Below are 57,671 nucleotides of genomic sequence, written 5' to 3' on the forward strand. Positions count from 1 at the left end.
GAGAAAATGGCGGCTGCTACCCTTCGGTCCGCTGCTACTCAGGGTAGGGCCTTCTCTTGGTTGCACTGGCTCCACTGCTTGACTGCCTGGTATAATCTAACCAGGAAGACACACTTTGAGAGGAGAGCAGCCTTTTATCTTGAAAAGCAATATGGAGTTGTCTGGCGAAAGGTAAGCGAGCTATGCCCCATCAGCATAAAAAGCAGCATTCCTCTAGCTATAGTAGTCGTAGTCGGTCAGGTACGGTAACGCCCACCATGAGAATGGCCCCAGGTGCTGGAACAACCAGTGTGCTGCCGCCCACAGCCTCGGTTCCGGTCGCTACCGCAGAGACACCTGCCGTCTCGCCTTCCATCCGGCCAGCGGAGCAGGTAGCCTCGGAGAGGTCGGGGGAGGAGAGTGTGATCCGTGTTGTGCTGGCCGATGATCATACATTGATGCGCGAGGGTTTGCGTCATCTGCTCGAACTTGAGTCAGACCTCAAGGTGGTTGGCGAGGCCGCCGATGGCCCGGAAGCCCTACGTGTCATTCGCCAACTCTGTCCCGACGTGGTTCTGCTCGACATCAGCATGCCACAGCTGGACGGCCTGGCGCTGACGCGCCAGCTGGCCGAGGAGCTGCCCCAGGTCGCCATCATCATCCTGACCATGCACCGCCAGCATCCCCAAGTCTTGCGAGCCATCAAGAATGGCGCCCGCGGCTACCTCCTCAAAAGCGCCTCGTCACAGGAACTGATCCGCGCTATTCGCACGGTGCACGCTGGCGGGGCTTTGATTGAGCCGGAATTGACCGGCCCCGTGCTCGCCGAGCTACGCCGTCTCTCTCAGCAACCAGGTGCGCCAGGCGCTCCAACGCTGAACGACCTGACGGAAAAAGAAATAGAGATTATTCGCTACGTTGCGCAAGGCATGAGCAACCGCGAAATCGCCGCTCAGCTCTCCTACTCGGAGAAGACCGTCAAGAATTATCTTTCGGTCATCTTCCAGAAGCTCGGCATTCGCGACCGCACACAGGCGGCTATCTTTGGCCTGCGTCAGGGCCTGCTGGCCGACGAGGGGCCGTGAGCTTGTGAGTCGCGGTACGCGGGGAAGCGCCGTAGAGCCTGCCACGCCATTCGACGCCGCGCCCTGTGAGTTTGCGCCAACAGGCCTGGGCCAGGATGCCCATGAACAGGAGGCCAGCCAGTGGATGGGCCAGGGCCTGGTACCAGGGTAAGCCAAGGGACTGATCGAGCGAACGCCGATAGGCGAGGAGGGGGAACAGAGTCAGGCAGCTAACGAGCAGCGCCTCCGCAGTGCCGACCCCTTGCCGGCGCCACCAGTTTCGTCCCAACCAGAGCAGCAGGGGCAACAGGAAAGGCCCCACTACGACGAGTGGCAGCCCCAGCAGGGCGGCCACCATAAAAGGGAGTCCTCCACTGCCGACAAAGATGGTCTTGCGCCAGCCACGCCAGAGAGCTGGCAGCCCTCGATACATCTGGACACGTAGCAGCCCTCGCCCATCGCAGAGGGCGAGGCGATAGCCGTGACGCTTCACGAGGGCAGCCAGGTCACGATCATCAAGCGGCGAGTGGCGCAGTGCGGGATGGGCATAGCCGCCGAGAGCTTCGTACACAGAACGACGCAGCAGGATATACTGACCATTGGCTGTGGCCAGCGGAGAGCACGGCTGATTGACAAGGGGTGGGGGGAACTGGAGGCTCATGCCCATGAGGGCCAGGGGGAGCGTGAGGCGGTTCCAACCATCGGCGATCACCTGCTCGGGCACCAGCGAGAGCAGATCAAGACCCTGGGCCAGGGCCTCGCCCAGGGTCAGGCGCAGGGTCTGCGGCGACCAGAAGCTGTCAGCATCGGTAAAGACGAGCCAGGTGCCACGGGCCTGACTGGCTCCGCTGTGCAGAGCATGCGGCTTGCCTGCCCAGCCCGAAGGGAGTTCCTCGCCGAGCGAGATCAGGCGCAGACGGCCCACCGCGGCTGGCTCCATCGCCAGGTGTTCCAGAATGGCCCGCGTCTGGTCGGTCGAGCCGTCGTCGACGACAATCACCTCGTAGTCCGTGGGATAGTCCTGGAGGAGCAGCGAGCGCACACAGCGCCAGATAGTGGCTGCTTCATTGCGTGCCGGCACGATGATCGAAACGACGGGCAGCCCTTCGACCCCTGCCTCCGGCTGTCGATGCCGCAGGGGGGCGCTCCGTCGATACGGGTGGGCAATCCAGTCTAGAAAGAGATAGAAGGCCGCAGTCACCAGGCCGTAGCAGTGAAGCAGAAGGCGCGCGGTCCGATGAGGTTGCTTCGACGCCAGGGCAACTCGCTTGGGCAACTTCCGGCTCATAGTCTCATTATAGCAGCCCCAGGCCGAAGCTTGAAATATTGCGACCGCGTCCCCGCTGATGTACAATCACGAAGAGTGAAACATTCTTGCTTGTGACAGGCCGAGCTGGCATAGAGGCGTGTCGTCCCGCTGCGGCAGCGTAGGCTGACGCGACAGCGGTCTGGCGGGCGCCCCCACGATGGGGAGACCCGAGCGGAGCGCCTGGGGCTGCACCATTCAGCACAGGCAGCAAAAGAGAGGAGAACCTCCCTGCCATCTTTTCGCCCGGCTGTGGAAAGGCTTCCCTGGCCGCCGCAGGGCCACAGGGGCTGGCATCATGACCGCATAGAAGCGGCTACTCGTGACCGCTTTTTCGGGATTATCGAACACCCTTGACCGACACCGCTCTAGATGCTACCACCCTAGAGGGGGACCGTCAGAACGCCGCTTGAGCCCGCTTAGGGATTGAAAGGAAAAAGAGGAATAGCATGCGGTTTGGACGGTACAGACGATACCCCAGGCTAGCACTAAGCGCGCTTTTCATTGCGGGTATCATCTTGCTTCATGCCTGGTCCCCCCTGACGCCGGCTCCGGCAGCCCAGGCGCACGCTTTTGTGATTGGCTCCGAGCCGATTGACGGCTCAACGGTCACAATACCGCCAAGGGTGGTTCGCATCTTTTTTAATGGGCCCATCAGCCCGGCCAGCAGGGCCCTGGTCTTCGGTCCGAACGAGCGCGTTGTGAACGCCGCCGCCAGCTATATCCCCTCCGGTCATCCCCGGGAGCTGGATACTCCTTTGCAGCCAAATTTAAGCGAAGGGAGCTATCTGGTTCGCTGGACAGCCCTGGCCGCCAACGACGGGCGCACAACCCAGGGCGCCATTGGTTTCAATATCGGTCACTCCAGCACCGGCCTGCCCGGGCAGACCATCCTCGGCCCGAGCACCAGTAATTACTTGCCAACGCTCGATCTGCTTGGCATCCTCTCAGTAGCCTGGGAATGGCTGGTCTTGATGGCACTGACCTTCTGGGTCGGCTTGCTGGTCATGGAGCAACTGGTCATGGAGCGCCGGGCACGTTCGCTAGACCTGCTCATGCGAGCGCGCGCCCGAGCCCGCCCCTTGCAATGGCTCTGCCTGGCTGCTTTGCTGGTCGGCGAAGTGATTACCTTGATTCTGCGCTCTGCCAGCCTCAGTCAGACTGAGGCTAGCGGCGGCATCGATTGGCAGGCTCTGCGCTCCGTACTGTTGACGACTTCCTATGGTCCGCTCTGGCTGGCACGCCTGGCCTTGATTGCTCTGGCCCTGCTCTGGCTGGCCGTAACTGGCCACCGGCGCACCCCCAAAGGAGCTACCGCCGGCGTGGCGCGCGTGCTCCAGCGCCGCCACGGCTCGCGCTTCGGACAGCTCCGGCGCCAGGTGACGCAGGAGTACCGGGTCACAAAGGAGCTGGTGACGACCGAGGAAATTCCCCCAGGCGGCAGTAGCCTCCCGCTTTCACCCTGGGATACCTTGCTCTGGCTGACCCTGGCCGCCCTCTATTTGCTCGCCTGGACGTTGACCAGCGATGAGGTGCAACAGGCCTCCCTCCACATCAGCGCCATCGTGCTCTCCTGGCTGGCCCTGCTGGCTCAGGCCGTCTGGCTTGGGGGCCTGGCCTACCTGGGCTACGTCTTGCTGCCCTTGCTCGCAGTCGTTGAGCCGGACCATCACGCCGATCTACTGGTGACCCTGACTCGTCGCCTGACCCCGCTGCTACTGATGGCGATGGCTGTGCTGCTGGTCAGTCAGCTCTTCCTCGCGGAGAGCGTCTTCTCTGATCCCCAGGCCCTGCTCTCGACCGCCTATGGCCGCACTCTGCTGGTGCGCCAGGCACTGATCGCTCTCCTCCTGGCTTTGACACTCTTCATGCTCTTCCGTATCACGCCTCGGCTGGCACGCCAGACGCTGCTCTTGCCAGTGGTCGACGCCGAGCTGCCAGCTCGCCGTACGCGCCGCGAGGCCCTCCTCCAGACAGAGCGCCACCTCGGGCGCCTGCTAAAGGTAGAGTCATGGGTGGGCATGGCGATCCTGCTCTGCGCCGCCCTGATGAGCTTCTTCGCTCCCCCCATTGTTTTCCCTCAGCTCAACTACGCGCAGGCAGTCCAGAACCAGAATCAGACAGGACAGACAACGTCTCCAAACGCACCGGTGACCGCGGCGCAACAGGTTGGCGACCTGACGGTCTCGCTCCTGGTGACACCAGGCCGTGTCAATAGCCCCAATACGGTCGTGATTGTCCTCACGGATAGCCACGGCCAGCCCGTGACCAATGCCCGCCTGAGCCTGGCTATCAATATGGTGCTGATGGATATGGGCACAGTCCAGCAGACGCTCAGTCCAGGACAGCCAGCTTATGTGGCAACCTTCCCTCCGCGCGCAACCTTCGATATGGCAGGTCTGTGGAAGCTTGAGCTGACCATCGAGCGCCCCGGTCAGACACCGCTGCAAACGATCTTTGAATTCACCCTAAGCTGAGTCAAGCGCGAGATCTCACCCTGCCCGCACTACCTGGCTGGCTGGCAACGCAGGGCACTCTGTCTGCCAGACCAGCTAGCTAGCCAGCCAGGTCAATCCCCTAAAGGTCGGGACGCGGCTCCTCCCAATGGCTCGCTTCGCGTAGCGCCTCCCGATGACGGGCCGCCCGCTCCACATAGCGCTGAGCACTGCCACGGATGTGCTCGATCTCCTCCGGCGTCAGAGCGCGTACGACGCGCACTGGCAACCCAAAGGCGAGCACCCCACCCGGAATCGTTTTGCCCTCGCTCACCAGAGCACAGGCCCCAATCATGGCCTCTTCCCCAATGCGCGCACGATTGAGCACAACCGCTTTCATGCCCAGCAGGACACGGTCGCCCAGAGTCGCACCGTGGATCACACAGCCATGACCAATGGTGCATTCCTCGCCGATGGTCAGGGGAGCGTCGGCATCAAGATGCAAGACACAGTTGTCTTGAATGTTGGTACGCTTCCCGATGACGATCGGACCCGTGTCTCCGCGAATCACGCTGTTGTACCAGATGCTCGCTCCTTCACCGATGGTCACATCGCCTATGATGTAGGCGCCAGGAGCAATAAATACATTTTTTGCAATACGCGGCCAGATTCCATTAAAAGGCAAGACAGGCATTTCGTTCCCCTCACAGGAAAGTCTCCAACGGCTGCGGGCCTCCAGGACAACGGCCAGTTCCCTGACCGACGCTCACCCGCTCTCTCATCATAGTACTCGCCACCCCGCCCACCAGACAACGCTCTTCCCGCTCTCCCCAGCTCCTGCCCGCCTTCTTCTATTGATATATATCACTATATTAGATGCAAAAGACGTTTTTCCTTCTTGACGTGGTGGCTATCCTCGTTTAGTATAGAAGCGTTCTATTGACACACTGTCTGTCAGGCGGTAGCAGTGCAAGAAGGGTAGAAACGATGTCAGGTCTATCGACCGGTTGGAAGAGTGAGAGACCATCGTTACACGGAACAGGCCGCACCTTGCGTCATGGCGAATACCGCATTGAAGGAGCCTTGAGCTATGGAGGAGCTGGGCGCCTTTTCCTGGCGTCACACGTGACGCTGGACACGCCGCTGGCCCTCAAGCAGCTGCCAGGCGACCGGCCATTGCCGGAGAGCGTTGCCGAGGAGCTGGATCTTGCCCTGACTCATCGGCAGAAGAGGGCGCCGTTGACTCGGGGGCAGGAGGACTTCCCCCTCAGCGGTGGCACACACACCGATCGCTTTGTGCGTGAAGCGCTCCTGTTGGTGCGCCTGCGTCACTCGGCCATACCGGTGCTCTATGATTACTTCTTCGAAGATGGCTACTGGTACCTTGTCCTGGAATACTGTGCAGGGCCAACGCTGGCCAGTTATCTGCGTCAGCAAGGGGCGCTGCCACCCCTGGAGGCGCTCAGCTATGCCATGCAGATCTGCGATCTCCTCGACTATCTGCACTCCCAGACGCCTCCAGTGATCTACCGCGGCCTGCGCCCTGCCAGTGTAATTCTGACCTCGGGCGGGCGACTGGTCTTTTTTGACCTTGGGTGTGCCTGCTATCTGCGCAACGGCCAGCTCTACGCCGACTTCGAGCCGGGCATTCCTGGCTACGCTGCACCCGAGCAGTCTCAACGCGGTGGTCAGTGCGACGAGCGATCAGATCTCTTTAGCCTGGGCGTCCTGCTCCACGAGATGGTCACCGGCCAGAACCCGCTTGGCAAAAACGGGCGCCTGGAGCCGGTGGCACGTCTCAACCCTGGCCTCTCGCCGGCGCTGAGCGCCCTGATTACCATCGCCACGCGGGCGGACCCGCTCTATCGCTTCCAGTCAGCACGAGCCTTCTTTCACGCGCTCGAACGGATCGTCTCCCTGGAAGAGCGTCGGGCCTATCAGCGGCTGATGCGCCTGCACCTCAGCCGCAGCTCCAGCGCTGCCGGCTCCAGTCCGGCCTCGACCGCGGGGGTCGCTGCCGCGGCCATCACGCTGAAAGCGCTGGCCCCCGCTGATACCCAGTCAACTCTCCCAACCTGCTCGCCCGAAGAGTTCGCCGCCGAGCCAACGATGGCGATCCCCGCCGAGCAGTTCAAAGCCGCTGCCTCCCCGTCCGAGCAGACTGCCCAGATGCCAGCCGTTCTTCCCCAGACCCAGGAGCGTTCTCTTCGTCCTTCGCAGCAGTTCAAGCGCCGCCATCGGCGGCTTGTTTTTTTCCTCGTCTTACTCGTGCTCCTGCTGCTGGGTATCTTCGGCCTGAGCCTCTATCTGCTCAGCCAGCTTCAGGATGCTCCTTTCTGGCTGGGGGTCAGGATCTCGTAGATCAGCGGGCCGCTGCTGACCGGGGCCTCGCTCCAGCGATAACAGGCAAGCAGCTCGTGACGAATGGCGGCGCACTCCTCCTCACTGCGTGCGTGAATCTCGACGAGTGGATCGCCTGTTTGGAGATAGTCGCCGACCTTGGCCTGGAGCAGCAGCCCGGTCCGGTGATCGATGGGATCGCCTTTCTTGAAGCGGCCCGCACCCAGGCGCATGGCCGTCAAACCCAGGCGCTCAGCGTGGATGCCAGCAATATAGCCGCTGCGTGGGGCAGTGAGCATGCTCATCACCGGCGCTCGCGGCAGACGCTCTGGCTGCTCTATCTGCCGCGGGTCGCCCCCCTGAGCCTGGCAGACCTCAGCGAGCTTGGCCAGAGCGCGCCCGCTCTTGATCGCCTCCTGCACCTGTCGCCCGGCCTCCTCGCGTGTGGATGCGGCACCGGTCATAACGAGCAGCTCGGCGGCCTCGTGATGGCAGAGCTGGCTGACATCCTCCGGCCCCTCACCACGCAGAATGGCAATGGCCTCGGCCACTTCCAGGGCATTGCCAACGGCTCGCCCCAGCGGCTGCTCCATCGCTGTGACTGCGGCCTCTGTATAGAGACCAGCACGCTGCCCAATCTCTACCATGATACGCGCCAGCTCGTGGGCCTCCTCGCGTGTCTTCATGAAGGCGCCCGCCCCGACTTTGACATCCAGCAGCAGATGGGAGGCTCCCACGGCCAGTTTCTTGCTCATAATGCTGGCCGCGATCAGAGGAATGCTATCGACTGTCGCCGTGACATCGCGCAGCGCATACATCTTGCCGTCAGCTGGCGCCAGCTCTGCCGATTGGCCCGCGAGGACCAGGCCATGCTCCTGCAAGATGCTCAGAAATTCTTCGCGGGTCAGGGCTGCGCGCAGTCCACGAATGGACTCCAGTTTGTCAACGGTGCCCCCTGTATGACCCAGGCCACGCCCGGTCATTTTGGCTACTGCCACGCCACAGGCGGCTACCAGGGGCGCCACCGCCAGGGTGACCTTGTCTCCCACTCCGCCCGTGCTATGCTTGTCTACAACCGGCCTCAGCCGCTCGCGCACACGCAGCTGTTCGCCTGAGCGGGCCATTGCCAGCGTCAGATCGCTCGTCTCGCGGTCATCCATCCCCCGCCAGCAAACCGCCATCAACCAGGCCGCCATCTGGTAGTCCGGGACCTGCTCGTGCGTGTACTGCTCGACTAACCAGTCGATCTCTTCGGTGGTGAGCGCCTCCCCGTTTCGCTTCTTCCTGATAATTTCAACGGCTTGCATGCTGCTTTGCTCTTCCTTCACCCTGTAATGTGTCCGCCTAAGAGCGTAGCTGCTCCGCGGGCCATTCCTCAGTGAGCACAATGCGCACCGAGTTCACCTCGAAACCCCGATGGGTCTCGATCAGATAGCGTCTGATGAGCTGCCCCCCCAGGCGGACCCGCCGGTCAAAGGTGAGTCGCCCATTGTTGAAAGCAAAGCGCAGATCGCTCTCTTCGCAGAAGCCGCGGATAATCATGCTATCGTAGCGCTCGTCATCATGCTCAGAGAGGGCCTTGTAGAGCGTGGCAACCTGCTGCCAGGCGGGACAAGGGGGATAAATGATCTCGACAACCTTTTTGTTGCCGGCCTCTAGCCTGTTGCTTCCCACGGTGTAAGTAAGCGCCGTTGCTGTTGCCAGCTCTTGCAGCTGCGCCAGTGTCCTGGGTGGAAAGCCCTCCGGCGGACCAGGAGAGGCCACCGCCTCCCCCAGCGGGGCCGCGGCTGCGGCTACGGGCTGAGCTGTGGCTTCAACAACGCCAGGACCTGGCAGGCGACCCCGCTGACCCCGCACCGCTGGCGATGGCGGAACGGCTGGCGGCACTACTGGGGGGCGCGTCGACAGGAGTGGCTGCTGCACCGCGCCGATGGCTCTCCCACAGCGCGGGCAATAGCGTGTTGCATCCGTGTTGACCTGACCACAATAGGGGCAACGCATAGTTTTCTCCCTCCCTCTGCTCCTTCAGAGTGGTCGGCTCTTGACCAGCAATCAGCCAGTTCAGTATATCACGCACGGCGGGATCGCTCCGCTCGCCCGGCCAGACCCCCTATCTTCGCCTCTGCGTTCCCAGCCGTGACTTTCGTCATAGGCATAAACGCATGTATTGATGCCTTCTAAAATAGGTCGTTCGATCCTTCTTGGCCGGCCTGGCTGTCCTTTATACTACCTTTGCAATCAAGACCAGGCAAGAGCAACAGAGTGCGGGGGCGAATGCCAGCGGCAGCAACGCCGGAGAGAGATCCCAGTACTCAGACTTGCCACAAAGAGCTATCGTTGCCCTCATAGAGAGGAGAGGAGGGATCAGGGAGTGACAGCAGAGCAAGAGCCACGTTCCAGCACTGAGAGCCAGAGCACATCTGTGGCGGCAACCAGGTCCGAGATCAGGAGCCTTGTCGAGGTGCGCAACCTCGTCAAGCGCTTCGGTAAGCTGGAGGCCGTCAAGGGCGTCTCCTTTAGTATCAAGGAAGGCGAGATCTTTGGTCTGCTCGGACCGAACGGGGCTGGCAAGAGCACGATCATTAATATCCTATGTGGTTACCTGCCACCAGACGAGGGCGAGGTCCTGGTCTGTGGCTACTCTATCAGACGAGAGACTCAGGCCGTCAAGCGCCTGCTAGGGGTGGTACCCCAGGAGATCGCTCTCTACCGCGATCTCAATGCCTTGGAGAACCTCGATTTCTTCGCCTCGCTCTACGGCGTGCCAGCCCACGAGCATCAGGCCCGAGCCGAGGAAGTGCTTCAATTTGTCGGCCTCTACGAGCGCCGTCAGGAGCCACTGAAGAACTTTTCTGGTGGGATGCTGCGTCGACTCAATTTCGCTGTGGCTCTGATGCATCGCCCGCGGGTCTTGCTGCTGGATGAGCCAACCGTCGGCGTTGATCCTCAGTCGCGCGAGCACATCTTCGAGAACATTGAAAAGCTGGCCGCCAGCGGCACTACTGTCCTCTATACTACCCACTATATGGAGGAGGCCGAGCGACTCTGTCAGCGCATCGCCATCATGGATGAGGGGCGCATCATCGCATCGGGGACGCTGGAGCAGCTTCTGGCTATGCGCGATCAGACACGCACCGTCTATCGTCCCCACGGACTACAGGAACTGTTCATCCAGTTGACCGGCAAAACCTTGCGCGATCTCTAGCCCGGTCGACCCGGCCTTGCCCAGGACGGCGCTCTCCTGAGTGAGAGGCGCCTTCCTCAGACATGCGACCAGATTAGGAGGATGGAGCGGCTATGCGAGCCATGTTCTCAATTATGAAAAAAGACTGCTTACAAATGATGAAAGACCGATGGTCCTTCATCTGGATGCTGCTGGTTCCACTGGTACTCGTTGCGACGGTCGGCTTCGCCCTCAGCGGTGTCTACGGAGCCGGCCAGAACACTATCACGATCCAGGTGGCAGTCAGCGACCAGGACCACGGTCTGGTTGGTCAGACGGTTTTGAAGGCCCTGGACCAGCATAGTCAGCAGCTCACAATCCAATTGACACGCTATGACGACGCCGCTGGCGTCAAAAAAGCTGTCGCCGACGGACAGGGCGCCGTGACCGGCGTGGTCGTTCCAGCGGGCACGACGGCCAAACTGCAACAGGCAGCCGCACGCGCTGAGCCAACGCAGAACCTGGTCCAGATCTATACCATTCCGAGCAGCAACGACCCAAGCAGCGCTATCGTGCAGAACCTGGTCACGAGCGCCGTCGGGCAGCTCGCCACAGCTACCTTTGCTGGTAGCGCCGCCATCCAGGAGGTTGAACGCATCTGTCAGCAGCCCGGCAATCATTGCGCGCCGGGCAGCGTTAACCCGCAGAGCATCGCCAGCAACGTGGGCGCAGCCAGCTTCCAGGAGTTGCCCGCTGCCCAGGTGACCAGCCTCCACGCCGGCAATGTGCCGCCCCAGGTCAACGTTTTCGACGTGGCCTTGCCCGGTTACGCCATTCTTTTCGCCCTCTTCGGCCTGCAGTCGGTAGCGGGCAGCATTCTGGAGGAGCGCGAGAGCGGGACCTTGCGCCGCCTGCTGATCGCACCGGTGCAGCGCTATGCTCTGCTCGGCGGCAAGCTGCTCACACAGTTCCTGGTGACCATGTTACAGCTTCTTATTCTCTTCGCGATCGGTAGCTTCGCCTTCAAGCTGCACGTCAGTAACTGGCCTGGGGTGATCATCCTGCTGGTGGTTTCCAGCTTCGCCATGACCGGCTTCGGCATCCTGCTGGTCTCGCTGGTGCGAACGCGCCGCCAGCTCGCCCCGGTGCTGACTATCGTCACCCTGACAACCTCGGCCATCGGCGGGGCCTGGTGGCCACTCTGGCTAGAGCCACAATGGCTGCAGGCCGTGGCTCACGTGGGTATTGTGGCCTGGGCAATGGAGGCGCTCAACGGCCTGATGATCAGCGGGCGCACGCTGGCCGAGGTGCTGCCGAATATCATCGCTTTGATCATCTACGGTCTTCTCTGCTTCGCTCTCGGCCTGGTCCTCTTCCGCTTCCAACCAAGAACAGCCAGCGCCTGACCTTCCGCCAGCAGGAGGCAAGCAGCCCATTGCCTTGCCTCCCTTCCAGGCAACAGTAGCAGGCCCAGGAACGATCTGGCATGGTGAGCTGCCCCAGTCCCTCCCTGGACCTGCCACTTTCGACTTCAGCCAATGCAACCGACTCGCTCTATAGAGCGTACCAGCGCTGCCGCCAGGAGCATGAGCGTGCGCTTCAACAGGTCAGTTTGGCTCGGGCCTCTTGCTTCAAGAGCAGCTCAAAGAAGCGATCCAGGCGTTGTAAAAAGAGCTGTAACGTCTCATTATTGTCACAGATTTCTATAGTCTGATGCAAAGGAAAATCCTTTTTCATCAGGGGGAGCTGCTCGACGAAGCCATCATCGTGGTAATAGTTGCGGAGAATCTGCTCTGAGACGAGCTGGCAACCAGTCTGGCAGTAGCGTTGGCGCACGCGCTGAATGGCAGTCTCTACATCGATGCGAAAGTAGAGCAGCCGGGCATTGCGCAGAAATTTGGGGCTGAACAGGCGGAGGGCATGGAGATAATCGTCACGTGCAAATTCAAGCATGGCCAGGCCGTTGTCAGGATAGCGGGAGAGATGCCGCTCGACGCGAGCTTCAGCCTCAAGGAGGACCTCATCCATGACGCTGAAGTCCAGCACATCGAAGCCACAGTAGCGACCATTCACGATCAATGGCCGAAAACGACGCTGTTCTGCATCGGCCTGACATTTCTCCTCTAACAGGTCGTAGTCGTCGACATGCGTGGCCCGCAGGCCAGCCACAGCAGCACGCCGAAGGAAATGGTGAGCTGCCGTCGTCTTGCCACTTCCCGGCCTCCCGAGGAGTAATACAGTGAGCGCCATCATACCAACTCCTTTCCAACCTCACGGGTTCCCGCGCCCCCTTCAGCAGTCGTCTTGTATAACGAAGTGGAGGATCAAGCACGGGCTTCTTGTGTTACAGCCTCTGCCTTTAAATAACACTTTCACATGAATATAACGTCTCAGGGAGAGAACTTTTCGCCGTCAGGCCCCGCAGGAAGCGATTGCGGTACCGTTGTCAGAGCGGAAGGCCAAAAAATTCGTTCGGGAAGAGGGAGAGAGAGGGGCTGGTGGCGACGCAGGGCTGCAGAGGGAGAGGAAGAGGGGCAAAGGAGAAGGCGGGCAAGCTTGGATGAGGCAGCCTGGCCCGCCCGTTGCGTCGTCGGGGACAGGTAGAGGAGATGGCCAGCTCACGAGTCGCTGGGGGATTCAAGTCGAATAAAGCGCCGGACGTGGGGGCCACGGTCCTCGGCCTGGGGGTCCCAGCTGATCACGCAATTGCCGCCTTCCTCCTGTCCCAGGCTGAGCGCTTGATCAAGGTCGCCGACAATCAGGCTGCGCACCTCAGCCAGGGTCGAGGTGGGGGCTGAAGCATAGCGCAGCAGCAGTTCGATCAGTTTCGTCCGTAGATAGAGCGTCACCCCGAGGCGCACGCTCACATCCGACAGCTCCACGCTGGTCTCGGGTGGCTCCAACTGCCAGACCGACTGCTGCAGAAGCTCTACGCGATAAGGGCGCCGCAGAGCCTGGCGCAGCGTTTGAGCAATCTGCCGCGCCCGTTCTAGCGAAAGATTCTTGAGGAGCAGATAGAAGCGTCCACCATAGATATGGTAGAGACGGCAATCGACGAGCTGACGCTGAATGCGCTGGCCAATGGCCTGAGTCAGATTGCGTAGTGCCAGCTCGCCATAGCGACGGACTATCTGGGTCTGATTGTCAATATCAAGGGCAATAATCGACAGGGTCTCCAGTTCGCCCACCTCGCGCAGCGGAAAGAGATAGAGCAGCTCCGTGGGTCCAGCGTCCGCCACAGTCGGCGTTCTCATTGAGGCATGAGCGGACGAGTGCTCTTCCTGCCGCTCCTGACCCACATCCGACCCAGTCCTTACGGCCTCATTGCCAGCCAGAGTAGTTTGTTGCTGTAAATGAGCGAGTAATGCTTCGAGATCACGAATAAACTCGTTCTCCGAGAGGAAATTGATGAAGGAGCTATTGACGACCTCGGGCGCCTTCACCAGCTGCTCCAGGCCCTGCATGGCATCGAGCCTGGCCCGATAGAGCAAGAGCAGGTCCTCCACGATCAGGCCCATAAGGCGTAGCAAGCGGAGATCGTCTTCGGAAAAAGCTTCCTGGGTAAGGGCGAAGACATAGAGGACGCCGAGCGCCGCCCCAGACTGACAGCCAATGGGAATGGCCACAGCCGAGCCACCGCCCCCAAAGTGCTCGGGCCAGTGCGAGAGGCCCGCGCTGTCGCGGATAGCCAGGCGAGGACGATAGAGGAGGTAGGGGCTGCGCAGAGCACGGAAATAGAGATAGCTCTCATTAGGGAAAATGCGCGATTGACCTGCACGATGCGGCGAATGACGACTGCAGGCCATGACTAACAAGACCTGCTGCCCCGGCGGGGCCGCTGGATCTTCAGGCATCATCAGGCAACAACAATGCCAGCGGTCAACACCCGCTGGCGTCTGTCCCCCCAAGGCAATAATCAGATCCATCAGGCCATTGAGCACGCTATCTGAGGGATCTATGCCCCTGGGAAAGGCGCGCGCAGGATAGAGCCAGTTGCGGAGATCGGGAGCGAAATACAGAGCCCACTGGCCGGCACAGGCATAAAGAGGAGCGAGCAGGCGGCGCACGGTCTGGACAACCGGGCGCTGCAGATTGAGAGAATACATCTGGCGTGGAACGATCAGCAAGGTGGGATCGGCGGGCTGGGCCTCTCCCTCGGCCAGAAGGGGCTGAATGCGGAAATCGCTGGGGTATTCGAAAGCGGGAGCCGCTTCAAGAAAGAGGTGAAGGGTACGACCGTGGCTGAACCAGCCAATCAGGGACTCACCAAGCCGTGCCAGCTCCTCGGGCAGGCGCGGCTGCCAGAGCTGGCCACCGCCGGAAGCCTGACGCGGCAAAAGAATCGCCGCATGGCTGCGCGAGAGATCCTCACAGAGCAACAGCAAGGCGTGATGAAGAGCCTGGCTGGCAAAATAGCGCCAGAAGATCGCTCCCTCCACCTGGGCTACGCGCCGATCAAGCGGCAAAGGAGCGCTGGTCAGATGGCCGCCAGTCATACCATGCCCCTCGCCATTGAAGCTGGCCGGCCCAAGCGAATGCCAGAGATCCGCAATGTTGAGAGGAATGGCTCCCGGCGGGTAACCAGCATTGATCAGATCACGGATCACCGCCAGCTTCTCCAGCTCAGCGGGCGGATAGCGCCGCTGGCCGGTATTCGGGCGCGAGCGCAAAGGGCGCAGCAGACCACGCTCCTCCCAGTCGCGTAGCTGATTCTCCGTAAAATCGAAGAGCTGGGCGGCCTCTCCAATCGTCACCGTCAACTTCTCGCTGACGAGCTGGAGATAGCCGCGAATCCGCTCCCAGGTCTCCGGCTGCTGCAGATGCTTGCGAATGCTCTGGAGCACGCGATCATCCATCCTGTCCTCCTCTTCTGTTTCACCAGGCAAAGCGTCCTTCCTTCTCCAACGACAACAAGCGAGTGAGCGAGCTTGCTGACTGGTTGGCCGGCTGGCTGACAGAAAAGTAGACCCGCCCGCTCACAAACGCTCACACTGACAACGGGATACGCGCGAGAGCAACCGCCCAGCACCCCCCTCCACTTACGACAATGCGCCGTGCAAGTGCTGCAAACGTTGTAACAATGACAAACATTCTACCGGCCCTATGCTCCCATGTCTCTATTATAACGAAACCATAGCTCTATGTCAACTTTTATGACCTTTCAGGAAGACTCCCCTTGACAGAGAGAAGTTTCCTGCTGTATACTACTGATGCATACTAAGATTATCTTCAGGCTTTCCCAGATTTCTTTATATTTAGCTCCTTCTCCTGGTTCAGGGAGCGCTTGCTCGCTTGTGTGGCAGGGATCAAGAGGGGAAGGCACTGGCCTGGTTGGGCATCTCTGGGTCACTGCGACTCACGTGCTCGCTCTGCCCAGAGGTCCCCTTCGCAATTCTTGTGCGTAGACCAACCTCTGCTGGTCAGAGGCGAAAGGAAGCGCTTATGACTTTGCGTTCTGGCTTTTCCTGCCGCAGCTCTCCCGATGTCCCTGGCAGCGATATGCCCTGGGAACAGCTCTACTGCATCCTGCGCCCCAGAGTGGCTCACTGGGTCCACTCTTCTTCTCTCTCTTCCTGGTCTAGACAGCGCGATGAGATCGTCACCGATATCGTCCAGGAGACGATGATGCGCCTGCTCAACTACGCACGACGAGCTGAACGAGGAGAGGTGGCACCGATCGATTCGCTAGAGCACCTGAGCCTGATCGTGGCCTATAATTGTTTCCGCGATCTCTGGCGCCGCGATCATTGCCTCATCTATATTATACAGCAGGATTATGCCGCTCAGCGCGCCAGCTCACTCTCCTCTTCCCTTGACCAGTTCGAGGCCGTCCTTGATCATGTCTTCGAGGAATGGCTCTTCTCTTTCCTGGCCCGCGAGATTGTCAACTTTCCTGAGAAGCAGCGCACTGCCCTCCTGATGGATCTGGCCAACCGCATGCATTTTGGTCCGCAGCCGACGGTCCTCCAACGTGCCTTTCTGGAGGTCGGCATCGACCTGCAGCAGTATCAGCGCGAGTTGCCTGCCGATCCTGCGGAGCGCGGACGCCACGCTTCTCTGTTGAGTCTGGCCTATAAGCGCCTCGCCAGAATCGTTCAGGGCCAGCTGCGCGCTCAGGCCGCCTGAGCTGACGGCCTCGCTCCCTGGCCTCCCCCGGTAGCTGACTGCTCTGGCTTCCGGCGCTCTGCGGCCTCGCTCCTCTTTCTCCTTACTTACAGGAATGGGTCAGCCTGAACCCGGCTCTGGTCAGGTTTCCTCTCCTCTCCTCTCTCTTCCTTCGCCCGTTCCCCCTGTCATCTACGGCTTGCAGCCGCTCGGCTGCGAACGGTACAATAAGAGCAACTGCGCGGCGCTTCTCGCGCTATGTTCGCTCGCTACGGCCAGCTCGCTTCCCGGTGCTGGCCCTGGTTCCCTTGAAACAGGTGCAATGTCAGCCACATTCTCGCAAGCCTACCTCTCGGCCCTGCAGCCCTATGAGGAGGAGATGCTGCAGCGGCTGGCCCTGTTGGTCAATATCGATTCGGGTACTGGCCAGGTCGAGGGGATCACGCGCATTATGGGCTACCTCCGCTCCTGGTTGGAGGCGCTCGGTTGCTCGGTGACTCTTCACGACGGCGGCCAGTATGGCCCCCACCTGGTGGCCCGCCTGAGCGGAAGCCGCCTCGCTGGTGGCAGGCGCTTCTTGCTGGTGGGGCACGTCGATACTGTCTATGCTCCAGGCTCCGCGTCAGCCTGCCCTTTCCGCCGCGATGGCGAGCTGGCTTTCGGCCCCGGCGTGATCGATATGAAGTCGGGTGTCATTATGGCGCTCTATAGCCTGCGTGCCCTGCTGGAGTCGCACTTCTCAGACTTCTCGGAGATCTGCCTGGTCCTCAATGGCGATGAGGAGATGGGATCTCCTTCGAGCACTCCTCTCCTTTGGGAGCTGGCTCGTCAGGCCGATGTCGGCCTGGTGCTGGAGCCAACCCGCTCACCAGAGATTATTACGGAGGCCCGCAAGGGAGCCGATCGCTATCTGCTGGAGATCAGTGGCCGGGCAGCTCATTCGGGAGCTGAGCCGCACCGGGGCCGCTCGGCAGTCATTGAGCTGGCCCATAAGATTGTGGCGATCGATCACTTGCATGCACTTCTGCCAGGAGTGACCTTCAATGTGACCAGGCTCGGCAGTAGTGAGCTGTTGAATGTGGTGCCCGAGATGGCCCGTTGCTGGATTTCGGTGCGGGCTTATACTCAAGAGGGACTGGAGGCCGCCGCCGAGGCTCTGGAGCAGATCGCAGCCTGCTCCAGCGTGCCCGGTACCCGGGCCCGCCTGACGCGCACCCGGGGCCGCGTGCCTTACCAGGCGACACCCCAGGTCCGGGCTTTGGTGGAGGTGGCCCGTCTGGAGGCGCAGGCGCTTGGCCTGGAGCTGGTGGCAGAGGCGAAGGGGGGTGTCTCAGACGCCAATCTTTTGATGCAGGCTGGCCTCCCAACCCTGGATAGCCTCGGACCAGTCGGGGGCAAGATGCACGTCTTGCGCGAGGAGTTTCTGCGCATTCCTTCGCTGGCGCTGCGTGGGGCCTTGCTGGCGGGCGTGATCCGTCAGCTGGCGCTCCAGGCTGCACCCGCGGCAGAGGGCGCAGACGCGCCCGCCCGGTCTTGAGCGAGCCATTGCCGTTTGCTCTAGCGGGCAGATGGATGCAGATATACGACGATACGCAAGGAGGGAGCAGCGCCTCCTCCCCAGGCGTAAACGCCGGGGCTGGCGGCGCCGCGTAGTTCGGTGAGGGTGAGCATGCCTTTCTCTGCAGCAGCTGCTGCTGATCGCTATTTATTGCTGGCGCCCACGGTACGCGATGCTTTGACCGAGGGCCGCCCTCTGGTGGCTCTGGAGTCAACGGTGATCGCTCACGGGCTGCCTTATCCAACCAATGTAGAGACGGCTCTGGCAATGGAGGAGGCCATTCGGGAGGAAGGGGCTGTGCCGGCAACCATCGCCATCGGCGGCGGGCGGATTATGGTCGGGCTGGAAGCAAGGGCCCTTGAGGAGCTGGCCACGGCTGAGCAGGTCTTGAAGGTGAGCCGGCGCGATCTGGCGGTCGCCCTGGCGAGTCAGCGGCTGGGAGCCACGACGGTCTCCGGAACAATGCTGTGCGCCCATCTGGCCGGTATCCGCTTCTTTGCTACCGGCGGCATCGGGGGCGTGCATCGGGGGGGCGAAAGTACCCTGGATATCTCCGCCGATCTGATGGAGCTGAGTCGAACGCCGGTCCTGGTGGTCTGCGCGGGAGCCAAGGCAATTCTGGACCTGCCCCGGACCCTGGAATATCTGGAGACACAGGGGGTGCCGGTCCTCGGTTGGCAAACAGATGAGTTTCCGGCCTTCTATACGCCGCGCAGCGGCCTGCGCTTGCAGCAGCGCGTAGATGATGAGGCACAGGTGGCCGCTATCGCCCGCACACATTGGGACTGCGGCCTGGCCGGCTTGCTGGTCTGCTCGCCAGTACCGGCGGAGGCAGCCCTGCCCGCCGAACAGATGGAGGCGGCGATCGCCTCAGCGCTGTCCGAAGCCGAGGCCAGGGGAATCCACGGCTCCTCTCTGACACCTTTCTTGCTACGCCAGGTCGCTGAGACTACTGGAGGCAGCAGCATTGAGGCCAATCGCGCCTTGTTGATCAATAATGCCCGCGTGGCTGCTCGCATTGCGCGCGCTTATTATGCCTCCGCTGGTCAGCTCTGAATCCGCCTGGCGCCCTGCTTTCCGTTGCCAGCCCCTTCCCAACCAAGGAATCAACTGTCTGGCCAGAATGACAGGTTGCCTGCCAGGGGTCGGCTCCTTCCTGTTGATTTCTGGCCGGCTAAGGACTACAATAGGAAACTGGAAAGCACGTGCCAGAAAGGAGACGTGCCTTGAGATCCCGGGCGACGACGCTGTTCGCTTGGCAGGTCGGGGCCTGGTTACTTGACCTCGCCGCGGACCCCCTGGGTACTCCGCGAAAGGAGCTTTGTCACGTGATTTCTGTTGCACCAAAGGGCAAAGTCATCGGCAGCATTCTTCTGACGATTCTCTGGATCTGCTGCTTTCTTTTCATAAAGCCGACGCTGGTCTTCGACTTCGGCGGTGGGGTGATGATTAACCTGCTCCTGCTGGCCGCAATCATCGGCCTGCTGGTGCTGGTGCTCTATCATATTTTCTACCCGTCCCCGCCGATTATTACGAAGCTGAGCCTGACAGTTGCCCTGACATTGGTCTGGCTTGCCCTGATCATTTTCTATCCCTTTAAGGACCCCAATAATACGGCGGCGGGCGCCGTCGGCTTCTTTACTCTGATCGGTGGACTCGGTGTTGCGATCCTTTGGGTCTACTTCTTCTGCGATGAGCTTATTTGAGGGTCCCGCTTCTGTTGGGACCGTCATTCGCACGGCAGACACCTGGCAGCCGCTCCCCAATTTCGAGGAGCGGCTGCTCTTGTTTTGCTCGGAGAGTTGCCCTCGGGAAAGGAGCAGAGCCACAAGCGGCAGAGCTGGTCAGTGCTCGCTTAATGACGGAAGTGTCGCCTCCCGGTGAAGATCATGGCAATGGCATGCTGGTTGGCAACACGGATAGAGTCCTCGTCCCGAATGGAGCCGCCAGGTTGAATGATGGCTGTCACTCCGGCTTTGGCGGCAGCCTCGACGCCATCGGCAAAGGGGAAGAAGGCATCTGAGGCCAGGACAGCCCCCCGGGCACGCTCGCCGGCTTTCTCGACGGCCAGTTGTACACTGGTGACGCGGTTCATCTGGCCAGCTCCAACGCCCACGACCGCCAGCTTATGCGCCAGAACGATGGCGTTCGATTTGACATGGCGTACGACCTTCCAGGCGAACATGAGGTCGGTCATTTCTTCCAGCGTTGGTTTGCGCTCGGTGACAACGCGATATTCTAGCTCGTGCTCGCCAATGAAGTCGGCTGTCTGCAGGAGGAGGCCGCCGCTGACGCTGCGGATGTCAAAGCGCCCCGATTTGAAGATCTGAGCGTTGAGGGTCGAAGGATCGATAGGGGCATGCGTGGCCAGCAAACGAATGTTCTTTTTCTGGCGCAGGATGGCCAGGGCCTCGGGCGCAAATTCGGGGGCGATGACGGCCTCGTAGAAGAGCTGGTGAATTTCTTGCGCCACGTCGACCTCTATAGGCCGGTTGCAGCCGATGATACCGCCATAAGCCGAGACCGGGTCACCGGCATGAGCTTTGCGATAGGCTTCGAGCAGGGTATCCCCACAGGCCAGACCACAGGGGTTGGTGTGCTTGATGATGGCAACCGTAGGAGCAGCAAAGCTGCCAGCAGCAGCCAGGGCCGCATCCAGGTCAAGCAGGTTGTTGAAAGAAAGCTCCTTGCCGTGCAGTACTTCAGCTGTGGCAACCGCCGGTCGACATTCTTTGATGGTTGAGAGGCCTCCCCAGCGGTAGAAGGCCGCCCGCTGATGGGGGTTCTCTCCGTAGCGAAGGGTCTGAATACGCTGCAGAGGTAGGGTGAGTTCCTCGGGGAAGTAGTCGGTGTCCTGGCTGCGTAGATATTCGGCTATGGCTGTGTCGTAGCTGGCCGTATACTGGAAGGCAACGACAGCTAGCCGGCGCCGGGTCTCCTGGCTGACTTCACCGCGCTCCTGCCACTCCTGCAGGACCGGCTCGTAATCCTGGGGACGCACCAGGACAATGACATCCTGGAAGTTCTTGGCAGCGGCGCGAATGAGCGCGACGCCCCCAATGTCGATTTGCTCTTGGGCTTCTTCCAGGCTCACACCTTCACGGGCCACGGTCTCGATGAATGGATAAAGATTGACGGCCACCAGGTCAATAGGGGCAATGCCATGCGCTTCTAGTTCGCGCATGTGGGCTGGATCAGAGCGCCGCGCCAGGATGCCACCATAAATATGAGGGTGGAGCGTCTTGACACGCCCCCCGAGGATTTCTGGAAATTGAATGAGGTTGCTGACTGGTTGAACCGCTACACCGGAGCTCTGAAGGGCCGCCGCGGTTCCTCCAGTGGCAAAGATGGTCACCTGGCGCTCTGCCAGGGCACGCCCTAGCTTGTCTAGATGTTCGTGATTGGCTACGCTGATGATTGCTCGCATGCTGGTTCGTTCCTTTCGCTTGGCTGGGCTGCCAGTAGAGCCACTTTCCACGTCGATTACTAAGCTATGCGCTCGCCTTCATACCCGCCTGCCCCGCCCACGCTCACATGGCTTCATAAGCTGAGTGGCCGCCACGACACCCGCTCCCGACGGGGCCAGCGCTCTACTCCGACCGGCGCCTGCCACCAGGTGGAAGGTGTTCTCTTTCTCTCTGCCCGCCTCTCTATCCTCTTCTATAGCTAAAATTTTTGAAGATCGCTATATCTCTCCAGTAGACAATACGCTCTCTACTCCTCTAGATACGCCTCGCGACCGTTGAGGCAGCTAGATGAGATGGAGAAGACAGGGCAGCCCGTTACCTGGCTGGTTTGCTGGCCGGAGGAGCAGAGATTTCCATGCATAGTATAACAAAAAGGGGAGGGCCCTCGACTAGCGCTGCGTTGTTTGCCAAAGATCGGGCCTGGTTCTCTCTTTTTCGCTGCTCTGCCCCTGCTCCTCAGCCTGCGCGCGCTATCTTAACCGCCCGATGGTACTTTCCTGCCAGCTTCTAGCTGAAGTCTCACAATCGGCAGAGGTTCAGAGTATTATCTCATCCAGATTGCATTGATCAAGATGCATTATTCGATGCAGGAGCCTTTCACCGCATTTCAGCAGGATTCAAGAGGGCGCCGGTTAGCATGCCAGTGGTCTGGCGCTCTCAAGGGGGGTCTGAACTTCAATGAAGCCACTGCTCAAAGAGGCAGTCAGGCCAGCCCTGACTGGTCTGGAGTCCGAACGCCGACGAAGGCGTCGACGTTTCTCCCCGCTCATGTTGGTGGGGATTGCGGTGCCGCTGGTCCTGGCGCTGGCGAGCGGCGCCCTCTATCTGCTCCCACGACTCACCGGCTCACAGGCAGCCGCGCCCGCCAATACCGATTGTACGCTGATTGTACCGCCCCATCCGCTCACGGCGCAGGGTCTGGCCACGCCCTATCAGCTTGTGGCAACGAATGCGGCCCGTGGTCCTTGCCACGAGGCCAATCCTGATCAAGCGGCCTTTGTCCAGGCGGCAGTCATCGACCCGGCGACGGGGCGACTTGCTATTTGTAATCCTCTGGTGGTCGACCGCGGTCAGAAGCCGGCGCTGGCCCCGGTGGTGCCGCACCTGCCCGCAGGGGGGGTGGTGGCGCTCTGGTTCGGTTTCAACGGCGAGAATTTGACGCTGCGCAGCAGCGGCAATAGCCTGGCCGAAGGCCACTGTGTGAATGGCATTCGCGGCTCGCTTTTCGGCCAGTTCGCCTATTGCAACGCGCCCGCTTTCTTTGCCGCCGCCAATCAGGCCATGCGAGCCGGCAAGTTGAAGCCCCCGCCGCTAGGACGGGCTCGCGATGGTCTTCCCTGCCCCAGCGTGCGCGATTTTTCGCTGGTCGACCAAGACCAGAGCGATAATGTCACAACGGCCTATCTGGTCACCAGAGATGGGCGCATAGCTCAGATGACACGCCACGCCATCGCCGTGCTCCAGCATGCTCAGCCCCAGGTGAATGGCAGCGATAACCGTCTGCTGGCGCTCGGGCTGGACGGTGCCCTGGGCTGCACCCCCTGGATGGCTCCCGATCTGGCCGATCCAGGCCAGATGACAACAGCCCTGCCCCTCAACGAGCTGCAGGCCGCCGTTTGGCAGCGGGCCCCGGTCGCCCTGGTTCCTAATGGCGACCCGATGGCGACCGTTGATGGCCATCCCAACCTGGCGAAGCTCAACGCCTACCGCGCCGGTGTCGATCAGCCCCAGGTGCGCGATCAGGTCTACGCCAGCACAACCCTCTATTGCGCCAACCTGCTGGCTGTCGCTCCGCTGCGCCTGCTCGTCGACGCTTCGCTGACGAAAACTCGTCCCTCTCCCGATCCAGCGGTGGCTAACTCACTCTTTACCTTCCTGGCCCAGCGCTTCATTACGACCTTTGAAGCCGATGGTCTCAACTGCACCAGGCTGTTGCATGTCCCCGACCCGGTGCAGGTTCAGCGCACGCCACAGGGCGTCGCTATCGCGGCCACGATCAATGGCGAGGTCATTAACACCCCGCTCGACTGTAACGTCAATGGCACGCTGGTGGTAGGCTGCAATGGCACGGCCACCCTCAACGGTCAGACCTGTAGCCTGATGAGCGATCGGCGCACCCATCAGATTGTGGTCACCTGCCCGGCCACTCAGCGCCAGTGAGCGAGGAGAAGGGGGATCTCGACACGGCCTGACTCCCAAAAAGAGGAGAGCAGGCAGGAAGAAGGTGCGTCTAACCTGCTTGCTCTCTCTGCTGCTGCCGGGGAGCCTGTCACTGCCCCCCCTGGCAGCGGCTCGCGCGCTGCTATTCTACGCTATCATACATGCTTATGCTGCCGGACAGACCGTGATGAGGAAGGAAGCCGGCTAGCTTCCAGCCTCAAGCTGAGCCTGGGCCTGAGCTACCAACTCCTCAACGGAAGGCCGCCCTGGGAAGGTTGGGTAGACACTCACCTTGCGCTGCGTGCGCGAGGCATGGCCAAACTTCACATACCCGTCGATGAGCGCAAATAGCGTGTAATCGCGCCCAACTCCTACATTATCGCCAGGCTTGATCTTCGTACCGCGCTGGCGTACGATAATGGTCCCAGCGGTCACAAGCTGGCCATCGTAGCGCTTCACACCCAGGCGCTTCGCCTTGCTATCGCGACCATTGCGCGAGCTACCAACACCTTTTTTATGCGCCATAGCTGGTAAACCTCACGATCTCTACTCTACTCTTCGCTTGAGGCTTGAGAAGCTTCACCCTCCTGGGACCGCACGCGGCGACGGCGACGAGTCCGGGCCTGCCCCTCTTCCTCGGCGGGACTGGCAGCAGTCTCGGCGGCAGCTCCCTGCTCTTCAGCCGCGGGCCGCAGAGCCGCCCCCGACACCGGCCTGCCCTGCTCAGCCGCAGCGGGGGCCTGGCCGGTCACAAGGCTCACTCCGTCGAGCAGGATGTCATCGATCGTCACGATGCTAATCTCCTGGCGATGACCCCGGCGACGGCGATAGCGCTTCTTCGACTTATACTTGAAAACAACAATTTTATCGCCCCGTGCATGCTGCTTGACAGTAGCCAACACGGTGGCGTTCTCCACGAGTGGACGCCCAATCAGGGTGCGATCAGCGTCCGAGAGCAGCAGGACATCGCCAATGCGGATCTGGGCGCCCTCCTGCACGGGGAGGCGATTGACCTCCAGGGTCTCGCCTACCTCAACTTTGAATTGTCTCCCACCACTTTGAATAACTGCGAACATTGCTTCTGTTCGGCTCCTTTACCTCTACCTCCGCTCATTCACGCTGTGCGGCAATCACTTCTGCCAGGCGTCAATCGCCACTCACCTTGCTGTCCGCGTTAAGTCAACAGCCGGAATGAGTGACGGCCTACAGACAACAGGTAGGCGGCGGGATACGTCGAAGGCGTGGGTGGAGGCCTTCGGCACAGTTCCCAGGCCGTGCGCACGACAATGTTCGCTTATCCCCATTGGTCGAGCAGCGGACAGAACGGCGCTTGGGAAGGTGCGACCTCATTCGGTCTCTTCTGCCTGTCTGTCCATCTGCTCACCAGAACAGAGCGCACACGGCCAGCTACTACGATCTGGATACGATCTCGGTTAGGGCCTGGAGAGGAGCGCGTCTTTTGCCCTGCCCGTTTCTAGCAGGCCAGGAGCGCTGATCTCAGCCGCCATCTCGGGCGAGACTGTCTGGCGCGAGGCAAACCCTGGCCTGATGGACCTGACTGACACGCTCTGCCGTCACGGACGGTCTTGCCGCCTATGTCTGGGCGGGAGCGGATGCTTGTTTACAGTGCGCAGCCAGCGCTGCAGCGACAGGGCTGGACTGCGACACCCGAGAGCGATACTTTGGATGCTTTGTCATGATAGCAAGCCCACAAGCGCTTTGTCAAGCACGGGTCCGCTCGCCCACCTCGCCCGGCCAGCCGGGACGAGGCGCTGCTCTCTGTCCCGGCAGGATTCTATAGGCCATATGGTAGGCAGGGCCAGGGTAGCCAAACATGTGGTCAGCCCGTGCTATGATATGCTATAGTTGTGGTAGTCAGCGGTGTCGACCGCCCGGTCAAGCCGCTTGCCAGGCCAGATCGGAGCGCGTTGCAGTGATGGAAAGAAAAAGCGGGCAGATCGAACGGCCCGAGCTGGAGCGCTATTCGGACAGCCCCCTTTTCAATACGAAAGCGGTCGTTCAGCAGACTGGTGTACCGGCACCTACACTGCGAGCCTGGGAGAGTCGCTACGCCATTCTCTCACCAGAGCGAGCCACTAACGCCTATCGTCTCTATTCCGAGCGCGATATCGTCCTCATTCGCTGGCTCAAAGAGCGCATTGACAGTGGCATGGCCATCAGCCAGGCGGTGGCTCTCTGGCGTCATCTGGAGGAGGAATATCAGAAAGCGCGCCAACTCCAGCAGATGGCCGCTGAGTGGCCAGATGAGCGCCGCCCGGCCTTCCATATTGCCCTGCCGCTTGCAGCAACACCAGCCCGTCCAGAAGGAGGCGGCAGCCCCCAAACGACAGCAGAGCCACAGCTCCCGAGCAGCGTCAGCCCGTCTGCTTCCAGCAGCACACTGCCGGCAAACGCCACTCCTGCCTTGCACAACATTCGCAGAGTACAGGAGGAGCTGATTGATGCCTTTAAGTACCTGGATGACATCCGTGCTCAGCGTCTCCTGGCCTCGTTGCTGGCCATCTACCCGGTCGAGCAGGTCTGCGCTGAGGTGGTGACGCCAGTGCTCTGGCAGGTCGGTCACCTCTGGGAGACAGGCCGTCTCAGTGTGGCCATCGAGCATTTCGCCAGCAATTTCTTCCGCGGCTTCCTCACAAACCTGCTCTATATTTCCGTGAACGAGAATCACGGGCCGCTCATCATCTGCGGCTGCGCGCCGGGCGAGCCTCACGAGCTGGCCTCGCTGATGCTTGCCTTGCTCCTGCGTCGCGCCGGGATGCGCACGATCTACCTCGGCCAGAGCATCGAGATCAGTAGCTTGCTGGAAGTGGTGCGCGAGATGCAGCCGGTCATGCTCTGCATCTCGGTCACGATGCCGGCCTACGTGGCGACCCTGATCGACCTGGCACGCCGCTTACAGGAACAGCCTGAGCCGCGTCCCCTGCTGGTTTTCGGCGGACAGGCTTTTCTCTACCATAGCGAGCTAGCCCACCACGTACCTGGTGGCCTCTACCTGAGCGGTCCCATCCAGCAGGTCGTTCACGAGCTGCGCCAGGTTCTGCAAGATTACCTGGCCACTGGCCCAACGCGCTCACAGGAGTCGCAGAGCAATATCGATCCTGATGCCAACAGCCCCCCGGGCGGGGCCCTGCCCTCCTTCTCACCGATACGCCCCGCGCCCTAGCACCATGACTTGACAGGTCCCTGCCCCTTCCGCTTAACTGTCTGTATGGCGACGGCGCGGGCCGGGCGCCCTGGCTTGCGCTCCCCCCAGCGGATGGCAAGCAGCCAGCATGGCAAGGGCCTTGGTCCGCGGCATCAGCGCCCTCCTATCCTGCTACAAGCTAGACAGGGAACAGGCAACAGGTAACGGGACAGCTTAGACAGGCTTGAAGCGAAAGGGAAGAACAATAATGGATGCAGCTCTCTCCGATGTCCTCGTCGTCGATCTCTCGCGCGTGTTGGCGGGTCCCTATTGCACAATGATTCTCGGCGATCTCGGGGCCACAGTGATCAAGGTCGAGCAGCCAGGCAAAGGCGACGACACGCGCCAGTTCGGTCCGCCCTACATCGCCGGCGAGAGCGCCTACTATTTGGGACTCAACCGCAACAAGCTGAGCATCACCCTGGATTTCACGCGCGAAGACGATCGTCAACGCCTCCTAGAGCTGATTAAGAAGGCGACCGTTCTGGTGGAGAACTTCCGCCCCGGGACGCTGGCCCGCTATGGCCTGGGATATGAGGATGTGCGCGAGATCAATCCCGGTTTGATCTATTGCTCGATCAGCGGCTATGGCCAGACCGGCCCTTATGCCCAGCGCGCCGGCTACGACTTCGTCGCCCAGGCCGAGTCGGGCATCATGGCAGTGACCGGCGAGGTCGATGGGGAGCCGATGCGCGTGGGCACACCTGTCGGTGACCTGACCGCCGGCACGTTCGCCTGTATCGCTATTCTGACAGCCCTGCGCGTGCGCGATCGCACGGGCCGCGGCCAGCATATCGATATCTCACTGCTGGAAGCCACGATTACGCTGCTGGGCAATGTGGCCTCTAACCACCTGATCTCGGGCGAGGAGGCTCAGCGCTATGGCAATGGTCACCCCAATATCGTGCCCTATCAGGCCTTCCGCACGCGCGATGGCTATATTGTGATCACCTGCGGCAACGATCGCCTCTTCCGTTCACTGTGCCGCCTGCTCGGTCACGAGGAGCTGGCTGACGATCCGCGTTTCGCGACGAATCCCCAGCGCGTGCGCAACCGCGAGGCCCTGATTCCGATCTTGCAGGAGGTATTGCTCACGAAGGAGAGCGAGAGCTGGCTGCAAGAGCTGCGCGAGGCCGGCATCCCTTGCGGAGCGATCAACAAGGTCAGCGAGGTCTTCCGCGATCCGCATATCGAGGCCCGCGGCTTCGTCTGGGAGTGCGAGCACCCAACGGCGGGGCCCATCAAGCTGGTTGGCTCACCACTGCGCCTGTCTGAGACCCCGGCCCGACTCTATAAGGCACCTCCCTTGCTCGGCGAGGATAATGAGAAGGTCTGACCCGGTCCGTCTATCCGTTCCCTCGCTTGCCCCAGAGAATGATCAACTAGAACCCATTGCAATGGAAGGTCCACCAGGAGGGAGCAGGCAGGATTCTCTCCACCGGCCCCTCACAAGGGCGGCCTGGCTCGCGAGCCAGGCCCGCCCGCGAGCGAAACACGCCGGGTCACCAGCGTAGCGACAAATGGGTCTGACTGTTGTCCCCCTCGACCCCATAGGATATACTAATCGAGGACATAATGGTGTATCTGGAGGAAGAACGTGAAATTCACTTGTAAGCAGCAGGATTTGAGCCGTGGTCTCTCAGTAGTAAGCCACGCTGTCTCAAGCCGCAGCACTCTGCCGATCCTGGCCAATGTGCTGCTGAGCGCGGAGCAGGGGCGGCTGAAGTTGGCGGCGACCAATTTGGAGATCGGTATCAATTGCTGGGTTGAGGCCCAGATCGAGGAGGAGGGCACAACGACAGTCCCGGCCCGCCTCTTCACGGAGCTGGTCAATAGCCTTCCCCAGGGAGCGGTCCAGGTCACGGCCCAGGCCGATACCCACGTGGTCAATCTGCAGTGCCTGGGTCTGGGCATCAATACGAATGTCAAGGGCATGGACCCCTCCGAGTTCCCGCTGATTCCGACCGCCGAGGGAGGCGAGCCGCCGATTTTGTTGGAGGCTCCTCTGCTCAAGGAGATGATCAGTCAGGTGGCCTTTGCCGCAGCCAAGGACGAGTCGCGCCCTGTTTTCACAGGCGTGCTGGTGCAGGTCCGCGACGAGCAGGTGACCTTTGTGGCCGCCGATGCTTTCCGCCTGGCCACGCGGACGGCGCCGCTGCCGGGAGCCGCCGAGCCACGCGAGGATATCTTGATCCCAGCGCGCACCCTGACTGAGCTGGCGCGCATCCTGCCCAATGAGGGCCCGGTTGAGATGATCGTCACCCCCAACCATCGTCAGGTGCTCTTCCATACGGAGCAGATCGACCTCGTCTCTCGCCTGCTCGATGGCACCTTCCCCAACTACCGCGCCATCATTCCGGCGGAGTATAAGACGCGCGCGGTGCTCGAGACAAAGGCACTGACCGAGCGTGTCAAGGCCGCCGCCCTCTTCGCGCGCAATAGCTCGAATATTACGCGCCTGAAGATCTCGCCACAGGGCTCCAACGGCTCGGAGACCGGTTCGGTGACGATAGAGGCGACCGCTGAGGATCTGGGCGATACGACCAGTACGCTGAATGCCGCCGTCGACGGCGAGGAGATTCAGATTATTTTCAATGTGGATTACCTGGTCGATGTGCTCAATGTCTTGGATGCACCGGAGGTGGCTCTGGAAGTGACGTCGCCCATGCGCCCCGGCGTCTTACGCCCGGTGGATGCCACAGACTATACGTACGTCATTATGCCCATGCATACGAATCGCAGCTGATTGGCGGGCCTGCTCGCCCCGCTCTTTTGTCCTGTCAGGAAGGGATCGGCGAGGGCGCCCGCCTGGCCCGCCTGGCCCGCCTGGCCCGCCTGCCAGCTCTCGCCCTGCAGGCCAGACCTGGGCCGTTGCTACGCCAGTGCTCCGACGACGCTCGCTCCGTTAGAGGCTGGACCTCCCTCGTTGGTCGACTGCCAGCAGTGAAGGGAGGCTTTTTTAGCGTGGCCTCTCGTTCCCGCCACTGCTCGTGTGGCAAGGCAGGCGGTTCATTACCAGGTGAGCCGGAATTGCCTGTCACGGCTGTTTTTATTGGAGACAGGTAGGTAGATGGAGCCTCGATGCACCTCGTACATCTCGCGCTGACCGACTTTCGCAACTACAGACAGCTTGATCTGCCGCTGGGGCCGGGCCTTTTTCTCTTCTGCGGAGACAACGCTCAGGGCAAGACAAACCTGCTGGAAGCCGTCTCGATGATCGCGACGAGTACTTCGTTTCACGCTACGGCAGATCGCGAGGTGGTGAACTGGTATGCGCCCGACCATCTGGCTCGCCTCGATGCCCGCGTCCGGCGACGCGATGGCGAGTTGCATGTGGAGATCATTATCTTCGATCCAACGCCTCCGCTCCTGGGCAGTGGCGAGCAGGCGCTTCGCCCGCCTCACTGGCCCGGCGGTACGCAGCGCAAACGCATCAAGATCAACGAGGTGCCCCGCCGGGCGCTCGATCTGATCGGCAGCATGACTAATGTGCTCTTCGCCCCCGCCGATCTCCATCTGGTCGATGGCTCGCCCGACGAGCGCCGACGTTTTATCGATCGCAGTCTATGCCAGGTGCGGCCCCGCTATTGCCAGGCGCTGCAGCAGTATCGGAAGATCATTATGCAGCGCGCCGCTCTGCTGAAGCGTATCCGCGACTACCACGAAGATCCTCGCCTGCTGGACTACCTCGACGAGCGCTTGACGCTGCTGGCTACGATGATCATGTTCGAGCGCGAGCGCATGCTCTCGGCCCTCAATGAGCTGGCGGCGCCGTTCCAGGAGCAACTGAGTGAAGGACGCGAGCAGCTGCAGGTTGTCTATCGCCCCTCCTTCCGCCCCCATCCGCAGCGCTCGCTTACGGAGGCTCAGGAGCATTACCTGCGACAGCTCCACGCTGTGCGGCAAAAGGAGATCCACCAGGGAGTCTGCTTGCTGGGGCCGCACCGAGACGATCTGGAGTTTTTGGTCAATGGGATGAGTGTGATCACCTACGGCTCGCGCGGACAGCAACGCACGGTAGCCCTGGCGACAAAGTTCGCCGAGCTGGCCTATATGCGGGCCGCGACCGGAGAAGAGCCGGTGCTGCTGCTGGACGATGTTTTCAGCGAGCTGGATCAGCGGCGACGGGAGCAGCTCTTGCAGGCCATCCTCAATCATGAGCAGGTGCTGCTGACCACGACTGACGCCGCCCATTTTCCCCCAGAGGTGCTAGAGCGGGCTTCCAGGTTCCAGGTCGTCAACGGCCAGCTTCACCCCTGGTAAAGCAGCCCCCTGACCTGGGTAGGCCTGGCCAGCCCCAGGGCCTGGTCAGGCCAAGACCTTTGTCCCTTGTACCTTGTGCGCGCCTTCTCCTCAGTGCTCTGCCTCGCTATCGGAGGAGGCCGCCGAGCGCTCGCGAGCCTCTCCGGCGGTCCATAGCTCGGGAGTGGCGCCAGCGGCTGGACCCTGGGCAGCGGGGGAACGCCCAGCCAGGCCAGGCGCGGGCGGATTGACGCCGAGATGCTCATAGGCCAGGCGCGTGGCCACTCGCCCACGCGGGGTGCGGGCAAGAAAGCCGAGCTGGAGCAGGTATGGCTCGTAGACATCCTCGATCGTCTCCGGGTCCTCACTCGTGCTGGCCGCCAGCGTCTCGAGGCCGACCGGCCCTCCATCAAACTTATGGATAATAGTCAGCAAGAGATGGCGGTCAGTCTGGTCCAGACCAATGTGATCGATCTCCAGGGCATCGAGGGCGGCACGGGCGATCTCGCGCGTAATCACGCCGTCAGCCTTGACCTGAGCATAATCGCGCACGCGCCGCAGGAGACGGTTGACGATGCGCGGTGTGCCTCGGGCCCGGGTTGCGATTTCTTCAATGCCCTCCTCCTCGGCAGGGACACGCAGGATGCGCGCCGAGCGGCGCAGAATCTGCTTGAGGGCTTCAACATTGTAATATTCCAGGCGATAGATGGCCCCGAAGCGGTCGCGTAACGGGGCAGAAAGGGCGCCAACGCGCGTTGTGGCCCCGACCACGGTGAAGGGCGGCAAAGAGATCCGCAGTGAGCGAGCCCCCGGCCCCTTGCCAATCACCACATCGATGGCGAAGTCCTCCATCGCCGAATAGAGACGCTCCTCCACGGCACGCGCGAGCCGATGGATCTCATCAATAAAGAGCACCTCGCCCTCTTGTAGCGAGGTCAGGATAGAGGCGAGATCGCCGGCGTGCTCGATGGCTGGACCCGAGGTCGTTTTCAGACTGACCCCCATCTCGGCGGCAATAATGTTACAGAGCGTGGTCTTGCCCAGGCCGGGCGGCCCATAGAGCAGGACATGATCTACAGGCTCATTCCTGCGCCGGGCCGCCTCCAGCAAAATAGCCAGATTCTCCTTAATGCGCTCTTGGCCAATATATTCAGACAAGCGGCGGGGGCGCAGACTGCTCTCGATAATCTCCTCTTCCTGGCTCACGCGCGGCGAGACGAGCCGGTCGCTCATAGTTCTCTCCTAGTGATCTCTCTCCTGTATCTGATTCGGCCAGCGTCGGGGACTGCTCCATCGGCTGTCATCCAGGAGGCACGGTATGGTGTTGCCCACCTTCCTCCGCTCTCAGCTGAGAAGCCTCTTTCCACCCAACCCAGGGTTTCCCTACCTTTCCTATCTCTTCGGAGAAGGAGCATTCAGTATCATCCCTCTCCCTCTCTTTCTTTCCCTACATTATAGCAGCGGAAGCCCGGGGGAGAAAGCGCCTGGCTGGCCTTAATTGGGCTGCCGCGGCGGATCGATGGGCGCCTGGCTGCGCGGGGTCAGCAGGCCAGCTGAGCAGAGAGAAGGGCAGGAAGCAAGAGAGCGCAGAGCATCTGGCCATGCAAAAGTACCATTCCAGCGAGGCTCCTTGACACTGGTACGTTGCTCTCCTACAATCGATCCACGAAAGACCTAGCGAGAGGATAAGGTAAGGAAGGAAGAAGAGGATCGAGGATGATCAACCGCTCCAGCCGCTACGCCGTCGCTCAGCCTTCCCGTCCACCTTCACGAGTCTGGCTTTCCGCTCGAGCCACTGCCACTGCCACAGCCGGTGGTCATCGCAGCAATGGTGTAGCGACAGCGACAGCAGCAAAAGCAGCGACGGGGGTCCTGGCCGTGTCCACACCTGGAACGACGCTTTATGTTTACCGCGACCATCGCAACTGGGTGCGTACGCTGGACTGGTCGCCCGATGGGACCTGTATCGCTTCTGCCAGCATGGACGGCACAGTGCAAGTCTGGGAGGCCGCCACGGGCAGCGAGCGCTTTACCTATACTGGTCACCGGGGCCAGGTCTTGACGCTGGCCTGGTCGCCTAACGGGGCCTATGTAGCAACAGGCGGCAACGATCGGACCATGCAGATATGGAATGCCGCCGATGGCGAGCGACTGCTCTCGCGCCGTGACCACGCGCGCTACATTCTGGCCCTGGCCTGGTCTCCAGTAGGGGCCAGGCTGGCTTCTGGCAGCGAAGATGGCCTGGTGGAGATTTGGAGCCTGAAGGACGGCGATATTATCTTTACCTACGGCGGCCACAGTCATAAGGTGCTGGCCCTGGCCTGGTCGCCAGAGGGACAGTGTGTCGCCTCGGCCTCCTGGGATGGCACCCTCCAGGTCTGGGAGGCGAGCAATGGCCAGCAGCGCTTCGCTCCTTTGCAGCATGGTACTCCACTAGGGGCCTTAGCCTGGTCGCCTGACGGCCAGTATCTGGCCTGCGGCGGCTTCGGAGGCCAGGTCTATCTTTGGAATGCTGCCACGGGCGAGGCTCTCTGCAGCTACGTGGCTCATCCCGGCTGGGTTAATGCCCTGGCCTGGTCCCCTGACGGGCGCTACCTGGCCTCTGGCGGGGATGACGGGAAAGTCCACCTCTGGGAGCTGGCCGCACGCGAGATTACCTTTACTTACGCCGGTCACAGCGATCAAGTCAATGCCTTGGCCTGGTCCCCTGATGGAAGCTACATCGCCTCCGCCGGCGATGATCAGACCGTGCAAGTCTGGTTCACTCCTTGACTGCCCGGACGATGACCAGCGGCATTAAGCCGCCCCCTTCATGGCGCCTGGAAACGACGCGCAGCCCGGCCTCGGTGAGCGTGGTAAGTGTGGCCCGATTCCAGTGACAGTTGCCTGCACAGCGCCTCATCAGAGGCGTCAGCAGGTCTTGTAGCCGCGCCGTCACAGGGCTGGCTGCGCGTACGTGCTCTGCCAGGAGCAAGAGGCCACCTGGCTTGAGCACACGCCGAATCTCGGCGAAGCCCCGCGCCGGCTCCTCAACCGAACAAAAGACCAGCGTGGCAACCACGCTATCGAACGTTTCGTCAGCAAAGGGCAGATCCTCTACCCGGGCCTGGTGCAGCTGTAGAGGCACAAGGGCCTCCCCCTGGCGCCGTCGCGCATAGCGCAGCATAGCCGGGTCTGGTTCGACGGCCTCGATCCTCTCCACACGACGAGGGTCGTAATAGGCGAAGTTTAGCCCCGTGCCAGCCCCCACCTCCAGTACATGGCCCTGGGCTGCCCCTACGATTTCCCTTCTGAGGGCCTTCTCCCACGCTCCTCCCGCCCGGCTCAGTCGCTCGTAAACGGCGGCAAAAAGCGGATGATGAATACTCTGCATGGCGTTTGACAGCTTTCTTGAGAGAATGTTACTATAGCTGAGAGCGCGAGCCGACTCTCCTACACCGGCAACCTGCGCGCCTCAGCTAACGTGCACTATACAGAAGCACGCAACGCAACGACGACCGGAGACCGTGGCCCCAGTCTCTGTCTGCGTCCTGGTCGGCCCGGCTCCTCTCTCAACGGAGTAACGTAACGGATGAACAACGACGATGCTACTCCCATCTATTGCGACCGCTGCGGCCAGGCCAATCGCTCACAGGCTCGCTTCTGCTTCCACTGCGGGCAGCCCTTGCCAGAGCACCCCCTCTCGACGATGCCCGGGATCGAGAGGGAAACCGCGTCTGATGTGAGTGCCAGCACCGGCAAGCTCCCGCTCAATCATCTGCTGCGGCAGCGCTACCGCATCGTGGCTCTGCTCGGCAAGGGCGGCATGGGAGCCGTCTATCGCGCTCAGGATACGCAGTTTGGCGACCGCCCGGTGGCAATCAAGGAGATGAGCCAGAGCGGTCTAACCCCGGAAGAGATCGCTGAAGCAGCGGCGGCCTTCAAGCAGGAGGCTCTGCTCCTGGCGAACCTGATGCATCCTAATCTGCCGCGCATCTACGATCATTTCTCGGAAGAGGGACAGTGGTACCTGGTGATGGATTTCATCGAGGGCGAGTCTCTGGAGCAGCATTTGCTGCGCTGGCAGCGGGAGCATCCACATGGCCCGCCCGGCCTGCCGATTGCCGAGGTGCTGGATATCGGCATTCAGCTCAGCTCGGTGCTCGGCTATCTCCATAGCCGCCAGCCACCGATCATTTTCCGCGATCTGAAGCCGAGCAACGTGATGCGCACCGCCGAGGGCCATCTCTACCTGATCGATTTTGGCATCGCTCGCCACTTTAAGCCAGGGCAGGTGCGCGATACCCGCGCTTTCGCCTCTTGGGGCTACGCCGCCCCCGAACAGTATGGCAAGGCGCAGACGACGCCGCGCTCCGATGTCTATAGCCTGGGCGCCACGTTGCACCACCTGCTGACCGGCCAGAATCCTACGCAGTCCCCTTTCCGCTTTACGGCAATGCACTCCTATACCCAGCCGCTGGAGTACGAGCTGGAGAAGCTGATTATGCTGATGGTCAGCCTCGATGAGCAGCAGCGCCCAGCTTCGATGGCCGCTATTAAGCAGGAGCTGCAGCGCATCGCTGCGCTTCAGACAAGCGGCCAGCTTATCAATCAGTCGCAGACGCTGCCCTCGCTGACGGCGGCCTCGTCGGAGACGCCCGCCCCTGCTTCGCCGGCAGCTCCTGCCGGTGCAGGCCCGACGCCCGAGGTGATCTCGACGCCGGTACCAACGCCAGCGCCTGGCGCCTCCTCTATTACCCCACGCCTGGAGGTGTCGCCATCAACCCCAATGCCTGGCCGGCGCCTCTATACCTACAGTGGCCACAGCGAGCGCGTCTTTGCCCTGGCCTGGTCCCCTGACGGGCGCCGCCTGGTCTCTGGTGGCTACGATCACACCCTTCAGGTCTGGGACGCCACGACGGGACGGGAGATCTTCGCTTACCGCGGCCATCAAGAGCCGGTACGCACCGCCGCCTGGTCACCCGATGGGAACCATATCGCCTCGGGAAGCAACGATCATACGGCCCACGTCTGGGAGGCCGCCAGCGGACGCCGCGTGACAGCCTTCCGCGGCCACCAGGATTCGGTGATCTCGCTGAGCTGGTCCCCCAGCGGACACCTGATCGTCTCCGCCAGCCTGAGCAAGCAGGCCCTTGTGTGGGAAGCCATGACGGGGAAGCGCGTGGCGACATTGCGCGGCCATACGAGCCTGGTGAGCGCTGTGGCCTGGTCACCCGATGGAACGCGCATCGCCTCTGGCAGCCTGGATAAGACAGTGCGCATCTACGACGCCAGTTCCTGGGAGGTCATTTTCGTCTATCAGGGCCACTCCGACAGTGTCTCTACCCTGGTCTGGTCACCCGACAGCACACGCCTGGCCTCCGCCGGCGAAGATAAGACCGTCCAGGTCTGGGACGCCACCAACGGGCATCATATTTTAACATATACCAATCATAGCGATGAGGTGACAGCCCTGGCCTGGTCGCCCGACGGGACGCGCCTGGCCTCCGCCAGCGAAGATAAGACCGTCCAGGTCTGGGATGCCACGAGCGGCGATCACCTCCTGACTTATAGCGAGCACCCCGAGGACGTCAACGCCGTTGCCTGGTCACCCGATAGCACACGCCTGGCCTCCGCCGGCGACGACGGCCAGATCCACGTCTGGCAGGTAGCCTGATGAGCCAGGGACCCGGCCCACTCCCCCACCCAAGAAGGTGGGCTGCTGGCTCCCAGTTCCGCCCCTGTCCTTCCCGCCAAGGCCAGGCTTGGGAAAGACAGGGGTCCTTTCTGCTCGCCGACCAGCGCTCACTCGGGCTTCCAGAAGTCGAGGAGATACTCGAAGGTGGTGCCCATAGTGATATAATTGCTGGGCCAGCCGAAGATCCCCACACGATTGACAATATTGGTACGGTCCCAGATGATGATGTTACGTAGCTCATAGCCGGCCAGGCGCAGGGCCTCGATCACGGCCAGGTGGATGGTGATACGCTGGTTCTCCCACCACATGTCGGTAACATTGACCACACAATGAGCGCGCTTCCTGAGCAAGGGCCGTAGCCCGGCGAAGATTTCGCGCATGGCCTGAGCATAGGCCTCTAGCTCGAGCGTCCCCAGGTCTTCAGGCAGCTGGCTGTACTGCTCAACACGGTGGTATTGATCATTCTTCCGCGCCTGACCACGCCGGCTTTTGTTGAGGCGCACTCGATTGAGCAGGTTAGCGTAGGGGGGCGAGGTGACAATACAGGCAACACTTTCGGGGTCCAGGTACAAGGGAATGTTGCGCGCGTCGTCCTGAAGGGCCAACTGACGAGGCTGAATCGCCAGGGGCTCGCCAGGCAGCGACTCGCGGCTGAGCCGCTCCTCCGCCAGGGCAACGTAGTCAGGATGGATGTCGAAGCCAACGGCGTTGCGCCCAACATCACGGGCCGCAATGAGGGTGGTGCCACTGCCCATAAAGGGATCAAGCACGAGCTCGCCACGATGCGTGAAGAGTTCAATGCAGCGCCGCGCCAGGGCAATGGGGAAGGCCGCCGGATGCTTCTGCTTGTCGCGAATATCGCGTTTCTCGTAGGAGAACTGCCAGACGCCCAACTGGCATTTGATCCATTCTTTGGGCGTCAGGCAGTTGAGATGGGAGGGATCACAGTGGCAGGTACGTTGGCCACTAATCATGAGCTTCTTCGGTTGGGCTTTCATGAGGATGTTTGTCCCTCCCTTCCCGCTCCCCCGCTCGCTCGGAGACAGGCAGGGTAGAGTCTGGCAATCGCATCAGGGACGTGGACCAAGGCTCACAACCCGTCAGCCTGCTTGCCCTCGGCTGACTGGATCGATCTATCTACCTACTCTATTATTCTACCTCCTCATACTACGTTCTTTTGCGCCCAACAATAATCTGCCTGGTACCATTACCAAAAAGCCGCCGCTCGTAATCACCATAGATGGCCTCGACCGCGAAACCACTGGCAAGAAAGAGCAGCTGTAGCTCACGCGGAAAGTACATGTGGAGATCGAGCTGCGTCAGATAGCGCTCGTTCTCCCCCTGCTCGGAGAAACGTTCGTGAATCCAGACCATGTGCTCAAGCTGCTCACAGGGATCGTAGCGACGGCTACTGTAGATGAGCAGGGTGCTCTCATCAGCGGGATCGCTGATTTCGTCTTCCAGATAGAGCTGGGTGGGACGATTAAGAGCAGCGCTGAGATAGTCAAGGTTGGGAAGCAGGACATCGACAACAAAGCGCCCGCCGGGCGCCAGGTGATCATAGGTGCAGCGAAAGGCGGCCAGCTGCTCTTCAATGGTGTAGAGATGGCCAGCCGAGTTGAACGGCAGAAAGATCAGGTCAAAGTCGCCGCAGGAGGGCAAGTGATAGTTGCGCATGTCACCCTCATGGAGGATGACGCGGCGCTGCACCTCCAGCGGCTCGCCTCCGAGCTTGCGCCGGTAGGCAGCGAGCATCTGGGGCGAGCTATCCAGGCCCTCAACGAGCAGCTCGGGGAAGCTGCGCGCCAGGGGCAGGCCCAGACGCCCACTGCCACAGGCCAGCTCTAGCACATGTCTGGATCGATATTCCTTGATAAGCTCATGCCAGAAGGGTACATCCTGTTCGCTCTGGCTTTGATATTCCAGATCGTAATCCTCAGCTCGCTCGTAATACTCACCGACACAATAGGTCATACTGGTCCTCACCAGCCAGGCATCAACACAAGACGGTGCGTAAAGAGCAGGTCCAGTACAGGTCAGAGTACGGGCTTGCTACGCACAAATGCCCCTTTTGCAGGGGCAGTAGCAGAGACAGGGGAAACGGTTAGAGAAGGAAAACGATGGAGGAGAACGGCAGAGGAACCGCTCTCACCATCTACAGTAGAGTTTAACATATGGCGGGTCTGCAAGGCAAGGGGTCTTGAGCCTTCTCTTGATGGTGCCTTTCTCCTCTTTGGCAGATCCCGCTCTCCCGCTCCTTCGGCCCACGTGATATATTACGGTTGACCCACGTCCGCGCCCGCCTGACAACAGGGCACCTGACGACGTGGGCGGCGCCGGCAGCAAACAGCTATCGCCAGGAGAGCGGTCGGGCCTGCGCTGACTGTTCCCGGTGGATAGCCGCCATCCATTCGCAAACAAAACAATACTGATACTTTTCTCGGCAGCAGAGGAACATAAGGAGCATCTTTATGAAAATCAGAGGGAAAATTGTGGCGACCGGCCTCATTGCCAGTGGCGTTCTGGGGACGGTAGCAGTGGTCAATAAGATTACTGAAGCGCTGGCCGGCGAACTCAGTCCCGGCCTTGCCGGCGAGGGGCGCCGCTATCCCTGGAAATACGGTGACGTCTTCTATACCATACAGGGACCGCGCGAGGCGAAGCCTGTAGTGCTCGTCCACGGCCTCGGGCCTGGTGCCTCGTCCTACGAGTGGCGGCGTAACATCGAAGTCCTGGCTCAAGATTTTCGTGTCTATGCTCTCGACCTGCTCGGCTTTGGCCTCTCGGATCGCCCGGCCATTGCCTACGAGCCGCAGATTTTCAGCGACCTGCTCAGCGATTTCCTGCGCGAGGCGGTGCGTGCACCGGCCCTCGTTGCGGCGCGTGGACTGAGCGGAGCCTATGCTATCGCCGATGCCTACCGCCACCCGAGCAGCTACGAGCGGCTGGTCTTGGTTTCGCCCCCGGCGACCATGCTTGAAGAGCCTTCCCAGAGTCCGCTTCGGGCGGTCTTGCGCCTCGGCTTGCGTCTGCCCCTCGTTGGTCAGTTCGCCTACAATGTATTGACCACCCGGCGCGCCATCCGCAACTACTATGAAGAGCGTGCCTACTACGATCCCTCCCTCATCAGCGATGAGCTGATCGAATACGCCTATATCAGCGCTCATCAGCCCGAGGCGCGCTTCCCTGTAGCCGACCTCCTGGCCGGCAACCTGCATGGCGATGTCAGCGAGCCGCTCGCGCGTCTGACCGTGCCTGTGATGGCGCTCTGGGGCCAGAACGGCGCGGGCACCAGCGCGGCCTTCAAGCGAGTCAATCCCCAGATTGAAACGCACGTCCTTGAACGCTGCGGCGAGCATCTGCAGGAGGAGCAGCCGGGGACTTTCTCTTCGCTCCTGCATTCCTTTGTTGGCAGCGCCGTCTAGGTGACCTTGCCAGATTCTCAGCCCAGGCAGCGCCCGCGGGCGCCCGGGCTGAAGGGTCAAGACCCAGAGGAAGCCGCAGCCTCGCTGAACGGAGCTGCGGCTTCTTGCGTTAGCTCTGGCCCGCGCCCTCTTCCTTCCCTGCTCTCCGGCTCACGAGCGACGATGTGGCGGATGGGGCCGGAACTGCAGGGCCTGAGCTTGCTGGAGGCGACTGAGAGCCAGGTCCACTGCCGCGGCCTGACGATCCATCTGCAGACGGTAGAAGACCCGCAGAGCGGCCCGGTAGCAGTTACGGGCCTGCTCCAGGTAGCCGCTTCTGCTGCGAGGATCACGCCCCAGCTGGCTGTAGGCTTTGCCACGCTCAAATTGCAGCTGGGCCCACTCACAGGGGAAGACTGCGCGCCTGTAGACCTGCAGGGCCTGATCGTAGCAGGCCAGTGCCTGGCGCAGCGCCTCCTGACGCCGCCGGCCTCGGGTTGGCAGACGGCGGTAGGCTCGACCCAACGCCTGCAGGGTAGCCGCCCAGAGGGTCGGTGCGCTTTCAGGCCGGTAGACCTCCAGGGCCGCCGCATAGCAGGTCATAGCCTGCCGCAGATGACGGTAGCGATTGCCCTCACGCAGGCCGCTCCAGGCATCGCCCAGGGCGCGCTGGAGCTGGGCCCATTCTTCGGGATGGCTGTCGCGCCTGTAGACCTGCAGCGCCGCCTGATAACAGCGCATCGCCTGGCGGAGCAGGCCCTCCCGCTGGCCCGCCAGCTGCTGCAGAGCTACGCCTAGATTGTGCTGCACTCTGGCCCATTCGTACGGGAAAGCCTCCCGTCTGTAGACCTGCAGCGCCGCTCGATAGGCCGCAATGGCCTTGTGTAAGAAGGTGCAGCGGACCGGCCCCATACAATCGGCATAGGCATTGCCGAGATTGCTCTGCACCAGTGCCCACTCGACGGGATGGCTGCCCCGGCTATAGATACGCAGGGCAGCCCGGTAGCAGTCGATGGCCCGCGCCAGATATTCCTGACGCTTGCGCCCGGGCAGACTGCGGTAGACATTGCCCAGATTGAGCTGTGTCGCCGCCCAGTCAAGCGGCACTGCCTCGGGCGTGCGCATCTCCAGCGCTGCCTGCAGGCAAATCAAGGCCCGCTCCAGAAAGGGAGGCCGCTCCCCTTCCTGGCTGACACCGGCCAGTTCAGCATAGGCAATGCCAAGATTGTTCTGGAGCCGCGCCCACTCCCACGGATAAGCCTCGCGAGTAAAGACTCTCCTGGCTGCCTGGTAGCACATGATGGCGCGTTCAATATTGAGGCGACGTGGCTGACCAGGCAGCTGGAGATAGGCGTTGCCGCGCTTCTGTTGCACGGTCGCCCATTCGAAGGGATGGGTGACATGGGTATATATTTGCAGCGCCGCCTCATAGCAGGCAATGGCCCGCCGCAAATTCACTGCACGCCCACCAGCAGCGGCCAGCTGGGCCAGAGCATCCCCCAGCCCCTGCTGAGCAGAGGCCCACCCGATCGGATGCTCCTCCCGCGTGTAGACCTGCAGCGCCGCCTCATAGCAGGCAATGGCTTCTCTCAGTTGTTGTTGCCGATCACCAGCGGACAGCTTCGCAAGGATATGACCACGCTCAAGCTGCGCCGCTGCCCATTCGGCATCTTGTCGCATATCATGATGGTTGATCATACCAGAACTCAGCCCCCTGCTGGATTACTTCGTCCCTACTGGAACAATCGACTGTTCCAGCCCTCGCTTGAGATACTCGTCCACCAGCGCCGCTGGACCTCTCCCTCCAAGCTGACGGCCCTCGCTCGTTGCAGAGCAGAGCAAGACAACAAGCTATAGACAAGCCAGCGGCAGACGATAGGGGCAGATTGGTCGATGAGCTACGGCGAGAGACGATGAGCGATGGGTTGATCTGGCTGATACCTTTAGCTTAGAAAATGGAAGCCACATCTGTCAAGCATTCAAGCAGACAGGCAAGATCGACAGGCAGACGGGTAAGGGTCCGCGGCTGGCCAGGTAGCCAGAGCGCGCTTCACAGGCCTGTACCCTCGCCCGCCTCCATGAGCAGGGGAAGAGTAAACCAGAAGGTCGAGCCAGCTCCAGGCTGACTGGAGACCCCAACGCTCCCCTGGTGGCGCTCAATAATGGTCTTGCAGATGTGCAGACCCAGACCAAGGCCGGGGCTGGCGCTCCCCTGGGCCTGGATGCCAGGAACGCGATAGAAGCGCTCCCAGATGCGTCGCTGCTCGGCAGGGGGCAAACCCGGCCCCTGATCACGGACAGAGACCCGAGCCTGGCACCCTTCACACTCAACAGAGACCTCAATCGGGCTTTCGCGCGGCGAGTATTTAATGGCGTTGGTGAGATAATTGGTGACAACGAGGCCTACGCTCTCAGCGTCAACCAGCACCATGATGGGCGCCGGCTCGCTCTCCGGCTCCAGCTCCTGGCCAGCAACCAGCAGACGAATACACCGCTGAGCCGCCGTCGACTGCAAATCGCTCACCGTCTGGCGGACGATGGCCAGCAGATTCTCAGGCCGACGCTGTACCACAAGGCGATCAGCCTGGGCCCGCGAGGACTCTAATAAGTCGCGCACCAGGCGCGTCAGAAGCCCGGTCTGACGATCCGCCCGCTCCAGCAGCTCCTGGACAATGGCCAGTTTCTCACGCTGCTCAGCGGTCAGAGGCAGGCGCTGCAGATGGCGCCGGGCCAGCTGCACATTCCCCTTGATGGTGGTTAGTGGGGTCCTGAGTTCGTGGCTGGCAATACTAAGGAACTCGTCCATGCGGCGGTTGCTCTCGCGCAAGGCCAGCTCATTGGCGCGCGCTTCCGCCCGCTCGTGCAAAAGACGCTCGTGCTCGGTAACCAGGGCCGCCAGACGAGCCACCGCCCGGATGAGCGCCACCTCTTCAGCACTATACTCGTGCTCACGCTCGATATGCTGAATACGGATCAGCCCAATCAGCTGCTGGTCAATGAGCATCGGGGCAATCACTGCCGCATAACGCTCACCGGCCTCAACAGGGACCACGCTGCTGCCACCATCGTTCTGACCAAGCAAGCGATCCGCTCGTAAGGCGGCCACGGCCTCGGGAGGAAAGGAGAGACTGAGCTGCGGCTCAGCGGGACAATGCAGCGGCAGCCAACCCTGCCAGCCCTCACCATCGTATTCATCACCAGCATACGCCAGCAATTGTAGCACATCGCTCTCCGCTGCCAGATGCAGGATAGCGACCTGATGACAGTTCAAAACCTGACAGATCAGCCGCGCAAGTCGATGCGTAATCTCGTGTCTCTGGTGCAGGCCAGGCGCGCCCGTTTCGGCAGATGAGGAACCAACGTGCTCGGGCTGAGGACTGGCCAGGTCGCGCGGGATCTCCACCAAAGCCTCAGCCAGGGCCAGCAGGGCCTCTAGAGCCTCGTGAGTACGCCGTTCGAGGAGATAGCGCTCGGTGACATCGCGCCCAATGGCTACAGCCCCAATCACAGAGCCACGGTCATCGCGCACAGGCGAGCCACTCACACTAATGCGCCGCTCACAACCGTTGGGCAGGCGCAAGAGAAGATCACTGAATGGAGCATCGGCAAGCACCTCGCCGCGGAGCAGACGCTGCGAGGGCCATTGCTCACGCGCCAGCGCTTGCCCGGTGGCATCGCGCAAGTCAAGCCGGGCCAGATAGTCATCAACGGTCATCTCTTTTTCAGAGAGCGGCGCCACCCGACTCAAGAAGCGCCGAGCCGCGGCATTGACACTGAGAATCCACCCTTCGCTGTCAAAGATAAAGACAGCATCGGTCATCGCCTCAAAGGTCGCCTCTAGCTGGTTAGCACGCAGCGTCGCCTCATAGGCCGTCTGAATAAGCTCGTCTTCGAGCCGCTTGCGGTCTGTGATGTCGGTACAGGTGCCAACCCATTCGCGAATGCTGCCGTCAGCCTCGCGGACCGGAACGCCACGCACCCAGAAGGTACGATAGACCCCATCGTAGCGCCGAATGCGATACTCAATCTCGTAAAAACCGCCGCTGGCCAGCGCCTGCGACCAGACGTGCAGCGTTCCAGGCCGGTCATCAGGATGGACAGCATCGAGCCAGCCTAACCCCAGGACTTCTTCAGCACTCTGCCCGGTATAGGCTCGCCAAGAGGGCGAGTCCTCCTCAACCAGCCCCTGAGCATTGGCAACCCAGACAATCTGAGCAGTGGCCGCTACCAGCGAGCGGTAGCGCTCTTCACTACGCCGAAGGCGCTCCTCCATGCCGGCAGCTTCGCCCGCCGGCAGAGAAAGGCCCTCCCCAGAGGGAGCCGGCGGCAGTTCCGGGAATGTGCTCATGGCGTTCCTGCTCTTTTCTTCACCGCTATTCCAGTTTCGGCTCAGAGACGCTTTTGAGGCAGTTCAATCAATAAGGACATTTACCTTGTAATTGATATATCAATATGTTTTGTGGCAGCAGTCTAAGTGTAGCAGGGAGAGCGGGAGTGCGTCAAGTTTTTGCAGGCTCGCTCACATGCTCCTCTACAGGGAGTCTGATGGGGAGCGCCTGCGTTGCAGGAGGTCAAATAACGACGGCCCGCCGCCTGTCGAACTGCGGGGAGGGCTCCAGTTCGGCAGGCAGCAGACCGTTCCAATCTCGGAAGGGTGGGTCTCTTGCTTATCCTGAGCAGCAGGGGCCAGCCGCTGCCTAGCTGACCACCGCGCGGCGGAAGGTATAGATGCCCAGAAAGAGGAAGGCAACAAAGGTCACACCCAAACCCAGCAGCACCCAGCCAATGCCCAGAGTCGGCAGGGTATAGCCGTGGACTGGAGGCACCATTGCATAGCGCAGGCCCTCGCAGGCATAGGTCAAGGGATTGAAAAGGGTGATCACCTGAAACCAGCGGATACCATCCAGCTGACTCCAGGGATAGTAGGTGCAGCCAGTGAAGATGAGCGGCGTAAAGATCAGAGCGAACATCAGGCCAATCTGTTCAGGCTTCACCAGCGTCCCAATCGTCAGACCAAGAGTGGCCCCTGCCAGAGCGGTGAGTACCATGATGCCGATGATGACCCCGATGGCATCGGCGCGCACGCTGTAGCTGCTACCGAGCACCCAATAGGCCAGAGGGAAGATGATCGCGCCGGCCACCAACCCACGTAAGGCCGCAAAGAGAATTTTTTCGAGGGCCACCAGGCTCACCGGCAGCGGGGCCAACAGGCGATCATCGATCTCGCGCCCAAAGCCCAAATCGAGCACCAGAGGCAAGGTCACGCCCTGCAGGGCCGTTGTGACCACCGTCAGCCCGACGATGCCAGGTAGCAGGAGCGAGGCATAGCTCTGCTGAGCAGCGCCAATCGAGGGCAGCACCTTGCCAAAGATGAAGAGAAAGAAGAGCGGCTGAAGGAGCACCTGAATCAGGAAGGGAATGAACTCCCGTCCCGTCACCACCAGGTCGCGGCGCAAGATGGCCAGAAAGGCCACCAGGATCATCAGTAGCCGGCTGCGGGGCCGCCTCTCCTTCGTCTTCTTCTCAAGAAAAATTGCATCTATCGATGTTTCAACACTCATGAACGGAGATTCCTCCCTGTCAGGTAGATGAAGACGTCTTCAAGGCTTGGGCGGGCCACATGGAGATCGCGCAGCTCAGCGCCGCTGGTGCTGACGACGCGCATGGCCTCGACTGCCAGCTCCCCCGCCTCCTCGCCATAGAGGCGGAAGGAGCGGGTCCCGTGATTCTCTTGTCCATCCTCAGCGGGCAGTTCTTCGATGCGCGGTGACCCTGGTAACTGCTCTAGCAAAGCGCGCAGACCATCAGGAGAGGGAGCGCCATCCCCGTTATGGGAAGCCATAGCCGTCTGAGGAAGGCGCAGGCGCAGCTCCAGGCGCGTTCCGCCTGGCACCAACTTCTTGAGATTATCGGGCGTATCAAGCACCAGGATATGGCCATGATCCATAATGGCAATGCGCTCGCAGAGCTGCTCGGCCTCCTCCATATCGTGTGTCGTCAAGAGGATCGTCACCCCGCGCTCGTGCATGGCGCGAATGCGGTCCCACAAGAAGAGGCGCGACTGCGGATCAAGGCTATTAGTCGGCTCGTCGAGAAAGAGCACGTCCGGCGAGTGCATCAGGGCGCGGGCCAGCATCAGCCGCTGCGCCATTCCACCCGAGTAGCGCCTGATCTTTTCACGCCCCCGTCCCTCCAGGCCCAGCTCCTTAAGCAAGGCCTCGGCGCGCGCCTCGCGCTCCGCTCGTGGCACGCCATGATAGGCAGCGTGGAAGGTCAGAATCTCACGCGCACGCAGACTCTGGTCCAGATTACTGCGCTGAGGCACCACCGAGATGCGCTGCTTGACGCCGATGGGATCACGCACCACATCAACGCCCATGATCTGCACCGTGCCGCTGGTGGGCAAGACACTGGTCGTCAGAATACCGATGGTCGTGGTCTTCCCTGCCCCATTGGGGCCGAGCAGACCGAAGATCTCACCGCGACGCACGCTGAAGGAAATGCCATCGACAGCATTCACCTTGCTGTGCGGATAACACTTGACGAGATCGCGCACCTCAATGGCCAGCTCTTCTGTCTCCTCTGTCCGCATCGGTACTTTTCTCTCCATATCTGTTTGAGACATTTTTACTATCTTTACTCACTTTCTACAGCTTCACCAGCTGCGGCAGATCTGCAGGCAGATCATGCACAGCAGCAACGGGAGGACCTCCTTACACTCTCATGGTCATTGAGACCCCTCTCCATAGAGACAGTCGCCCCCCCCGAGACACTCTACGCTGCCCGCTAGCTGAGCTGTTGTCTGGTCGAGGAGAAGCCGCCGCTGACAGCTCTCCTTCTGGTGGTCCTGGCAGGCTACGAGCAATGCGCACAGCGTGGTTGCCACGGCCCAGGCTGGCGCGTGTCCTTTCCTGGATGGGCCTCTTGCTCAGCATAATTCACCAACTCTATGGCTATATATGCCATACCTATTGGAATTTTATCACGAGACCATGAAAATATCAATATTTTCATGGCGGATAATACTAGAGTGGTGAAGAGAGACGCTGCTGCCCCTCATCGGCCCGCTAGATATCCAGGAACTCCACGCCGTCCTCTTCCTGATCAGCTTTCATGACTTGACAGACCGCCTCATACAGCTCTACCGGCAGATGAGCGCCTAGCTCCTCCAGAGAGTCGTAGACCTCCAGCCGATAGCCATAGTCTTGGGGCCAGCAGGCCCACTCGCGGCCCTGACAGCTTTGTCGCGACCAATATCGCGAGTCGTTCCAGTCTGGTCCTTCTCGAACATAGACAGCAAACTTGCCTTTGCGCGTCAGATAGACGCGATAGAGCATTTCGCGGCCTTGCTCTGGCTGGCGACTCAGACCACGGGCCAGCAGGCGCCCGAAAAAGCGCTTATAGACACGGGCCATGCTGCCCACCCTGACCGTGATTTCCTCAAAACCGGTCCGTCGCGCTTCCTCGCGCTCCACAAAGCGACGGAGGGCCGCGGCAATGGTAGCCGAAAGGTTACCACCCGCCAGCCGCTGAGCCTTCTCAAAGATCGGGAGATCAGCATCTGCTACATAGATGGTGCGATTTGGCAATGTCGGTACCTCCTACCGGGGCTTCTCTGCGAGTTCTGACCAGACCCCGCACAGGGTTCAGCCTTATTGAGCCTTCTCACACAGTTCCGCCACGCTTCTCCTCCAGCTATCTCAGCGCGACAGAAAGATCTGTATACTTCTACGTATATGTAGCACTGCATGACAGTATAATATACGTATACGTATATTTTCAAGGAGGGTACAAGGGAGCAGTTGAGGACAGTTCAACCTGGCCTAGCCGGGTCTTGTGCGTCCTGGCCAGGGAGGGGCCAGTGAGGCCCGCCCCCTGGAGGTGCGGCGTAGCCTCGCTCAGCCCAGGCGCTGAAAGCCAGAGAGACGACCGGCGCCTGAGTGGGCTGGCTTCTCTGCTAGGAGCAGCCCCAAAGTACATCGACGTAGTTCGCTGGCCCGCTGAAGCGCAAGAGGTAGCTGCTGGGGCAGCCTGTCCCTTGAGAGAAATCGCGCACAATGATACGGACTTGCTGCATGCCCTGGGGGCGGATCTGCCCGCTGGCCGGGAGCAGATAGATGTCACTGCGCCCGCCTTCGTTTGAAGGAACCGGCCAGAGGCTGCTGTTGCCGCCAGGGCCGGCGATGCTGGTGGACCAGGCCAGGTTTTGCTGAGTGGCGCCGCGGCTGCTCAGGATGAGGGTACAGGACCAGCCCGGGTAGCCGCTGTTATCTACCGCCGGCAAGGTGTAGACGCAGTCGCTGCTGCTGGCGCCGGGGTGAGCTTGCAGGCTGGCTTTATCAGCCAACAGCAGGGGTTGAGCAGCCTGGGCAGTGGCGGTAGCGGCGAGCTGGGCCCGGGCCCGGGCCTGGGCGACGGCAGTCGCCTGGACCTGGGCCCGTTGTTGAGTCTGGACGGTAGCGGTGGCCTCTTGTTGAGCACGTGCCGTGGCACTGGCCTCCTGCAGAGCGCTCGTCGGCACAGTTGCACTGGCCCGCGTCTCGGTCTGGCTCTCCTGGCCGGGTCCCTGGGCCGCCCTGGCTGTGGTCACACTCTGCCCAGATCTGCCACTCTGACCTCCTCCTCGGAGGGCAGCAGGCTGGCTGGCTACCAGGAAATAGGCCAGCAGGCCGCTGCTGGCAAAGAGCAGGGCTAGAACCAGGAGTACGGTCAGGACCTGGGCGGCACCGCGTCGCGCCGGGCGCGCGAGCTGGCGTAGTTCGGTCGTGCTCTGGCTCCTGGTAGGGGACGCCGCCATTGAACTCGTTGCAGCTGGTGTCGTTGATGCTTCAAAAGACGCCCGGTACTCGCCTGTTGTCCCCGCCCAGCCCGAGAGAGAACGCGGTAGCGTGCCACTGAACCTCGGGGTAGGAACCGGGCCAGTCACTGCGGGAAAGGTCCCGCTCAGAGCTGTTTCCTGTCCTGGCTCGCTGCGGCCCGGCCAGGCCCCCAAGGCCCGCTGTGGAGTAGCGGCGAAGGCGGTGGGAAAGGCAACTGTGGGACCTCGCAGGTCCCGGACGACAGAGGGGCACTCGCAGCCACCGTGACTGGCGTGGGCGCCGGTCCCGTGCCGCTGCTGCCAGCAGCGGCGCCGGCCAGCAGCTCGTCCGGCACCACGTCAAGCTTGAGTAAGAGGTCTGGTAAGGCTTCCTCAGCCGACAGCGGCGAATGCGCTCCTTGACGTTGCCAGCCGGCGACCCGCAGTGTCTGCCCATCGACCACACCGGGCCCGATCTCAACCTCGACCTCTTCGCCCGCCACATTCAAGCGCCGGCGGGTGCCATCTCGCGCTTCGCTCCGGCTGATGGCCAGCCGCACTTCGATCAATCCGCTCTCCTCCGACCAGCCAGCCGTGTTCGCTGCCTCCTCTGAGTCCGGCAGCAGCAAAGCCCTGCCGGTAGCGGCCCGCTCCAGGGCTTTGGCAAAAGCGGCCACCGAGCTAAAGCGCTCCTCGGGACGTTTGGCGAGAGCCTGCAGTAGCACCCGATCAATCGCTGGCGACAGAGCCGGATTCTGGCCGCTGGGCAGCGGCGGCACCTTTTGCAGATGCTGGAACATCAACGGCCCCGGCCCACCTTGAAAAGGAGGTTGACCGACAAGCATTTCGTAGGCCATGATGGCCAGAGCGTATTGGTCGGTGGCACAGGTTGGCTGGCCCTCCCACTGCTCAGGCGCCATGTAGGTCGGAGTCCCGCGGATAATCTGACCGGTGGTCAGGCTGGCTTCCGCAATGCGAGCGATGCTGAAGTCGCTCAGAAGGAGATGCAGGCGCCGCGGCTGCCTCGGATGGAGCTGTATTAGCAGATTGGAGGGCTTGACATTGCGATGGATGATCTGATGATCGTGGGCATGTTGCAGAGCGTCGGCAGCCTGACTGATGAGGTCGCAGACTTCCTGCGGGCTTAACGGCCCAAACTGCGAGCGCAGGCGTAGCCAGCCCGCCAGTGATCCCTCGGGCCGATAGGGCATGACCATGTAGAGGAGCAGCAGGCGCTGCCAGGGCTCCTCGCCGTAGTCGTAGAGGTCCAGGATGTGAGGATGATCAAGCCGGGCAATGGCCTTCAGTTCGCGCTCAATATATCGTCTCGCCTGCGAGGCCGCACTGGCTTCAAGGCAGGTCGTGGCTTCGGCAGTGATGATCTTGATGGCTACCCGGCGCCGCATGTGCAGGTCGTCAGCCAGGTAGACCTCGCCCAGGCTCCCCCTGCCTAGTGAGCGCACTAGACGATAGCGACCCTGAGCTAGCTGTGTACCCTCACGTAGCATTACCTTCCCCGCTTTCTCCAGCCCAGTATTTCTTCTGCTATTGCAAATATATATGGACATACACTACAAAAATGTACTATGTCAGCTATGCTTAACTATAGCATATTCTTGCAGCAAGAAGAAACAGCTGGGATATTGCTCCCGGGGGGGGACAGAAGAGAAGAAGATCAGCGGGCTGGTTCTGTCTCTGTCCCCCAGCAGGCAGGCAGAAAGAAAGCAGGAGGGGAGGGCGAACCTACTAGAAATGCTGCTCTTGATGCAGCCAGCGCCAGAAACTCAAGCTCGCCGAGAAGAAGGTCATCGTGTAGCTGAAGAGCAGCTCCTGATGAATGCCAGCCTCCAGGTCGATATGTTCCTCCAGACAGATTTCTGCGTAGGCTGCACTTTCTGCTTCATAGCTGCGCAGATAGCTTTTCGGCCAGCGTCGCTCTCGATTCCAGGTATTGCAGAGCACGAGGGCCCGCTCCCAGCTCTCCGGTTGAAAACGCCGACTGGTACGGCAGAGCAGCGCGTAGATCTCGCGCTGCTCTCCCTGGGCCATCAGATAGAAGGTCACTTCACAGTTATACTGCGGATCATATTGGAACTGGACGACAAAATCGTTGTCCTCGTCACGGAGGAAGCGCAAATTCAGGCTGCGAAGGCAAGCTTCGATCATGGTATGGGAAAACGGTTCAATAGTGGCCATCTACTATTACCTCCTGTGAGAGATGACTACACGGACAATAACGATCTGCTAGCTTGCCGACTGTACCAGGGCAGGCGATGCTGAGCCTGCCAACGGCTGAAACCAGAAAACTGCCTCTCCTTGGGGCTCTTTCTGTTGGAAACCCCGAGGCTTGCAGCGAGCTTCTCTGGTCAAGTGAGAAAGAGACGCCCGTTAGATCGCCGCTGCCTCAAGACAACTGGAGAAAACCATACTTGCGGCGTAGTGGAGAGTGAATGCAAAGCAGGCGCAGTTCAGGCGCTCCCTCTAATAAGGAACGCTCACCACTCCGACTTCCAAGGCATCTCTTTGCCCTTGTAAGAGAAAAGTACAGCGCAAGATGACCCCACTACTAGCATGTGCCTGGCCTGCTCTTCGGGCGGGCTTGCAAAGTTGTGCTCCAGGAGCGCCTTTCATACTGATGATCGCCTCAGCATCGATAGAATATGCTATGATAGCAATAGTCAAGCAGAGAGCCAGGCCAGCCGGTTCAACTTTCGACCTCGCCGTCGAGGCCGCCAGGCTGAGATTGACCATCAAAGCGCCCGGTCGCTACAATAGGGCTGGACGCCAGGAGCAGGCAGACCGGAGCGCTTTCTTGCCAAAATCAAGGAGGGTTAATGCGTATTCGCAAAGCCGTATTGCCAGTGGCGGGACTGGGCACGCGCATCCTGCCCGCAACGAAAGTTATCCCGAAAGAGATGCTGCCGCTGGTCGATAAGCCAACCTTACAATATATCGTCGAAGAGGCTGTGGCTTGCGGTATCGAGGAGATCATTTTCGTGACCAGTAGGAGCAAGCGCAGCATCGAGGATCATTTCGATGCCTTTCCCGAGCTGGAGCAGCTGCTGGAGCAGCGTGGCAAGTTGCAGGAATTGGAAGAGCTGCGGCGTGTGCAACAGATGGCGTATTACAGTGCCGTGCGCCAGCCCGAGCCACTGGGGCTAGGGCACGCCATTCTCTGTGCACGGCCCCTGGTAGGCGATGAGCCGTTCGTGGTCATGTTGGGCGATGTGCTGGTCGCTGAGGAGACGCCTTGCTTACCCCAACTGATGGCGATCCATGAGCGCTACGGCGGCTCGGTGGTCGCGCTCGCTCCCGTGCCAGATGAGCTGATTCCTAGCTACGGCATTGCTGCTGTAGAGGAGCTTGGCGAGCAAGCCTTGCGGATCACTCATCTGGTAGAGAAACCGCCACGGGAGCAAGCTCCCTCTAATCTGGCTGTGATGGGGCGCTATCTGTTGACGCCCGATATCTTTCCGCTGTTGGAAGAGACCCCACCTGGTTCCGGTGGAGAAATCCAGGTCACCGACGCCATTGAGCGCCAGGCACGCGAGGGGCGCTGCTATGGCTTACGCTTTACCGGCACCTACTACGACACCGGCACACGCCTGGGTTTGCTGACCACGACGATCACCTATGCGCTCAAGCGCCCCGATCTGGCGCCTGATTTGCGAGCTTTTCTGCGTCAGGCCCTGCAGGAGGCGGAGGGCTAGCCCGCCTCGCTTGTTCGTTCGTTCGTTCGTTCGTTCGTTCGTTCGTTCGTTCGTTCGCTCGCTCGCTCGCTCGCAGCGGCTGTCAGCGAGCAGACAAGGGGCCGGGCAAGAGGGAGAGTGAGGCAGTCCATCCGACGCTGTCCTTGTCTCTCTCCTCTTCCCGGCCCCTCATTGATCACAACAGCGCTGCCTTGTGCCAGAAGAGCAGCTTTACGCCATGATGAGATCGAATTATTCCTGTGCCTCCGCTTTCTTCCGACGCCTGGCGGCCCCACCCAACTTCCCGATCCGGCTGTAAAAGTCGGGGTCTTGTCGCGCCTTGGTTGCATTGCCACCCTTCTTCCCCATCTCAGAAAAGTGGGCCGGACCATACTTTGTGACGTTGGCCTGGCCACCTTTCTGGGCAATCTGGCGGTAGTACTCGCTCCCACGCTTCTCTTTGAGAGCCGTACCCCCCTTCTTGCCTATCTGGCGGTAGTACTCCCCTCCATATTTGTCGCGGACAACACTCCCCCCTTTACGACCGGCCTCGACAGTTGACATCGGCGCCGGCTTCTCCTCTTCTCTGGTAGCCATCACCATTCCCTTTGCTCGGGCAAGTTCCCAAGCCAAAACAAAATATACAGGCTCCTCGCCTGTGGCGAAGAGTATACTGAAATCCCCCATTCTTGTCAATGAAACGGGCATCCTTAGTCATTCCGGTACCGGTCCTGCATGGCCAGCCTGCTCCTGGTAGCCATTTCCGCTGACTCTGGCTTGCTGGCTAGCTGCCGGCCTGGCCTCGCAGCGGCGGGCCAGGAAAGGCCAAAGGTGTTTATACCGCTTGCCGTTCCCTGGACAAATCCATTTCCAGACACTATACTCTTCCTCAGAGTCTTTTACTATGGTCAGTGGTGTATCTGGCACTGGCTGATTATCGTTGCAGTGCTTTGGTCCTGGTCTTGCCCGTTTTGCCACGTACCTGCTGGAGGGAAATGCCAAGGAGCTACAGACCGCATGGAAGAGCGAAGGTCCGAACAGCGCCCGCGATCATTGATCCTGGCTCCGATCTTTGTCCGTGTCGATGAGCGGCGCCGTCTGCCGCCCCCTCTCTCTCGCCCGAGCTGGCCGGAGCTTGTTGTTGGCTGGCTGCGCTTCCAGACGACACAGCTCCGCTGGGACATCGAGCGCAGCCTCGCTCGTCTACTCCACCGCCCCTGGATCGACCCGCGGCATCTCCGTCGCCCTCGCCCCCGGGACTGTCATGAGCCAGGCTACGAAGGCAGCGGTGGACGTCTGAGACGCAAGGCTCGTCGTGCCTGCTCCCGTAGCTGACGCGCTACCGCGAACTCTGAGGCCAGACGTTGATAGAGCGCTTCCCACTGGTCAAGGACGCGCTCACGGTCGTGCTGTGCAATGATCTCCAGGCTCTTATTTCCCATCTGTTGGCGCAGCTCGGGGCGCCCTAGTAGAGAGTCGATGGCCCACGCCAATTCTGCACTGTTCCCCGGCTCGAACAGCAGGCCATTCTCGCCATGATGCACCAGCTCGGGCAGGGCATAGGCCTTGGCCGCAATGACCGGCAAGCCGCAGGCCATAGCTTCCATCGTGGCCAGGCTCTGCAGGTCCGCCTCCGATGGGATAACAAAGAGGTCGGCCATACGGCGAAGCGCCAGGAGGTCGCGATCCGCCACAAATCCCAGGAAGGCAACGCGGTCTTCAATTTGCAGGCGGGCGGCCTGGGCGCGCAGCTCAGCCTCCGCCGGTCCTGTCCCCGCCAGCACGACGTAGGCCCGGCTACTCAGTTGGGCCACGGCGTCTAATAAGACGTTGACGCGCTTTTCCTCGCTGAGTCGATTGACATGCAAGATCAGCGGGCGATCAGCTGGCAGGCGATAGCGCTGACGCACTTCCTCATCGGGCGGCCCCGGCCTGAATTTCTTGAGATCAACCCCATTGGAGATAACCCCCGCTGGCGCACGCAGCCCATGCTCGTAGAGGAGACGCAGCGCGGTATGGGTTGGCGTCGTCACATACTCACAGCGGTTGTAAAAGTGGATCAGATAGCTGTAGCTGAGCGTGTCAAAATGCCTGCTGAAGCGCTGATCGCTGGCCAGGGTGCGGCTAATGTTGATTGGCAGATAGTGGTTGGTGGCAATGACCGGTTTGCGCAGCCCTCCGGCCAGGAGCTGGGCGATGTTTCCTAAGACGATCGGCGAGTGGATATGAATGATGTCAGGGTTGCCTTGCTTCAGCAGGCGCCGAATGGGCAAAATCGGCAGGAAAGGAATGCGCATGTCACGATAGGTGGGCCACTCGAAGGAGGTAAAGCGATAGACATGTACTCCTTCTTCGATACGGTGGACGTCGCGCGCTCCCTGGCAAGGAGCAACCACCCAGACCTGATGGCCACGGGCCGCCAGGCCAACAGCCAGATCGTGGGTGACGACAGGTACGCCCCCTACCATCGGCGGATACTGGTCGGTCACTATCATAATACGCATGTCTATCGCTCGCTTCCTGGCATAGTCTTCTCGGGCAGGCAGTCAGGCAAGCCGGATAGCGATCGGCTAGCCAGTCGATCTTGTGGCAGAGAGGTAGGTGCCAATCCGTCGCCAGCGGCTGCGCTCTCTGTCTGGCTTGTTGGACAGCCAGACAGAGAGACAGGCAGGAGCCCAGGCCTCTCCGAGTGGACCTTACTCCTGCCTGCACTACGAGCACGTGTCTCAGCCTTCTTTTGCAGCGCTCTCGCCAGTCTGTGGCTGGGCAGGCGCAGTAGCAGGAGCAGGCTGAGTGGCGGGCGCAGCCTCCCCGGCCTCTTCGGCCTCGACGGTGGGCAGCTCCACCTTCACCACCGGCTCGTGTGGATCGGTCAAGAGGCGCACATTAGGCGGCAGCTTGATCTCGCCAGCATGGATGATCTGGTCTACCTCAACCAGCGGCGAGACGTCGACCTCGATCGCTTCGGGGATTTCCGTGGCGCGGCAGGCCACTTCCAGCGCATCGAGGAGGCGCAGCAACGAGCCGCCGCTCTCTTTGACCGCCGGCGACTCCCCGACCAGATGCAGCGGCACTTTGACTTCGACCTCCTCCTCCTGGCTCACACGATAGAAATCGACATGGAGAACCTTACCGGTGCAGGGATCGCGCTGAATACTGTGCACCAGGGCCGTCTCCGTCAGTGAGTCTCCCGGGATACGCAGGGTAACCAGGCTGGCGGCCTTATGCTGGCGGCGGAAGCGCTCGAAAGCCACGGCCTCCAGCTGGATGGCCAGAGAGGGTTCCTTGTGGCCAAAGATATTGGCGGGGATGATCCCCTGGCGGCGCAGCTGCCGGGTCGCTTTGCCCAGGACCTGGCGGCGCTGAACCTCCAGTTCTGCCATCGGTGCCATAACAGGATACCTCCTTTAGCGTGATACTTTCCTGCGTTGCAAGAGGGCTTGTAACTCAGCCAGCGGGCGCGTGTTGAGCACGTCGGCGGCGGAGAGCCAGCCTTTGCGGGCAATTCCGACGCCATAGTGCATGTCATCGAGGCCCGCAACGGAGTGAGCATCGGGATCGATCGGGATCAGAATGCCTCGATCGCGCGCCTTGCGCACATAGCGCCAGTCGAGATCAAGGCGCTGCGGGCTGGCGTTGATCTCAATAAAGACGCCATGCCGCGCGGCGGCCTCGATCACCGCCTCTATATCCAGAGTATAGCCCGGGCGTTCAAGCAAGAGGCGCCCGGTCGGATGCCCGATGATGGTGACATGCGGGTTGGCAATGGCGCGCAGCATCCGCTCGGTCTGCTCTTGCGGCGAGAGCGTAAAATGGCTGTGAATGGAGGCAACGACAAAGTCGAAGCGCGCCAGTACCTCATCGGGATAGTCGAGCGAGCCATCTCTGAGAATGTCGCACTCGGTTCCTTTTAAAATGACGAGGCGACCGGCGAATTCGGCGTTGAGGCGGTCGATCTCTTCCCACTGGCGCTGCAGGTTCTCAACGCTGAGGCCGTTGGCGTAGCCGACGCTCTGGCTGTGATCGGTAATGCCCAGATAGCTGAGGCCACGCGCAAGGCAAGCCTCGGCCAGCTCGCGAATGGTATTTTTGCCATCGCTCCAGGTAGAATGGACGTGTAGGACCCCGCGCAGGTCACGCTCTTCGACCAGGGTCGGCAGTTCGCCACGCTCGGCAGCCTCGATCTCACCCATGTCTTCGCGCAGCTCAGGCTCGATGTAGGCCAGACCCAGGGCAGCATAAAGCTCCACCTCGTCTTTGCAGGGCACCAGCTCCAGGTCAGGCTCTTTGCCTTTGAAGAGACCATACTCGTTGATGGTCATGTTCATGCTGAGGGCCCGCCGCCGCAAGGGAATATGGTGCTCTTTGGCTCCCGTGAAATGGTGGAGAGCAGAGGGGAACTGGCTGTCGGTGACGAGACGTAGGTCCATCTGGATGCCGCTCGGCAGAATGATGCTGGAGCGCGTTTCTCCTTTGCTCACAATCTGCCGAACCCCTGGCTGACCGGTGAAGAAGTTCATGACGCGCTGACGGGTGGCGCTGTCGGCGCTATCAGCGACGCTGGCAACAATGTCGATGTCTTTGACGGTCTCTCGCCGCCGGCGCAGGCTGCCCGCGACCTGGACGCGCACGATCTCGGGCAGAGAGGCTAGAGCATCGCGCATGCGTAGCCCTTCGGCCTCGGCAATGGGATAGAGGTAGCGGTGACCGTGCTCGGCCAGGAAGGCCAATCCTTGTAAAATCTTCTCCTGCGTCTTCTTGCCAAAGCCGGGCAGGGCGGCAACGCGGTCCTCCTTACAGGCCCGTTCGAGGTCTTCCAGGCTGGCAATGTGCAACTGGTCGACAATGGCATTGATGCGCCGCGGGCCAAGACCTTGAATGCGCAACAGCTCTAGCTTGATGGGCGGCGTGGCCGCACGCAGTTCCTCTAAGAAGGAGAGACGCCCCGTGGTCACCAGCTCCTCGATGCGCCGCGTGATAGTCGGCCCCAGACCAGGAATACCTTTGAGCCGTCCCTCCTTGACCAGTCGCTCAATGTCGTCGTCCAGCGCGCTGATCGTGCGCGCGGCATTCTCGTAGG

At 61.1% G+C, this 57,671-nt stretch carries 44 protein-coding genes (1 of these 44 only partly in view); 19 read left to right on the top strand and 25 right to left on the bottom strand.

The annotated features are described in order from the left end of the window. Positions 1-182: 182 nt before the first annotated feature. Entirely contained in the window at positions 183-1,064 is an 882-nt protein-coding gene (locus N688_RS19990; RefSeq protein ID WP_202901978.1) for a response regulator transcription factor, read from the top strand. Here N688_RS19990 and N688_RS19995 read toward each other — a convergent pair. Next, positions 1,018-2,331: a glycosyltransferase gene (locus N688_RS19995; protein ID WP_052890929.1), complete on the bottom strand. Its 1,314-nt coding sequence runs from the start codon at positions 2,329-2,331 to the stop codon at positions 1,018-1,020. The genes N688_RS19990 and N688_RS19995 overlap by 47 nt on opposite strands. 467 nt (positions 2,332-2,798) lie before the next feature. On the opposite strand from N688_RS19995, the gene N688_RS20000 reads away from it, so the two are divergent. Further along, positions 2,799-4,826 carry a copper resistance CopC/CopD family protein gene (locus N688_RS20000; RefSeq protein ID WP_052890930.1) on the top strand — a complete coding sequence of 676 codons (2,028 nt, stop codon included), beginning with the start codon at positions 2,799-2,801 and terminating at the stop codon, positions 4,824-4,826. Between the two features lie 100 nt (positions 4,827-4,926). Here the strand turns inward: N688_RS20000 and N688_RS20005 are convergent, their stop codons facing one another. After that, positions 4,927-5,478 (bottom strand): gamma carbonic anhydrase family protein, encoded by a 552-nt coding sequence (locus N688_RS20005; protein WP_052890931.1) that lies wholly within the window; start codon positions 5,476-5,478, stop codon positions 4,927-4,929. Between the two features lie 293 nt (positions 5,479-5,771). On the opposite strand from N688_RS20005, the gene N688_RS20010 reads away from it, so the two are divergent. Then, positions 5,772-7,145, top strand: a complete 1,374-nt coding sequence (locus tag N688_RS20010; protein ID WP_081839053.1) for a serine/threonine protein kinase — start codon at positions 5,772-5,774, stop codon at positions 7,143-7,145. Here N688_RS20010 and N688_RS20015 read toward each other — a convergent pair. Further along, positions 7,106-8,431 carry a thymidine phosphorylase gene (locus tag N688_RS20015; RefSeq protein WP_052890933.1) on the bottom strand — a complete coding sequence of 442 codons (1,326 nt, stop codon included), beginning with the start codon at positions 8,429-8,431 and terminating at the stop codon, positions 7,106-7,108. The genes N688_RS20010 and N688_RS20015 overlap by 40 nt on opposite strands. Positions 8,432-8,468: 37 nt before the next feature. Then, complete coding sequence (locus N688_RS20020; protein ID WP_052890934.1) at positions 8,469-9,125, bottom strand: zinc ribbon domain-containing protein; 657 nt, start codon at positions 9,123-9,125, stop codon at positions 8,469-8,471. A 370-nt stretch (positions 9,126-9,495) separates the two neighbouring features. Between N688_RS20020 and N688_RS20025 the strand changes: the two genes are divergently transcribed. Beyond that, the gene (locus tag N688_RS20025; RefSeq protein WP_238321097.1) at positions 9,496-10,329 is read left to right on the top strand and encodes an ABC transporter ATP-binding protein; all 834 of its coding nucleotides are present in this window, start codon (positions 9,496-9,498) and stop codon (positions 10,327-10,329) included. A gap of 113 nt (positions 10,330-10,442) precedes the next feature. Further along, on the top strand, positions 10,443-11,693 hold the full coding sequence (locus N688_RS20030) for an ABC transporter permease (protein WP_272945057.1): 1,251 nt from the start codon (positions 10,443-10,445) through the stop codon (positions 11,691-11,693). Between the two features lie 193 nt (positions 11,694-11,886). Here the strand turns inward: N688_RS20030 and N688_RS20035 are convergent, their stop codons facing one another. Continuing rightward, the gene (locus tag N688_RS20035; RefSeq protein ID WP_156025548.1) at positions 11,887-12,540 is read right to left on the bottom strand and encodes an ATP-binding protein; all 654 of its coding nucleotides are present in this window, start codon (positions 12,538-12,540) and stop codon (positions 11,887-11,889) included. Between the two features lie 365 nt (positions 12,541-12,905). Continuing rightward, positions 12,906-15,143 carry a MerR family transcriptional regulator gene (locus N688_RS20040; protein WP_052890937.1) on the bottom strand — a complete coding sequence of 746 codons (2,238 nt, stop codon included), beginning with the start codon at positions 15,141-15,143 and terminating at the stop codon, positions 12,906-12,908. A 586-nt stretch (positions 15,144-15,729) separates the two neighbouring features. On the opposite strand from N688_RS20040, the gene N688_RS20045 reads away from it, so the two are divergent. The 4 genes from N688_RS20045 (at position 15,730) to N688_RS20060 (ending at position 19,656) form a co-directional block, all read left to right on the top strand. Beyond that, the gene (locus N688_RS20045; protein ID WP_052890938.1) at positions 15,730-16,413 is read left to right on the top strand and encodes a sigma-70 RNA polymerase sigma factor region 4 domain-containing protein; all 684 of its coding nucleotides are present in this window, start codon (positions 15,730-15,732) and stop codon (positions 16,411-16,413) included. 301 nt (positions 16,414-16,714) lie between these two features. Further along, positions 16,715-17,929, top strand: coding sequence for a M20 family metallopeptidase (locus N688_RS20050; protein WP_052890939.1), 1,215 nt, complete (start codon positions 16,715-16,717; stop codon positions 17,927-17,929). Between the two features lie 132 nt (positions 17,930-18,061). Then, entirely contained in the window at positions 18,062-19,006 is a 945-nt protein-coding gene (locus N688_RS20055; RefSeq protein ID WP_052890940.1) for a pseudouridine-5'-phosphate glycosidase, read from the top strand. A gap of 272 nt (positions 19,007-19,278) precedes the next feature. Beyond that, positions 19,279-19,656, top strand: coding sequence for a hypothetical protein (locus tag N688_RS20060; RefSeq protein WP_052890941.1), 378 nt, complete (start codon positions 19,279-19,281; stop codon positions 19,654-19,656). A 149-nt stretch (positions 19,657-19,805) separates the two neighbouring features. Here N688_RS20060 and purH read toward each other — a convergent pair whose 3' ends face one another. Further along, the gene (gene purH / locus N688_RS20065) at positions 19,806-21,377 is read right to left on the bottom strand and encodes a bifunctional phosphoribosylaminoimidazolecarboxamide formyltransferase/IMP cyclohydrolase (RefSeq protein ID WP_052890942.1); all 1,572 of its coding nucleotides are present in this window, start codon (positions 21,375-21,377) and stop codon (positions 19,806-19,808) included. Positions 21,378-22,095: 718 nt separating this feature from the next. On the opposite strand from purH, the gene N688_RS20070 reads away from it, so the two are divergent. Next, on the top strand, positions 22,096-23,577 hold the full coding sequence (locus N688_RS20070; RefSeq protein WP_081839057.1) for a hypothetical protein: 1,482 nt from the start codon (positions 22,096-22,098) through the stop codon (positions 23,575-23,577). 204 nt (positions 23,578-23,781) lie between these two features. Here N688_RS20070 and rpmA read toward each other — a convergent pair whose 3' ends face one another. After that, positions 23,782-24,102 carry a 50S ribosomal protein L27 gene (gene rpmA / locus N688_RS20075; RefSeq protein WP_052890943.1) on the bottom strand — a complete coding sequence of 107 codons (321 nt, stop codon included), beginning with the start codon at positions 24,100-24,102 and terminating at the stop codon, positions 23,782-23,784. 26 nt (positions 24,103-24,128) lie between these two features. After that, the gene (rplU, locus tag N688_RS20080) at positions 24,129-24,653 is read right to left on the bottom strand and encodes a 50S ribosomal protein L21 (protein ID WP_052890944.1); all 525 of its coding nucleotides are present in this window, start codon (positions 24,651-24,653) and stop codon (positions 24,129-24,131) included. Between the two features lie 860 nt (positions 24,654-25,513). Here rplU and N688_RS20085 point away from each other — a divergent pair. The 4 genes from N688_RS20085 to recF all read left to right on the top strand — a co-directional run bounded on the left by N688_RS20085 (position 25,514) and on the right by recF (position 31,045). Beyond that, on the top strand, positions 25,514-26,761 hold the full coding sequence (locus N688_RS20085) for a MerR family transcriptional regulator (RefSeq protein WP_052890945.1): 1,248 nt from the start codon (positions 25,514-25,516) through the stop codon (positions 26,759-26,761). A gap of 229 nt (positions 26,762-26,990) precedes the next feature. Beyond that, positions 26,991-28,118 carry a CaiB/BaiF CoA transferase family protein gene (locus N688_RS20090; protein ID WP_052890946.1) on the top strand — a complete coding sequence of 376 codons (1,128 nt, stop codon included), beginning with the start codon at positions 26,991-26,993 and terminating at the stop codon, positions 28,116-28,118. Between the two features lie 261 nt (positions 28,119-28,379). Further along, positions 28,380-29,528 (top strand): DNA polymerase III subunit beta, encoded by a 1,149-nt coding sequence (gene dnaN / locus N688_RS20095; protein WP_162179596.1) that lies wholly within the window; start codon positions 28,380-28,382, stop codon positions 29,526-29,528. Between the two features lie 335 nt (positions 29,529-29,863). Beyond that, on the top strand, positions 29,864-31,045 hold the full coding sequence (recF, locus tag N688_RS20100) for a DNA replication/repair protein RecF (protein ID WP_052890948.1): 1,182 nt from the start codon (positions 29,864-29,866) through the stop codon (positions 31,043-31,045). A 90-nt stretch (positions 31,046-31,135) separates the two neighbouring features. Here the strand turns inward: recF and ruvB are convergent, their stop codons facing one another. Beyond that, a complete protein-coding gene (ruvB, locus tag N688_RS20105) occupies positions 31,136-32,257 on the bottom strand; it encodes a Holliday junction branch migration DNA helicase RuvB (RefSeq protein ID WP_081839060.1) in 1,122 nt (373 codons plus the stop codon). Positions 32,258-32,740: 483 nt separating this feature from the next. Between ruvB and N688_RS20115 the strand changes: the two genes are divergently transcribed. After that, the gene (locus tag N688_RS20115) at positions 32,741-33,796 is read left to right on the top strand and encodes a WD40 repeat domain-containing protein (protein WP_052890950.1); all 1,056 of its coding nucleotides are present in this window, start codon (positions 32,741-32,743) and stop codon (positions 33,794-33,796) included. Here the strand turns inward: N688_RS20115 and N688_RS20120 are convergent. After that, on the bottom strand, positions 33,786-34,397 hold the full coding sequence (locus N688_RS20120; RefSeq protein WP_052890951.1) for a class I SAM-dependent methyltransferase: 612 nt from the start codon (positions 34,395-34,397) through the stop codon (positions 33,786-33,788). The genes N688_RS20115 and N688_RS20120 overlap by 11 nt on opposite strands. A gap of 198 nt (positions 34,398-34,595) precedes the next feature. Here N688_RS20120 and N688_RS20125 point away from each other — a divergent pair, with 198 nt between their 5' ends. Further along, complete coding sequence (locus N688_RS20125; protein WP_052890952.1) at positions 34,596-36,680, top strand: WD40 repeat domain-containing serine/threonine-protein kinase; 2,085 nt, start codon at positions 34,596-34,598, stop codon at positions 36,678-36,680. Between the two features lie 128 nt (positions 36,681-36,808). Here N688_RS20125 and N688_RS20130 read toward each other — a convergent pair whose 3' ends face one another. Both N688_RS20130 and N688_RS20135 read right to left on the bottom strand, forming a co-directional pair. After that, positions 36,809-37,699, bottom strand: a complete 891-nt coding sequence (locus N688_RS20130; protein ID WP_052890953.1) for a DNA methyltransferase — start codon at positions 37,697-37,699, stop codon at positions 36,809-36,811. Positions 37,700-37,868: 169 nt separating this feature from the next. After that, positions 37,869-38,675, bottom strand: coding sequence for a class I SAM-dependent methyltransferase (locus N688_RS20135; protein ID WP_052890954.1), 807 nt, complete (start codon positions 38,673-38,675; stop codon positions 37,869-37,871). Between the two features lie 497 nt (positions 38,676-39,172). On the opposite strand from N688_RS20135, the gene N688_RS20140 reads away from it, so the two are divergent. Next, positions 39,173-40,126, top strand: coding sequence for an alpha/beta fold hydrolase (locus N688_RS20140; RefSeq protein WP_052890955.1), 954 nt, complete (start codon positions 39,173-39,175; stop codon positions 40,124-40,126). 150 nt (positions 40,127-40,276) lie between these two features. Here N688_RS20140 and N688_RS20145 read toward each other — a convergent pair whose 3' ends face one another. The 8 genes from N688_RS20145 to N688_RS20180 form a co-directional block, all read right to left on the bottom strand. Beyond that, positions 40,277-41,803, bottom strand: a complete 1,527-nt coding sequence (locus N688_RS20145; RefSeq protein WP_052890956.1) for a tetratricopeptide repeat protein — start codon at positions 41,801-41,803, stop codon at positions 40,277-40,279. A 352-nt stretch (positions 41,804-42,155) separates the two neighbouring features. Beyond that, positions 42,156-44,453 carry a PAS domain-containing sensor histidine kinase gene (locus N688_RS20150; RefSeq protein ID WP_052890957.1) on the bottom strand — a complete coding sequence of 766 codons (2,298 nt, stop codon included), beginning with the start codon at positions 44,451-44,453 and terminating at the stop codon, positions 42,156-42,158. 349 nt (positions 44,454-44,802) lie between these two features. Next, positions 44,803-45,666, bottom strand: a complete 864-nt coding sequence (locus N688_RS20155) for an ABC transporter permease (protein WP_202901979.1) — start codon at positions 45,664-45,666, stop codon at positions 44,803-44,805. Next, positions 45,663-46,697: an ABC transporter ATP-binding protein gene (locus tag N688_RS20160; RefSeq protein WP_052890959.1), complete on the bottom strand. Its 1,035-nt coding sequence runs from the start codon at positions 46,695-46,697 to the stop codon at positions 45,663-45,665. The genes N688_RS20155 and N688_RS20160 overlap by 4 nt, the downstream gene beginning before the upstream one ends. A 475-nt stretch (positions 46,698-47,172) precedes the next feature. Next, positions 47,173-47,694 (bottom strand): EXLDI protein, encoded by a 522-nt coding sequence (locus N688_RS20165; RefSeq protein ID WP_052890960.1) that lies wholly within the window; start codon positions 47,692-47,694, stop codon positions 47,173-47,175. A 368-nt stretch (positions 47,695-48,062) separates the two neighbouring features. Further along, positions 48,063-48,902, bottom strand: coding sequence for a hypothetical protein (locus N688_RS20170; RefSeq protein ID WP_052890961.1), 840 nt, complete (start codon positions 48,900-48,902; stop codon positions 48,063-48,065). Positions 48,903-49,048: 146 nt separating this feature from the next. Further along, a complete protein-coding gene (locus N688_RS20175) occupies positions 49,049-50,410 on the bottom strand; it encodes a protein kinase domain-containing protein (protein ID WP_052890962.1) in 1,362 nt (453 codons plus the stop codon). 238 nt (positions 50,411-50,648) lie between these two features. Continuing rightward, positions 50,649-51,098: a type III secretion system chaperone family protein gene (locus tag N688_RS20180; protein WP_052890963.1), complete on the bottom strand. Its 450-nt coding sequence runs from the start codon at positions 51,096-51,098 to the stop codon at positions 50,649-50,651. A 638-nt stretch (positions 51,099-51,736) separates the two neighbouring features. Between N688_RS20180 and galU the strand changes: the two genes are divergently transcribed. Next, positions 51,737-52,612, top strand: coding sequence for a UTP--glucose-1-phosphate uridylyltransferase GalU (gene galU / locus N688_RS20185; protein ID WP_052890964.1), 876 nt, complete (start codon positions 51,737-51,739; stop codon positions 52,610-52,612). 231 nt (positions 52,613-52,843) lie between these two features. Here galU and N688_RS20190 read toward each other — a convergent pair whose 3' ends face one another. After that, positions 52,844-53,155 (bottom strand): general stress protein, encoded by a 312-nt coding sequence (locus N688_RS20190; RefSeq protein WP_162179597.1) that lies wholly within the window; start codon positions 53,153-53,155, stop codon positions 52,844-52,846. A 453-nt stretch (positions 53,156-53,608) separates the two neighbouring features. Between N688_RS20190 and N688_RS22515 the strand changes: the two genes are divergently transcribed. Continuing rightward, positions 53,609-53,926 carry a hypothetical protein gene (locus tag N688_RS22515; protein ID WP_081839063.1) on the top strand — a complete coding sequence of 106 codons (318 nt, stop codon included), beginning with the start codon at positions 53,609-53,611 and terminating at the stop codon, positions 53,924-53,926. Here N688_RS22515 and N688_RS20195 read toward each other — a convergent pair. The 3 genes from N688_RS20195 to polX all read right to left on the bottom strand — a co-directional run. After that, complete coding sequence (locus N688_RS20195; protein ID WP_052890966.1) at positions 53,866-55,095, bottom strand: glycosyltransferase; 1,230 nt, start codon at positions 55,093-55,095, stop codon at positions 53,866-53,868. The genes N688_RS22515 and N688_RS20195 overlap by 61 nt on opposite strands. Positions 55,096-55,317: 222 nt before the next feature. Then, a complete protein-coding gene (locus tag N688_RS20200) occupies positions 55,318-55,983 on the bottom strand; it encodes a 50S ribosomal protein L25 (RefSeq protein ID WP_052890967.1) in 666 nt (221 codons plus the stop codon). A 15-nt stretch (positions 55,984-55,998) separates the two neighbouring features. Beyond that, positions 55,999-57,671 carry the 3' portion of a DNA polymerase/3'-5' exonuclease PolX gene (gene polX, locus N688_RS20205; RefSeq protein ID WP_052890968.1) on the bottom strand. It continues 88 nt past the right edge of the window, so only the last 1,673 of its 1,761 coding nucleotides appear in the window; its start codon lies beyond the right edge, outside the window; it ends in the stop codon at positions 55,999-56,001.

The organism is Thermogemmatispora carboxidivorans (genome assembly GCF_000702505.1).
In the GTDB taxonomy this organism is placed as follows: Bacteria; Chloroflexota; Ktedonobacteria; order Ktedonobacterales; family Ktedonobacteraceae; genus Thermogemmatispora; species Thermogemmatispora carboxidivorans.

Coding starts and splice junctions, on each gene's coding strand:
- N688_RS19990 (WP_202901978.1), top strand. CDS start 183: ATGCCCCATCAGCATAAAAAGCAGCATTCCTCTAGCTATAGTAGTCGT.
- N688_RS19995 (WP_052890929.1), bottom strand. CDS start 2,331: ATGAGCCGGAAGTTGCCCAAGCGAGTTGCCCTGGCGTCGAAGCAACCT.
- N688_RS20000 (WP_052890930.1), top strand. CDS start 2,799: ATGCGGTTTGGACGGTACAGACGATACCCCAGGCTAGCACTAAGCGCG.
- N688_RS20005 (WP_052890931.1), bottom strand. CDS start 5,478: ATGCCTGTCTTGCCTTTTAATGGAATCTGGCCGCGTATTGCAAAAAAT.
- N688_RS20010 (WP_081839053.1), top strand. CDS start 5,772: ATGTCAGGTCTATCGACCGGTTGGAAGAGTGAGAGACCATCGTTACAC.
- N688_RS20015 (WP_052890933.1), bottom strand. CDS start 8,431: ATGCAAGCCGTTGAAATTATCAGGAAGAAGCGAAACGGGGAGGCGCTC.
- N688_RS20020 (WP_052890934.1), bottom strand. CDS start 9,125: ATGCGTTGCCCCTATTGTGGTCAGGTCAACACGGATGCAACACGCTAT.
- N688_RS20030 (WP_272945057.1), top strand. CDS start 10,443: ATGAAAAAAGACTGCTTACAAATGATGAAAGACCGATGGTCCTTCATC.
- N688_RS20035 (WP_156025548.1), bottom strand. CDS start 12,540: ATGATGGCGCTCACTGTATTACTCCTCGGGAGGCCGGGAAGTGGCAAG.
- N688_RS20040 (WP_052890937.1), bottom strand. CDS start 15,143: ATGGATGATCGCGTGCTCCAGAGCATTCGCAAGCATCTGCAGCAGCCG.
- N688_RS20045 (WP_052890938.1), top strand. CDS start 15,730: ATGACTTTGCGTTCTGGCTTTTCCTGCCGCAGCTCTCCCGATGTCCCT.
- N688_RS20050 (WP_052890939.1), top strand. CDS start 16,715: ATGTCAGCCACATTCTCGCAAGCCTACCTCTCGGCCCTGCAGCCCTAT.
- N688_RS20055 (WP_052890940.1), top strand. CDS start 18,062: ATGCCTTTCTCTGCAGCAGCTGCTGCTGATCGCTATTTATTGCTGGCG.
- purH (WP_052890942.1), bottom strand. CDS start 21,377: ATGCGAGCAATCATCAGCGTAGCCAATCACGAACATCTAGACAAGCTA.
- N688_RS20070 (WP_081839057.1), top strand. CDS start 22,096: ATGAAGCCACTGCTCAAAGAGGCAGTCAGGCCAGCCCTGACTGGTCTG.
- rpmA (WP_052890943.1), bottom strand. CDS start 24,102: ATGGCGCATAAAAAAGGTGTTGGTAGCTCGCGCAATGGTCGCGATAGC.
- rplU (WP_052890944.1), bottom strand. CDS start 24,653: ATGTTCGCAGTTATTCAAAGTGGTGGGAGACAATTCAAAGTTGAGGTA.
- N688_RS20085 (WP_052890945.1), top strand. CDS start 25,514: ATGGAAAGAAAAAGCGGGCAGATCGAACGGCCCGAGCTGGAGCGCTAT.
- N688_RS20090 (WP_052890946.1), top strand. CDS start 26,991: ATGGATGCAGCTCTCTCCGATGTCCTCGTCGTCGATCTCTCGCGCGTG.
- recF (WP_052890948.1), top strand. CDS start 29,864: ATGCACCTCGTACATCTCGCGCTGACCGACTTTCGCAACTACAGACAG.
- ruvB (WP_081839060.1), bottom strand. CDS start 32,257: ATGAGCGACCGGCTCGTCTCGCCGCGCGTGAGCCAGGAAGAGGAGATT.
- N688_RS20115 (WP_052890950.1), top strand. CDS start 32,741: ATGATCAACCGCTCCAGCCGCTACGCCGTCGCTCAGCCTTCCCGTCCA.
- N688_RS20120 (WP_052890951.1), bottom strand. CDS start 34,397: ATGCAGAGTATTCATCATCCGCTTTTTGCCGCCGTTTACGAGCGACTG.
- N688_RS20125 (WP_052890952.1), top strand. CDS start 34,596: ATGAACAACGACGATGCTACTCCCATCTATTGCGACCGCTGCGGCCAG.
- N688_RS20130 (WP_052890953.1), bottom strand. CDS start 37,699: ATGAAAGCCCAACCGAAGAAGCTCATGATTAGTGGCCAACGTACCTGC.
- N688_RS20135 (WP_052890954.1), bottom strand. CDS start 38,675: ATGACCTATTGTGTCGGTGAGTATTACGAGCGAGCTGAGGATTACGAT.
- N688_RS20140 (WP_052890955.1), top strand. CDS start 39,173: ATGAAAATCAGAGGGAAAATTGTGGCGACCGGCCTCATTGCCAGTGGC.
- N688_RS20145 (WP_052890956.1), bottom strand. CDS start 41,803: ATGATCAACCATCATGATATGCGACAAGATGCCGAATGGGCAGCGGCG.
- N688_RS20150 (WP_052890957.1), bottom strand. CDS start 44,453: ATGAGCACATTCCCGGAACTGCCGCCGGCTCCCTCTGGGGAGGGCCTT.
- N688_RS20155 (WP_202901979.1), bottom strand. CDS start 45,666: ATGAGTGTTGAAACATCGATAGATGCAATTTTTCTTGAGAAGAAGACG.
- N688_RS20160 (WP_052890959.1), bottom strand. CDS start 46,697: ATGCGGACAGAGGAGACAGAAGAGCTGGCCATTGAGGTGCGCGATCTC.
- N688_RS20170 (WP_052890961.1), bottom strand. CDS start 48,902: ATGGCGGCGTCCCCTACCAGGAGCCAGAGCACGACCGAACTACGCCAG.
- N688_RS20175 (WP_052890962.1), bottom strand. CDS start 50,410: ATGCTACGTGAGGGTACACAGCTAGCTCAGGGTCGCTATCGTCTAGTG.
- N688_RS20180 (WP_052890963.1), bottom strand. CDS start 51,098: ATGGCCACTATTGAACCGTTTTCCCATACCATGATCGAAGCTTGCCTT.
- galU (WP_052890964.1), top strand. CDS start 51,737: ATGCGTATTCGCAAAGCCGTATTGCCAGTGGCGGGACTGGGCACGCGC.
- N688_RS20190 (WP_162179597.1), bottom strand. CDS start 53,155: ATGTCAACTGTCGAGGCCGGTCGTAAAGGGGGGAGTGTTGTCCGCGAC.
- N688_RS22515 (WP_081839063.1), top strand. CDS start 53,609: ATGGAAGAGCGAAGGTCCGAACAGCGCCCGCGATCATTGATCCTGGCT.
- N688_RS20195 (WP_052890966.1), bottom strand. CDS start 55,095: ATGCGTATTATGATAGTGACCGACCAGTATCCGCCGATGGTAGGGGGC.
- N688_RS20200 (WP_052890967.1), bottom strand. CDS start 55,983: ATGGCACCGATGGCAGAACTGGAGGTTCAGCGCCGCCAGGTCCTGGGC.